Annotated in this window: 55 protein-coding genes (2 of these 55 only partly in view); 39 read left to right on the top strand and 16 right to left on the bottom strand. The window is 57.6% G+C overall.

What is annotated here, in order from left to right:
• The 3 genes from ACO0LO_RS14145 to ACO0LO_RS14135 all read left to right on the top strand — a co-directional run.
• Nucleotides 1-352, top strand: partial view of a CapA family protein gene (locus ACO0LO_RS14145; protein WP_422964872.1) — the end only. It extends 650 nt beyond the left edge of the window; the window shows 352 of its 1002 coding nt (coding positions 651-1002); its start codon lies off the left edge, out of view; it ends in the stop codon at nucleotides 350-352.
• 100 nt (nucleotides 353-452) lie between these two features.
• A complete protein-coding gene (locus ACO0LO_RS14140) occupies nucleotides 453-1118 on the top strand; it encodes a BF2992 family fimbrillin-A clan protein (protein WP_422964871.1) in 666 nt (221 codons plus the stop codon).
• A gap of 206 nt (nucleotides 1119-1324) precedes the next feature.
• A complete protein-coding gene (locus tag ACO0LO_RS14135; protein ID WP_422964870.1) occupies nucleotides 1325-3550 on the top strand; it encodes a S9 family peptidase in 2226 nt (741 codons plus the stop codon).
• Nucleotides 3551-3597: 47 nt separating this feature from the next.
• Here the strand turns inward: ACO0LO_RS14135 and ACO0LO_RS14130 are convergent, their stop codons facing one another.
• Entirely contained in the window at nucleotides 3598-3897 is a 300-nt protein-coding gene (locus tag ACO0LO_RS14130) for a 2Fe-2S iron-sulfur cluster-binding protein (protein ID WP_422964869.1), read from the bottom strand.
• 284 nt (nucleotides 3898-4181) lie between these two features.
• Between ACO0LO_RS14130 and ACO0LO_RS14125 the strand changes: the two genes are divergently transcribed.
• Both ACO0LO_RS14125 and ACO0LO_RS14120 read left to right on the top strand, forming a co-directional pair.
• On the top strand, nucleotides 4182-5234 hold the full coding sequence (locus ACO0LO_RS14125; protein WP_422964868.1) for a porin: 1053 nt from the start codon (nucleotides 4182-4184) through the stop codon (nucleotides 5232-5234).
• Nucleotides 5235-5468: 234 nt separating this feature from the next.
• The gene (locus ACO0LO_RS14120) at nucleotides 5469-5807 is read left to right on the top strand and encodes a hypothetical protein (protein ID WP_422964867.1); all 339 of its coding nucleotides are present in this window, start codon (nucleotides 5469-5471) and stop codon (nucleotides 5805-5807) included.
• A gap of 83 nt (nucleotides 5808-5890) precedes the next feature.
• On the opposite strand, the gene ACO0LO_RS14115 is transcribed toward ACO0LO_RS14120, so the two are convergent.
• A complete protein-coding gene (locus ACO0LO_RS14115) occupies nucleotides 5891-6187 on the bottom strand; it encodes an SCP2 sterol-binding domain-containing protein (RefSeq protein ID WP_422964866.1) in 297 nt (98 codons plus the stop codon).
• Nucleotides 6188-6372: 185 nt separating this feature from the next.
• Here ACO0LO_RS14115 and ACO0LO_RS14110 point away from each other — a divergent pair, with 185 nt between their 5' ends.
• Complete coding sequence (locus ACO0LO_RS14110) at nucleotides 6373-6804, top strand: VOC family protein (protein WP_422964865.1); 432 nt, start codon at nucleotides 6373-6375, stop codon at nucleotides 6802-6804.
• Here the strand turns inward: ACO0LO_RS14110 and ACO0LO_RS14105 are convergent.
• Nucleotides 6786-7967, bottom strand: coding sequence for an NAD(P)H-dependent flavin oxidoreductase (locus ACO0LO_RS14105; protein ID WP_422964864.1), 1182 nt, complete (start codon nucleotides 7965-7967; stop codon nucleotides 6786-6788). The genes ACO0LO_RS14110 and ACO0LO_RS14105 overlap by 19 nt on opposite strands.
• A gap of 299 nt (nucleotides 7968-8266) precedes the next feature.
• Here ACO0LO_RS14105 and ACO0LO_RS14100 point away from each other — a divergent pair, with 299 nt between their 5' ends.
• The 13 genes from ACO0LO_RS14100 to ACO0LO_RS14040 all read left to right on the top strand — a co-directional run bounded on the left by ACO0LO_RS14100 (nucleotide 8267) and on the right by ACO0LO_RS14040 (nucleotide 21684).
• Nucleotides 8267-9106, top strand: a complete 840-nt coding sequence (locus ACO0LO_RS14100; RefSeq protein ID WP_422964863.1) for a universal stress protein — start codon at nucleotides 8267-8269, stop codon at nucleotides 9104-9106.
• A 286-nt stretch (nucleotides 9107-9392) separates the two neighbouring features.
• Nucleotides 9393-10805 carry an oxygen-independent coproporphyrinogen III oxidase gene (gene hemN / locus ACO0LO_RS14095; RefSeq protein ID WP_422964862.1) on the top strand — a complete coding sequence of 471 codons (1413 nt, stop codon included), beginning with the start codon at nucleotides 9393-9395 and terminating at the stop codon, nucleotides 10803-10805.
• Between the two features lie 40 nt (nucleotides 10806-10845).
• Complete coding sequence (locus ACO0LO_RS14090) at nucleotides 10846-11664, top strand: sulfite exporter TauE/SafE family protein (RefSeq protein ID WP_422964861.1); 819 nt, start codon at nucleotides 10846-10848, stop codon at nucleotides 11662-11664.
• Nucleotides 11661-14162 carry a heavy metal translocating P-type ATPase gene (locus ACO0LO_RS14085; RefSeq protein WP_422964860.1) on the top strand — a complete coding sequence of 834 codons (2502 nt, stop codon included), beginning with the start codon at nucleotides 11661-11663 and terminating at the stop codon, nucleotides 14160-14162. Before ACO0LO_RS14090 ends, ACO0LO_RS14085 begins: the two co-directional genes overlap by 4 nt.
• Nucleotides 14163-14164: 2 nt before the next feature.
• Complete coding sequence (gene ccoS, locus ACO0LO_RS14080) at nucleotides 14165-14365, top strand: cbb3-type cytochrome oxidase assembly protein CcoS (protein ID WP_422964859.1); 201 nt, start codon at nucleotides 14165-14167, stop codon at nucleotides 14363-14365.
• Between the two features lie 3 nt (nucleotides 14366-14368).
• Nucleotides 14369-16105, top strand: a complete 1737-nt coding sequence (locus ACO0LO_RS14075; RefSeq protein WP_422964858.1) for a methyl-accepting chemotaxis protein — start codon at nucleotides 14369-14371, stop codon at nucleotides 16103-16105.
• Between the two features lie 116 nt (nucleotides 16106-16221).
• Nucleotides 16222-17649: a cytochrome-c oxidase, cbb3-type subunit I gene (gene ccoN, locus ACO0LO_RS14070; protein WP_422964857.1), complete on the top strand. Its 1428-nt coding sequence runs from the start codon at nucleotides 16222-16224 to the stop codon at nucleotides 17647-17649.
• Between the two features lie 30 nt (nucleotides 17650-17679).
• Nucleotides 17680-18294 (top strand): cytochrome-c oxidase, cbb3-type subunit II, encoded by a 615-nt coding sequence (gene ccoO / locus ACO0LO_RS14065; protein ID WP_422964856.1) that lies wholly within the window; start codon nucleotides 17680-17682, stop codon nucleotides 18292-18294.
• A gap of 2 nt (nucleotides 18295-18296) precedes the next feature.
• Nucleotides 18297-18494, top strand: a complete 198-nt coding sequence (locus ACO0LO_RS14060; RefSeq protein ID WP_422964855.1) for a cbb3-type cytochrome oxidase subunit 3 — start codon at nucleotides 18297-18299, stop codon at nucleotides 18492-18494.
• On the top strand, nucleotides 18487-19482 hold the full coding sequence (gene ccoP / locus ACO0LO_RS14055; protein WP_422964854.1) for a cytochrome-c oxidase, cbb3-type subunit III: 996 nt from the start codon (nucleotides 18487-18489) through the stop codon (nucleotides 19480-19482). Before ACO0LO_RS14060 ends, ccoP begins: the two co-directional genes overlap by 8 nt.
• A 33-nt stretch (nucleotides 19483-19515) precedes the next feature.
• Nucleotides 19516-20907, top strand: coding sequence for a cytochrome c oxidase accessory protein CcoG (ccoG, locus tag ACO0LO_RS14050; protein WP_422964853.1), 1392 nt, complete (start codon nucleotides 19516-19518; stop codon nucleotides 20905-20907).
• A gap of 8 nt (nucleotides 20908-20915) precedes the next feature.
• Nucleotides 20916-21431: a FixH family protein gene (locus ACO0LO_RS14045; protein WP_422964852.1), complete on the top strand. Its 516-nt coding sequence runs from the start codon at nucleotides 20916-20918 to the stop codon at nucleotides 21429-21431.
• Between the two features lie 34 nt (nucleotides 21432-21465).
• Nucleotides 21466-21684, top strand: coding sequence for a hypothetical protein (locus ACO0LO_RS14040; RefSeq protein ID WP_422964851.1), 219 nt, complete (start codon nucleotides 21466-21468; stop codon nucleotides 21682-21684).
• A 9-nt stretch (nucleotides 21685-21693) separates the two neighbouring features.
• On the opposite strand, the gene fnr is transcribed toward ACO0LO_RS14040, so the two are convergent.
• Nucleotides 21694-22464: a fumarate/nitrate reduction transcriptional regulator Fnr gene (gene fnr, locus ACO0LO_RS14035; RefSeq protein ID WP_422964850.1), complete on the bottom strand. Its 771-nt coding sequence runs from the start codon at nucleotides 22462-22464 to the stop codon at nucleotides 21694-21696.
• Nucleotides 22465-22714: 250 nt separating this feature from the next.
• Here fnr and ACO0LO_RS14030 point away from each other — a divergent pair, with 250 nt between their 5' ends.
• Genes ACO0LO_RS14030 through ACO0LO_RS14020 form a run of 3 tightly spaced genes read left to right on the top strand, consistent with a single transcriptional unit; the run spans nucleotide 22715 to nucleotide 23911 of the window.
• A complete protein-coding gene (locus ACO0LO_RS14030; protein ID WP_422964849.1) occupies nucleotides 22715-23278 on the top strand; it encodes a hypothetical protein in 564 nt (187 codons plus the stop codon).
• A 4-nt stretch (nucleotides 23279-23282) separates the two neighbouring features.
• Nucleotides 23283-23681, top strand: coding sequence for an SRPBCC family protein (locus ACO0LO_RS14025; protein WP_422964848.1), 399 nt, complete (start codon nucleotides 23283-23285; stop codon nucleotides 23679-23681).
• Nucleotides 23678-23911 (top strand): hypothetical protein, encoded by a 234-nt coding sequence (locus ACO0LO_RS14020; RefSeq protein ID WP_422964847.1) that lies wholly within the window; start codon nucleotides 23678-23680, stop codon nucleotides 23909-23911. The genes ACO0LO_RS14025 and ACO0LO_RS14020 overlap by 4 nt, the downstream gene beginning before the upstream one ends.
• Before the next feature lie 117 nt (nucleotides 23912-24028).
• Here ACO0LO_RS14020 and ACO0LO_RS14015 read toward each other — a convergent pair whose 3' ends face one another.
• From ACO0LO_RS14015 to ACO0LO_RS14005, 3 genes are read right to left on the bottom strand one after another with little or no spacing between them, the layout of a single operon-like run.
• The gene (locus ACO0LO_RS14015) at nucleotides 24029-24658 is read right to left on the bottom strand and encodes a class I SAM-dependent methyltransferase (protein WP_422964846.1); all 630 of its coding nucleotides are present in this window, start codon (nucleotides 24656-24658) and stop codon (nucleotides 24029-24031) included.
• 58 nt (nucleotides 24659-24716) lie between these two features.
• Nucleotides 24717-25541, bottom strand: a complete 825-nt coding sequence (locus ACO0LO_RS14010; protein ID WP_422964845.1) for an HAD family hydrolase — start codon at nucleotides 25539-25541, stop codon at nucleotides 24717-24719.
• Nucleotides 25538-26479: a CysB family HTH-type transcriptional regulator gene (locus tag ACO0LO_RS14005; RefSeq protein WP_422964844.1), complete on the bottom strand. Its 942-nt coding sequence runs from the start codon at nucleotides 26477-26479 to the stop codon at nucleotides 25538-25540. Before ACO0LO_RS14005 ends, ACO0LO_RS14010 begins: the two co-directional genes overlap by 4 nt.
• Before the next feature lie 412 nt (nucleotides 26480-26891).
• Between ACO0LO_RS14005 and ACO0LO_RS14000 the strand changes: the two genes are divergently transcribed.
• The 7 genes from ACO0LO_RS14000 to cobA are packed head-to-tail and all read left to right on the top strand — an operon-like array spanning nucleotide 26892 to nucleotide 33742.
• Complete coding sequence (locus ACO0LO_RS14000) at nucleotides 26892-27665, top strand: sulfite exporter TauE/SafE family protein (RefSeq protein WP_422964843.1); 774 nt, start codon at nucleotides 26892-26894, stop codon at nucleotides 27663-27665.
• A gap of 12 nt (nucleotides 27666-27677) precedes the next feature.
• Entirely contained in the window at nucleotides 27678-29372 is a 1695-nt protein-coding gene (locus ACO0LO_RS13995; RefSeq protein ID WP_422964842.1) for a nitrite/sulfite reductase, read from the top strand.
• Nucleotides 29373-29409: 37 nt separating this feature from the next.
• Nucleotides 29410-29931, top strand: coding sequence for a DUF934 domain-containing protein (locus tag ACO0LO_RS13990; RefSeq protein ID WP_422964841.1), 522 nt, complete (start codon nucleotides 29410-29412; stop codon nucleotides 29929-29931).
• On the top strand, nucleotides 29928-30674 hold the full coding sequence (locus ACO0LO_RS13985; protein ID WP_422964840.1) for a phosphoadenylyl-sulfate reductase: 747 nt from the start codon (nucleotides 29928-29930) through the stop codon (nucleotides 30672-30674). Before ACO0LO_RS13990 ends, ACO0LO_RS13985 begins: the two co-directional genes overlap by 4 nt.
• 18 nt (nucleotides 30675-30692) lie before the next feature.
• Complete coding sequence (gene cysD, locus ACO0LO_RS13980) at nucleotides 30693-31628, top strand: sulfate adenylyltransferase subunit CysD (protein ID WP_422964839.1); 936 nt, start codon at nucleotides 30693-30695, stop codon at nucleotides 31626-31628.
• Nucleotides 31628-32953: a sulfate adenylyltransferase subunit 1 gene (locus tag ACO0LO_RS13975; protein ID WP_422964838.1), complete on the top strand. Its 1326-nt coding sequence runs from the start codon at nucleotides 31628-31630 to the stop codon at nucleotides 32951-32953. Before cysD ends, ACO0LO_RS13975 begins: the two co-directional genes overlap by 1 nt.
• 15 nt (nucleotides 32954-32968) lie before the next feature.
• The gene (gene cobA / locus ACO0LO_RS13970) at nucleotides 32969-33742 is read left to right on the top strand and encodes a uroporphyrinogen-III C-methyltransferase (RefSeq protein WP_422964837.1); all 774 of its coding nucleotides are present in this window, start codon (nucleotides 32969-32971) and stop codon (nucleotides 33740-33742) included.
• A 23-nt stretch (nucleotides 33743-33765) separates the two neighbouring features.
• Here cobA and ACO0LO_RS13965 read toward each other — a convergent pair whose 3' ends face one another.
• From ACO0LO_RS13965 to lptF, 4 genes are all read right to left on the bottom strand, one after another.
• Nucleotides 33766-34518, bottom strand: coding sequence for a substrate-binding periplasmic protein (locus ACO0LO_RS13965; protein WP_422964836.1), 753 nt, complete (start codon nucleotides 34516-34518; stop codon nucleotides 33766-33768).
• A gap of 76 nt (nucleotides 34519-34594) precedes the next feature.
• Nucleotides 34595-34963 carry a sirohydrochlorin chelatase gene (locus ACO0LO_RS13960; protein WP_422964835.1) on the bottom strand — a complete coding sequence of 123 codons (369 nt, stop codon included), beginning with the start codon at nucleotides 34961-34963 and terminating at the stop codon, nucleotides 34595-34597.
• Nucleotides 34960-36090 (bottom strand): LPS export ABC transporter permease LptG, encoded by a 1131-nt coding sequence (lptG, locus tag ACO0LO_RS13955; protein WP_422964834.1) that lies wholly within the window; start codon nucleotides 36088-36090, stop codon nucleotides 34960-34962. The genes ACO0LO_RS13960 and lptG overlap by 4 nt, the downstream gene beginning before the upstream one ends.
• Nucleotides 36087-37256 carry an LPS export ABC transporter permease LptF gene (gene lptF, locus ACO0LO_RS13950; RefSeq protein ID WP_422964833.1) on the bottom strand — a complete coding sequence of 390 codons (1170 nt, stop codon included), beginning with the start codon at nucleotides 37254-37256 and terminating at the stop codon, nucleotides 36087-36089. Before lptF ends, lptG begins: the two co-directional genes overlap by 4 nt.
• A 49-nt stretch (nucleotides 37257-37305) precedes the next feature.
• Between lptF and ACO0LO_RS13945 the strand changes: the two genes are divergently transcribed.
• Both ACO0LO_RS13945 and ACO0LO_RS13940 read left to right on the top strand, forming a co-directional pair.
• A complete protein-coding gene (locus ACO0LO_RS13945; protein WP_422964832.1) occupies nucleotides 37306-38805 on the top strand; it encodes a leucyl aminopeptidase in 1500 nt (499 codons plus the stop codon).
• Between the two features lie 143 nt (nucleotides 38806-38948).
• Nucleotides 38949-40901, top strand: coding sequence for a tetratricopeptide repeat protein (locus ACO0LO_RS13940; protein ID WP_422964831.1), 1953 nt, complete (start codon nucleotides 38949-38951; stop codon nucleotides 40899-40901).
• Nucleotides 40902-40952: 51 nt separating this feature from the next.
• Here ACO0LO_RS13940 and ACO0LO_RS13935 read toward each other — a convergent pair whose 3' ends face one another.
• Nucleotides 40953-41507, bottom strand: a complete 555-nt coding sequence (locus tag ACO0LO_RS13935) for a GNAT family N-acetyltransferase (protein WP_422964830.1) — start codon at nucleotides 41505-41507, stop codon at nucleotides 40953-40955.
• Between the two features lie 294 nt (nucleotides 41508-41801).
• Here ACO0LO_RS13935 and xth point away from each other — a divergent pair, with 294 nt between their 5' ends.
• The 3 genes from xth to ACO0LO_RS13920 all read left to right on the top strand — a co-directional run bounded on the left by xth (nucleotide 41802) and on the right by ACO0LO_RS13920 (nucleotide 45045).
• A complete protein-coding gene (gene xth, locus ACO0LO_RS13930) occupies nucleotides 41802-42566 on the top strand; it encodes an exodeoxyribonuclease III (protein WP_422964829.1) in 765 nt (254 codons plus the stop codon).
• Nucleotides 42567-42820: 254 nt separating this feature from the next.
• Complete coding sequence (locus tag ACO0LO_RS13925) at nucleotides 42821-44143, top strand: M48 family metallopeptidase (protein WP_422964828.1); 1323 nt, start codon at nucleotides 42821-42823, stop codon at nucleotides 44141-44143.
• 404 nt (nucleotides 44144-44547) lie between these two features.
• Entirely contained in the window at nucleotides 44548-45045 is a 498-nt protein-coding gene (locus ACO0LO_RS13920) for a hypothetical protein (protein WP_422964827.1), read from the top strand.
• A gap of 78 nt (nucleotides 45046-45123) precedes the next feature.
• On the opposite strand, the gene ACO0LO_RS13915 is transcribed toward ACO0LO_RS13920, so the two are convergent.
• Nucleotides 45124-46221, bottom strand: coding sequence for a hypothetical protein (locus ACO0LO_RS13915; protein WP_422964826.1), 1098 nt, complete (start codon nucleotides 46219-46221; stop codon nucleotides 45124-45126).
• Between the two features lie 198 nt (nucleotides 46222-46419).
• On the opposite strand from ACO0LO_RS13915, the gene ACO0LO_RS13910 reads away from it, so the two are divergent.
• From ACO0LO_RS13910 to ACO0LO_RS13890, 5 genes are all read left to right on the top strand, one after another.
• A complete protein-coding gene (locus tag ACO0LO_RS13910; RefSeq protein ID WP_422964825.1) occupies nucleotides 46420-46965 on the top strand; it encodes a protein tyrosine phosphatase family protein in 546 nt (181 codons plus the stop codon).
• 135 nt (nucleotides 46966-47100) lie between these two features.
• Entirely contained in the window at nucleotides 47101-47511 is a 411-nt protein-coding gene (locus ACO0LO_RS13905) for a VOC family protein (protein WP_422964824.1), read from the top strand.
• A 64-nt stretch (nucleotides 47512-47575) separates the two neighbouring features.
• Nucleotides 47576-48766 carry a benzoate/H(+) symporter BenE family transporter gene (locus ACO0LO_RS13900; protein WP_422964823.1) on the top strand — a complete coding sequence of 397 codons (1191 nt, stop codon included), beginning with the start codon at nucleotides 47576-47578 and terminating at the stop codon, nucleotides 48764-48766.
• A gap of 121 nt (nucleotides 48767-48887) precedes the next feature.
• Complete coding sequence (locus tag ACO0LO_RS13895) at nucleotides 48888-49652, top strand: hypothetical protein (protein ID WP_422964822.1); 765 nt, start codon at nucleotides 48888-48890, stop codon at nucleotides 49650-49652.
• A 76-nt stretch (nucleotides 49653-49728) separates the two neighbouring features.
• Entirely contained in the window at nucleotides 49729-51567 is a 1839-nt protein-coding gene (locus ACO0LO_RS13890; RefSeq protein WP_422964821.1) for a DUF885 domain-containing protein, read from the top strand.
• Between the two features lie 305 nt (nucleotides 51568-51872).
• Here ACO0LO_RS13890 and ACO0LO_RS13885 read toward each other — a convergent pair whose 3' ends face one another.
• From ACO0LO_RS13885 to acnD, 3 genes are all read right to left on the bottom strand, one after another.
• On the bottom strand, nucleotides 51873-53762 hold the full coding sequence (locus tag ACO0LO_RS13885) for a propionate--CoA ligase (RefSeq protein ID WP_422964820.1): 1890 nt from the start codon (nucleotides 53760-53762) through the stop codon (nucleotides 51873-51875).
• Between the two features lie 226 nt (nucleotides 53763-53988).
• Complete coding sequence (prpF, locus tag ACO0LO_RS13880; RefSeq protein WP_422964819.1) at nucleotides 53989-55179, bottom strand: 2-methylaconitate cis-trans isomerase PrpF; 1191 nt, start codon at nucleotides 55177-55179, stop codon at nucleotides 53989-53991.
• 21 nt (nucleotides 55180-55200) lie between these two features.
• Nucleotides 55201-56390, bottom strand: partial view of a Fe/S-dependent 2-methylisocitrate dehydratase AcnD gene (acnD, locus tag ACO0LO_RS13875; protein WP_422964818.1) — the 3' portion only. The gene runs 1405 nt beyond the window's last position; only the last 1190 of its 2595 coding nucleotides appear in the window; the start codon falls outside the window, past its right edge — the gene reads right to left on this strand; its stop codon occupies nucleotides 55201-55203.

The following is a 56390-nucleotide window of genomic DNA, read 5'->3' as shown; positions in this document are numbered from 1 at the left end:
AAATGAAATGACGGCCAACAGCCGGCAACGCCGCCTTGCCAGATTGATGATAGATGCCGGTGCGGATGCCGTCATCGGCGCCCATCCGCACGTAATCCAGGACACGGATACCTACAAGGGCAAGCCCATCGTGTACAGCATAGGCAATTTCATGATAGACGAACTGGACAACGAAGCGCAGACGCAGGTGTCGGTACTGAAGCTGAGCATCAGCCGCAACGGAGTAACCGCCTGGCAAACCAGGCTGGGCAAGATAGATGCAAATGGGATTCCGCATCCATCGCCGCTTGCAGCCAGCCCCTGCTGGAAGCAAGGCCAGCAGACCGCCGGAGTATGCAGCGCATCGGAATGAAAGCTATAAGCAGACGCCAAGAAATGGATTGTTTTTTATTTTCAAATAGATAAGAATGGCAAATCGCGTTTTAAGCTGAATATTACTGTAAATATTACTTATGCTGATGCCCGCCGCCGACCACTGGTCCCACGACAACCGCAGGCAACGCCTGCTGGCAGCTGTGTGTGCGATAGCATTGACGATATTGATGGGCAAGCAGCTCAACGGCGGACGCTTCCATTGGCAGCAACACAGCGTGACCGATGCTGCCGGCAGCGTCAGCTACCTGGCTTTATTTAACGTCATGCCCAGTGTCGTTAAACCTCCTGAAGCGGCAATACGAACCAGTCCGCAAGTTTCTGCCCACGCGAGCGCCAGAATTGAAACCGGCGCGGTTCGTCCTGCCGTGTCCGGCGCCATCACATCACCGTCTCAAGACTCTGCTCTCTCGGCCGCAGCGCCGGACAATGTGCAGGAAACGGCTACACTCTCCGCCGGCAGCGCATTGAAACTGGATGTCAAATCCATAGGCAAGGCCTACAAGGACAGCCGCAGCGATTTGCAAAGAATGGCGGAGGCAGCAGGAAAAACGCTGGAAGCGCCGCCTCAGACGAGGGAGCAAAAATTCGACGCGGTGATAGCGGAAGCGGCAGTCCCCGGATGCCTGGCAATGGGAGAAGACCCGATGAAGCACAATCCGCCGATGGTGGCAGGCGTCAACCTGGGTGGCTTGCTGGCGCTGCCCTTTTATGCCGGCGCAATCATCAAGGGAAAGTGCAAATAGCAAGCATGCTGAATCAAGGAATATGGTGCTGGTATATTTTGCAACCGCCAGCTCCGGTGATCTGGGCCGCATTCTAAAGTTGATGCCGGCATCCTGAAATCGGACGTCTGCCATGTAGCGTGTAGGATGAATCCGATCTAAATCTGCTCGCGTGAAAAACCTTATTTTTTAAAACCACGGTAGCCTCAATACTCAGGATGAACGATATGCCCGCATCGCTTTCCCCTTCCGTTTCACACAGCAAGCCTGCCCGTACTTTCAGTCTGGGCAGCCTGCTGTTGGCGGCATCGCTGCTGGTATCCAACAGCTTTGCGGCCGACGCCGCCTCTTTTGATACGACCACTGACCCGACCATTATGACCGCTGCCCCGATCGCTGCCAAGAAACCTAAAGTCGACATCACGCTGGGAGACCGCCGCGTGGATGATTATTTCTGGCTGCGCGAAAAATCCAATCCCGACGTCATCAGTTACCTGGAAGCGGAAAACGCCTATGCCGAAAAAGCGCTGGCGCCGACCAGGCCTTTGCAGGACAAGCTGTACCAGGAAATGCTGGGCCGCATCCAGCAGACCGATTCGTCCGCGCCCTACCGCAACGGCAAATACTATTACTATTCCCGCACCGAGACCGGCAAGCAGTACAATGTTTTTTGCCGTAAGCAGATCCAGGCTGACGGTAGCTACGAGACATCGCCGGAACAGGTACTGCTGGATGTCAACAAGCTGGCGGAGGGAAAAAAATTCACCTCGGTGGCCGCCAACAACATCAGCCCGGATGGCAATTACCTTGCCTATTCACTGGACAGTACAGGCTTTCGCCAGTATGTGCTGCAGGTGAAAGACCTGCGCAGCGGAAAGCTGGTGGCGGAAAACCGTGAACGCGTAACCTCCGTAGCGTGGACCAAGGATAGTGAACACCTGTTCTATGTCACCGAGGACGCTACCACCAAACGCTCCAACCAGCTGCACCTGCTGACGCTGGGCCAAGACAAGGCGCAGGACAAGCTGGTGTATGAGGAAAAAGACGAATTGTTCAGGGTGGATGTGGGGTTGGACCGCAGCAGGGAATATATCTTCCTCAGCATCAACAGCTCTACTACTTCCGAATTTCGCTACCTGCATGCAGATCGTCCGGGCAGTACATGGCAAATTGTCTTGCCGCGCAAAAAAGACCAGGAATACAGCGTGGATTTCCAGGGCGGTTATTTCTACATCCGCATCAATGACAAGGGCCGCAACTTCAGGCTGGTACGTACGCCGATAGAAAAAATTGCCAGGAACGACAAGAGAAGCTGGCAGGAGATCGTTGCCCACCGTCCGGATGTGATGCTGGAAAACATAGACCTGTTCAAGAACTATCTGGTCGTGTATGAGCGTGACAAGGGCCTACAGCAAATGGCGATCACGGAACTGTCAGGCAAGCACCTTCAAAAGACGCACCGGATAGCCTTCCCCGAGGCAGTCTATTCGCTGTCGCCGGGCGCCAATTTGGAATGGGATACTAGCGCATTCAACTATAGCTACCAGTCCTTTACTACGCCGCTTTCGGTATATGAATATGATATGGCCAGCCAGGCCGGCAAGCTGATCAAACGGCGCGCGGTACTCGGCGGCTTCAATCCGGACGACTACACGTCGGAACGCCGCTTTGCCAAGGCAGCTGACGGCAAGATGATTCCAGTTTCCATCGTGTACAAAAAAGGCGTCAAGCTGGACGGCAGCGCCCCGCTCAGCCTGAACGCTTACGGCTCTTACGGTTTTCCCTACCCGATCAGCTTTTCCAGCAACCGCCTGTCGCTGCTGGACCGCGGCGTCATCTTTGCCGTCGCGCACATACGCGGCGGCGGCGACCTTGGCAAGGCCTGGTATGACGACGGCAAGATGCTGAAAAAGAAAAACACCTTTACCGACTTCATCGCCTCAGCCGAATTCCTGATCAATGAAAAATTCACTTCCAGCGACAGGCTGGCGATAGAGGGCGGCAGTGCCGGCGGCCTGCTGATGGGCGCAGTGACCAATATGCGCCCGGATCTGTTCAAGCTGGTCATTTCCCACGTACCTTTTGTGGATGTCGTCAACACGATGCTGGATTCCAGCCTGCCGCTGACGGTGGGAGAGTACGAAGAATGGGGTAATCCGAACGAGCAGCCGTACTACGACTATATGAAATCGTATTCGCCGTATGACAACCTGGCGGCCAAAGCCTACCCCACCATCCTCGTCAAAACCTCGCTGAACGACAGCCAGGTGATGTACTGGGAACCCGCCAAGTATGTGGCTAAACTACGCAGCCTGAAGACGGATAAAAATCCTTTGCTGCTGGTGACCAATATGGGGGCCGGCCACGGCGGCGCTTCAGGCCGTTACGATGCGTTGAAAGAGAATGCGCTGGACTATGCATTCCTGCTGACGACGCTAGGCATCAAGAATTAAGCGGAATGCCCTCTGCATTGCGGAGGGTGCTTTCCTTCATCTGCGCTTCAGATTTTTGCCGCTGCCGGTGCATGCAGCACCAGGTCTGACTCTGCAATTGCCACGCAGGGCAAGACATATCCCTCGCCTTTTTCCTCCCTGCTCAAGCCCGGCCATTCTATGCCGTACCTGACACTGCCGACCTGCATGACACAGATGCAGGTGCGGCACGTGCCGTTGCGGCAGGAGCTGGGCAGCACGATGCCGGCGGCCAGCGCAGCCTGCAGCAGGCTTTGTCCGGCATGTGCGGCAAAGCGCCATCCCTGGGGCTCGATCAGGATACGGAAAATCTCTGTAGTTTCATTCATTGGATGCAAACTGGGGTTTCGGATTTTCTCGGAGAGGCTTACGCACTTCATGATATTCGTTTAAGCGCAAGCCTGCCTTGCGCAGCACTTAACATCTGCGGCTCCACTTGGAGTTTGTTCGCCATTCTCGGCAATTTGTGGTTTTTTTATATCAGTTCTCCCTGGTTCCCGCCACGGAAAGTCACTATTTCCCACCCGAAAGCGATTTGAAAGCTTGGATCAATATGCTGGCAATGCATCAGTAATATCCGCTTTATCTCAATAATTTATAACGGGGACCATCCATGAACAAAAAACTCCTGGCGCTTGCCATCCTGGCGCCTGCGTATTCGCTCGCCCAGGCACAATCCAGCGTACAAGCCTACGGCCTGATCGACGCCAACGTCGAATACCTGACCAATGCCGATCCGGCCAAGCATTCGCTGTCGCGCCTCAATTCCGGCGGTGCCAACACTTCCCGCTTCGGCTTTCGCGGTTCGGAAGACCTTGGCGACGGGCTGAAGGCGGTATTCCAGCTGGAAGGCGGCGTCAAGCTCGACACCGGCGCATCCGACGGCGACATCTTCGGCCGCCAGGCCAACGTCGGGCTGGAAGGCAACTTCGGCCGCGTGGTAGCGGGCCGCTCATTCAGCACCGTGTACGATTTCCTGCTGCCGCTGGATCCGATGGGCTACGCGCCGCAATATTCATGGGCCACCTCTGCCGGCGCATCGGGCAACCGCAAAGACGGCCTGCTGACCGGCGTTTCCAATATGGTCAAATACACGGGCGAATTCAACGGTTTCCGCCTGGGCCTCAACTATGCGTTCGGTGAAGCCGCCGGCAATACCTCGGACAGCGCCAAATATGCGCTGGCGCTCGGCTACAACACCGGCGATCTGCGCCTGGTTGGCGTCTACAGCCAGGTCAACGGCACCGGTAATGCGTTGGGCGCGTATGACAAGACCACTGCCACACATCTGGCGATCGGCTATCAGGCCGGCGAAGCCAGGCTGAATGCCGGCTACCGCAGGTTCAAGAAAACCCTCGCCAGCGGCGCAGCGGACCAGCGCAGCGACACCTACTGGGGCGGCGTGAACTACAAAACCACCGAAACGTTTACGATTACCGGCGTTGTGTACTACCAGGACATCAAGAACACCACGGCAGCGCTTGATGCCGACCCTATCATGTACGTACTGGGCGGCAAGTATGCATTGTCGAAGCGCACTGACCTGTATCTGGTGGGCGCCTATGCCAAAGCCAAGGGCAACAACACCGTCAGCCTGTCGCGCGACGACGTCGGCTATGGCAACAGCCAGACCGGCATCACTGCCGGCATCCAGCACCGCTATTAATCTCCAGGCCGGCACTATCGGCCGTTGGCGGCATGCGTTTTACGGCGCATGCCGTTTTTTTTATGCCTGCGTTTCGCATCCATCGCTGGTTTTAATCAGAATTCATTCCCACGAAGAAACAAGTTCAGGTACCGACCGGTTCCTATAAAAACGCCTTGTCTTATGGCTTTATTTTTACTAGATTGAAAGCCCGGCTCCGTGACGCCGGACTGGTTCGTTATCAGGAGCACCAAGATGATCGCTGCCGAATTATTGAAACGTCAATCAAAGGATCAATACTATACGGAAAGGAGAGAGAAACGAGCCCCCTACTTCACACTGATCGAAGTAGATCCGCGGGATGTGGTGGACGGCATCGTGCGCGAAGAAGGCTATCTGTCGGAAGAAGTGACCCCAGCGGGCCAGATGCGTGAAACCTGCCCCCATTGCCCCGGCAATGCGCTACAGCTGATTTTGCGGTACCGGCATGTCAAGCGCTCACACCTGTTTTGCGAGCAGTGCACCCGTTGTTATGACGCCCTATATCCCGACGGCACTTCCGCGCTCGCGATAGGCGGCGTTTCATTGAGCTGATCGCTCAGCCGAATTTCATAAAAAAGCGCCTGAACAGTTATTCAGGCGCTTTTTTGCATCTAGACGCTTGCCGACAAGCCACTTTACACCACTTTTTGCAGACGCATCGCCACGCCCATATCACCGGATACCTTGAATTTTCCCATCATGAAGCCGTTGACGGGATTCAATTCGCCGGCCAGTAACGCACTCAGGCTTTCAACCGACAGCGCGATCGTACATACCGCATCCAGGTTTTCATTGCTGACAGTATTCGGCACAGACAAGGCATCCACGAACACGACGCCGTCGCTGCCGCAATCGAATTTAAGGGTCGCGTTCAATCCGCTGTTGTCGCCTACTTTGGCGCGTATCGCTTCGGTGCAAGCTGCTAAGTCCATCTGGAGTCTCCCTATATGGTCAAACATGGTAAAACGCAGAATGTAACATGCCAGCCAGTAGAGTGGAAAGACTAGAACTTGTCCGTCAATGGCACGCTTGACAGCGGCAATTGCGCTGCTACGATGAAGTCAAGCCTGCCCGAGGCAAGAGCCTATGAAAAAGCAGACTGATCAAGGAGCACACCATGTCGGACATCCCCAAACTGACCAAAGCCAGCATCATCCCCTGCCTGCGCTACCGGGATGCGTCAGCCGCCATCGAATGGCTGTGCACCCATTTCGGATTGACCAGGCACCTGGTGATACCGGGGGACGACGGCAGCATCCTGCATGCGCAGTTATCTTTTGGAAACGGCATGGTCATGCTGGGCTCGGTGTCCAGGGTGGACAATGAATACAGCACGCTGGTGAAACAGCCTGACGAAATCGGCGGAGCACAGACCCAGACCATCTATGCTGTGGTCAATGACGCCGACCTCATTTATGACCATGCGAAGAAAGCCGGCGCCAGGATCGCAATCGACATCAAGGATGAAGATTACGGCGGACGCGGCTTCAGCTGCTACGACGTGGAAGGCCATCTGTGGAGCTTCGGCACTTACGATCCCTGGGCCTGATGGCTGCCGCCGGATGGGGGCAAGCTGCCGTTCAGCATGAAATCCATCAGGTCCCTGACCGAGCGTAATTCGGCGCCGAAAGGCAGGGCTTCCGATCCCCTGAAAAACAGGCCGCGCCGGATATCGCCTTTCAATGCAAATGCCAGTTGTGTATCAATGCAGAACTGGCCGGACTTGCCGACGCCATCCCGCAAACCGCACTGCTGCAAGCAATCGAAGCCAACCGTACATTGCTTGGCAGCCGCCTTGCCTTGCAGTTTGCCTTCTTTCTGCAAATAATTGTCCAGCCAGGGCGTACGCACCGCACGCGCCGGCAGGCCTGCGACGCTCATGAAGGTCACAATATCTTCCGGCCTGGCTTCCGCCAGCGTCTTCTTGAACAGCGGATGGGCGTCTCCCTCCAGCGTTACCGCAAACGGCGTACCCAGCTGCACCGCATCGGCACCCAGACCCATCACTTCGCGCATCTTTTGGTGCGTGCCTATGCCGCCGGCAGCGATCAGAGGTATATGCTCGCTCTCCAGCTGCAAGTCCTTCATCAGGCTGCGCGCCTGTTCCAGCACCACGGCGAAACCGAACTGCGGATTGTTGACATCCTCCAGCCTTGGCGCGCCCAGGTGCCCTGCCGCGTACTGCGGGTTTTCTATGATAATCGCATCCGGCAGGCGATTCTTGCGCATCCACTTCTTCAGCACCAGCGCAATGCCGCGTGCATCCGAAAGAATCGGAATCAGCGCCACATGGCCGAATTCGGCGGCAAGCTCGGGCAAGTCCAGCGGCAAGCCGGCGCCGACGACAATGGCATCCGCACCGCTGATGCAGGCTTGACGTACATAGGCGGCATATTGGGACACCGCGCGCATGATATTCACCGCGATCATGCCTTTGCCGTCCGCGCTGCTTTTTGCCAGCACTATCTCCCTGTCCAGCGCCACCAAGTTGGCGCCATCAATGGCGGCCTTGTCGCGCGTCTTGCCGGTCTGCTGCATCAGGTCGGGATGGTGCCTGCGTAAATCTACGCTGGAAATGGTGCCCATCGCGCCCAATCCAGCCACACTGCCGGCGAGGCGATGCGCCGACACGCCGACACCCATGCCACCCTGCACTATAGGCAGCAGGCTGTTCGCTTTGATGAGCATACGGGGAAATGGGTTTTGCAGCATGCAGGTATCCGCCAGTCTGGAATCGAGGTCGCTGCACTTTAGCAAAAAGGGCAAGGCGTTAACTTGATCTTGATCAAGCAATCCTGCGTTAGCCAGCCTGGCAAAGCCGGCTGGCTAACGGCTTTGATATGCATCAAATTCCGGCCAACTAAATGCCGCAAGGCGCAAGTTCAACTGGACGGAGTGCCTTGCAGCGCATACGCTGGAGAGGTGGTTATCGCCAGCACACCAGTCAAAGCAGAATCAATGTGCAGTCAGTCAATATGCAGTCAACGCAGCACTCAATCAACGAGGACGAAATGAGCTACCAATCAATACTGGTCCATGTGGACCAATCCAGAAATGTGGAAGCCCGCATCCGCATCGCCGCCAACATCGCCAATGCAGAAGGCGCGCACCTGATAGGCGTGGCAATGACAGGAATCTCACGCTGGATGTATGCCAATAGCGCACCCATGTTCGCGGATCCCGGCATGGTGATCAACCTGGATTTTTTGAAAGAGAAAGCACAGGCCGCGCTCGACGCGTTTGAACGCATCGTCGTCAGCATGGGAGTCGAGTCCTACGAACTCCGGCTGGTGGACGACGAAGCCGCCGGCGGCATCAGCATGCAGGCACGTTATTCCGATCTGGTCGTTATCGGCCAGACCGACCTGGAAGATCCCTCCCCTAGCGTCACGCCGGATTTTCCCGAATATGTCGTGCTCAACTGCGGCAGACCGGTGCTGATCGTGCCTTATGCAGGCCGTTTCAGCAGCGTCGGTGAAAGAGCCCTGATCGCCTGGGATGCCGGAGTGCCGGCAGCCCGCGCTGTCAGCCTAGCATTGCCCTTACTGCGACGCGCAAAAATTGCACAGCTCGTGGTGTTCAATTCCGACCGTGATCCCGGTGCGCACGGGGAGCAGCCGGGCGCGGACATCGCACTGTACCTGGCAAGGCATAAAGTAAAAGTGAATGTATCGGAACAGAGTGTGAAAGCCGATGTCGGCAATGCACTGCTGTCGCTGGCAACGGATTTCGCGTCCGACCTGATTGTGATGGGCGGCTATGGGCACTCCCGCTTCAGGGAAATCCTGCTGGGCGGGGTCACGCGTACCATCCTCAGCACGATGACGGTGCCGGTATTGATGTCGCACTGACATCTATCGACTGTCTCTCAGCTCCATTGAGCAGGCTGCTTTGAATTTTCGAAGTGGTCTTTTTGCCATTTCCGCACCCCCTGCCGGGATAGTGGCTCCCTCTCTCCGTTCTAGGAAGCTGTTGCAAAATCAGGCTGGCCAGGCGACGACGCCAGCGTAATTTTTTAACAGCTTTTAAATTCCGCCCTTTTGATTTACATCAAGATGGGCTGACGCATTCGTCCCTACACTAAAGCCATCTTCAGAACGCATCCCATGCTCGTACTTCATCCGCAGGAAAAAAATTATGGCGTCCCTTCTCCCCGCAAGTGCAGTCCCGGCAATTGAATTCGATGCCGCGCTGATAAGCAAACTGAAGCAATCCGGGCCGCGCTACACGTCCTACCCCACGGCGGACCGGTTTACCAGCGAATTCAAGTCCTGGGATTATCTGCATGCTGTCTCCAGCGTGCGGGTACAGGGCATGCGTCCGCTGTCGCTGTACATCCATATTCCTTTTTGCGACACCATTTGCTACTACTGCGCCTGCAACAAGATCGTCACCCGAGACAGGAGCAAGGCAGCCACCTACCTGGCCTATCTGAAACGCGAAATTGAAATGCAGGGCAAGCTGTTCAGCGGCATCAACCAGGTGGAGCAGCTGCATTTCGGCGGCGGCACACCGACCTACCTGAGTGACGGGCAGATGGACGAACTGCTGGCGCACATACGCCGCTGGTTCACGCTGGCGCCGGACGCCATCGGTGAATATTCGATAGAAGTCGATCCCCGCACCGTGTCGCCGGAACTGGTGCATAGGCTGCGCGAACAGGGATTCAACCGCATCAGCCTGGGGGTACAGGATTTCGACCCGGCAGTGCAAAAGGCGGTTAACCGCATACAGCCTGAACAAGAAACACTGGCCATCGTGGCGGCCGCCCGCGCAGCAGGATTTCGCTCCATCAGCATAGACCTGATTTACGGGCTCCCCAAACAGACTCAGGCAAGCATGGAATCCACGCTTGGCAAAGTCATTGCGCTGTCGCCGGACCGCATCGCAATCTACAACTATGCCCACCTGCCGCATCTGTTCAAACCACAGAGGCGCATCCACGAAGACGAACTACCCAGCGCAGACGGCAAGCTAGATATGCTGCATCTGTGCATCACCCGCCTGACGGAGGCCGGCTATATATATATTGGGATGGACCATTTTGCCAAGCCTGGAGACGATCTTGCCATTGCACAGCAACAAGGCCGGCTGCACAGAAACTTCCAGGGCTATTCTACCCATGCCGATGCCGATATGGTTGCTTGCGGCGTTTCGGCAATCAGCGCCGTAGGCGCCACGTACAGCCAGAATGAAAAAACACTGGATGCTTACTACGAGCGCATCAAGCAGGGTGAGTTGCCGATGGTAAAAGGCATACGGCTGACGATGGACGACCTGATCCGGCGTACCGTCATCCAAAGCCTGATGTGTCATTTTGAGCTTTCCAGCAGCGCGATAGAGCTGTCCTATCCTATCAGCTTCCATGAATATTTTGCCGAAGAGCTGGCAGCCATGCGGCAGTTTGAACAGGACGGGCTGGTACGGTTCGACGGCGAATGGCTGTGCGTGACAGACAAGGGCCGCCTGCTGATCCGAAATCTCTGCATGGTATTCGACCACTATCTGAATCGCCAGCCAGAACCGGTACGGTTTTCCGCAACCATCTGATATCTCCTCCGCTAATCCAGCCACGACCACCGCACCCGATATGGCAAGCATCAATCTCATCCCCATCTTCCTGACCGGGCTGGTCGGCAGCCTGCATTGCCTGGGCATGTGCGGCGGCATCGTCAGCGCTTTTTCGATGGCGCCCGCAACAACGGGCAGGCGTGCATTTCCGCTGCCCGTTATAGCGGCTGCTCACGGCGTTGCGCCGCAGAGCGCCGTGCAGCCGGTTTTACTCTCTGCCGCCATCCGCGCCTTGAGCTACAACAGCGGCAGAATAAGCAGTTATATGCTGGCCGGCGCATTGGCAGGCGGCGTCGGCGGCGCGCTGGCGCTCACCAGGCTGATGCCGCTGCAGGCTGCCTTCTACTGGCTGGCCAATCTGATGCTGGTCATGCTGGGCTTATATATGATGGACGTGTGGCGTGGACTAAGCAGGCTGGAAAATGCCGGCCAGTTTTTATGGCGCCGCATCCATCCCTTTACACGCAAGCTGCTACCGCTGGACAGCTACCCAAAATTTTTTGCAATGGGCGCACTATGGGGCTGGCTGCCCTGCGGCATGGTGTATGCCACGCTGCTGACCGCCATGCTCTCCGGCTCCGCACGATCGGGTGCGATGGTCATGCTGGCTTTTGGCGGCGGAACGCTTCCGGCTTTGATGGCGCTGGGCGCCATCAGCGCGCAACTGAAATCCCGCCTGCAGCATCGCAGAACGCGCCTGATCGCCGGCGCAGTGGTGCTGGGTTTCGGAGTGCTGGGACTCGTGCGCGCAGGAACAGGTCACCAGGCCAGCTGGCTGGACGCCTTTTGTATCAGTGCTTCTGCATCCGGGTCCCATTCATTCGGGCAGGCGCCATGAAACCCGCACCGGATTTCGACGTCTGCTTTCATTGCGGCCTGCCCTTGCCCGCAGATGCACACTGGAGCGTCAGTATAGGTGCGCAATTGCGCCGTATGTGCTGTCCCGGCTGCCAGGCAGTGGCCGCAGCGATTATCGACAGCGGCTGTGCAGACTACTACGGCAGCCGCAGCCGCTATCCGGAGACCCAGAATGGCAGGGATATCCCCGCAGCAGCGCAATTAAAAACTGACCAGGCTGTGCCCGAAAACACGTCCGCCGCTGGAGACGCAGACATTGAAACCGCATTTTCCATTGAGGGCATCCGTTGTTCAGCCTGCGTGTGGCTGATCGAGCGCCGGCTGGGCAGTCTGCCCGGAGTACTGTCGGCCAGCCTGAATGTCGCCAACGAAAAACTTGACGTGCGCTGGGCGTCCGGCCAGAGCCAGCCAGGCGCGATCACAGCGGCACTGCACGACATCGGCTACACAGCCCACGCTTATCAGGTTCTGGAGCATGGCGACATGGTCCGCCGGCATAGTAAACAGTTATTCCGCCAGTTGTTTATCGCGGGGCTGGCGATGATGCAGGTGATGATGTACGCCTTCCCAGCTTATATATCTGCTGCAGATGCGATCGACATGGATCAGGCAGCGCTGATGCGCTGGGCCAGCCTGTTGCTGACGCTGCCTGCAGTATGTTATTGCGCACTGCCCTTCTTCAAAGGCGCCTGGTTCAGCTTACGGAACCGTCATCTCGGGATGGACGTGCCGGTCGCATTCGGCATACTTGCGGCGTTTGGCGCCAGCGTCGTTGCAACGGTACAAGGAAAAGGCGACGTCTACTTCGATTCAGTGACGATGTTTATCTTCCTGCTGCTGGGCAGCCGCTACCTGGAAATGGCAGCCAGGCGCAAGGCTTTCGACAGTCTGGAAAAAATGCAGCAAGCCTTGCCAGCGGCTGCCATCCGGCTGCCAGGCTATCCGCACAGTAAGGCGGAGGAAATTATTGCAGCCGGCAGCTTGCGACCGGGCGATGCCATCCTGATCCGGGCAGGCGACATCATCGCAGCAGACAGCGCTATCATCGACGGGCACACTGCCATCGACGCATCGCTTTTATCCGGCGAAAGCCGACTGGTGGAAAAAACTACCGGGGAAGAGTTGCCGGGAGGTGCCGTCAATGTGCAGCAGGCCGTGGTAGCAAAGGTCGTGCGCCTCGCGCATGACAGCCGGCTATCCGTACTTATTCGTCTCAGCGAACGCGCAGGTGCCGGCAAGCCGAAGGCAGTTTCACAGCTTGACCGTGTCGCTTCGGTATTTGTTGGAGTGCAACTGATGCTTGCACTCGCCGTCTTTTGCATCTGGCGTTATATTGCGCCGGGCGAGGCCTGGATTGCCGCAATCTCCGTGCTGGTGGTGTCCTGTCCTTGCGCCTTGTCTCTGGCGACGCCGGCCGCACTCGCCTCCGCCGGCGGCAGACTGCTGCAGCAGGGCGTGCTGCTCATGCAGCCGAATGTACTGGAAACACTGACTCGCGTCAGCCATGTCGTCTTCGATAAAACCGGCACGCTGACACTGGGCAGGGCGAGCCTGCAATACATTGAAGCCGAAGGTTCACTCAGTAGTAGGCAATGCCTGCAACTTGTCGCCAGGATGGAAGCCGCCAGCAGCCACCCTCTTGCTTGCGCTCTGAGGCGGGCAGCGGAAGCGCAAACTGCGGATGCCAGTGGCGGCAGCGAGGGCGGCGACGGTATTGCCGTTTCCGACATCCATTCGGTGCCCGGAATGGGGCTGCAAGTCAATGCCGGTGGCACCCTGTACCGCATCGGTAGCAGCCAATTTGTTGAAAACATGCTGGGCCGGGATATACAGCACGCTTCCGATTCTCCCTCTTCCTCGGTCTACCTTGCCAGTGAGTTCGAATATCTGGCCCGCTTTGAACTGCGTGATGCGGTACGTAGCGATGCTGCGGAAACGGTTCGCCGCTTACAGCGAGCCGGCAAGGAGGTCATCCTGCTAAGCGGCGACGATGAACATATTGTGCAAAAAATTGCCGCCGAACTCGGCATCTGGGAAGCCTATGGCAACCGTCTACCAGAGCAGAAACTGCAATTCGTGCAAAACCTGCAACGATACGGCGCCGTTGTCGCCATGGTAGGAGACGGCATCAATGACGCAGCGGTATTGCGCGCGGCAGACGTTTCTTTTGCGATGGGTAGCGGCAGTTCGCTGGCGCAGGTCAGTGCAGATGCCGTGCTGATGTCGGAGCATACCGGCAGCTTGTACGATACCTTGATGCTGGCAAAACAATCGCGTTCGGTGATACGGCAAAACCTGGTCTGGGCCTGCCTGTACAACCTGATTGCGATACCCGCTGCGGCCTGCGGCTATCTGAGCCCTTTGTTATCCGGCGCCGGCATGGCGTTGAGTTCCATGGTGGTTGTCCTCAATGCGCTGCGACTGAGGCGCGTTCCACGCAAAGCTCCGCACATTTCTGATTTTGCACAAGGGAGCTGAAGATGGAATCCCTTTACCTGCTCATCCCGCTCAGCGTGCTGATCGTATTCGCCGCGATCTGGGTCTTCCTTGCCATGTCGGACAGTGGCCAGTTCGACGACATGCTGGGGCCTGCGCTCAGGATATTGCAAGACAACGACATGCCGGAAGCACCAGCGCTGCCGGCCACATCAACGAATACCAAGCCTAATGAACAGGAGTAAATAATGCGCACCAACCTGCCCATCAACAATGTGGAACATGTACTGAAAGACGGTGAACCCATCGTATCGAAAACCGACCTGAAGGGGCGCATCACCTACGTCAACCCCAGCTTCATCAGCATCAGCGGTTTTACCGAGGAAGAACTGCTGGGCAAACCGCACAATCTGGTGCGCCATCCGGACATGCCGGCACAAGCGTTTGCGGATCTGTGGGAGACCATGAAACTGGGGCTGCCGTGGACCGGCATGGTCAAGAACCGCTGCAAGAATGGCGACTACTACTGGGTGCTGGCCAACGTTGCCCCTATCCGCGACAATGGCGTCGCTGTAGGCTATATGTCCGTGCGCACCAAGCCGAACCGTGAACAGATAGAGAGTGCGGAATCACTCTACGCGAGATTTCGCGCAGGCGATGCCAAAGGCGTGAAGATCAGGCAGGGAGCGCTGGTCCCGACAGGGTTGGCGGGCCTGCTTTCCCGCGTAAGGAACCTGTCCACCGGAAGCCGCATCAACTACGGCATGTCGCTGCTGACGGCGCTGTTCATCCTGGGATGCCTGAATTCGTCCGGTTTTTTCGGCCTGCTGGACAATCCCCGTTTGCAGCTGACAGGCAATATCACGGTTACCGTAGCCGGCATCGCCAGCATCTTGTGGCTATGGTACGTGCTGTACGACAGCATCGTGGCGCCGGTCAGGCGCGCCACCAGCGCACTGTATGCACTGGTGGGCGGCGACCTGACATCCAAGTTTGAGGCACAGGGTTTTGGCGACATGGGACAGATGCAGCGCGCGCTGCAACAGCTCAATGTGAATCTGAAGGCCAGCATAGGCGACGTGCGCAGCAATGTCGCTTCCATGGCGCTGTCCACCGGAGAGATCGCCGCAGGCAACCGGGACCTTGCCAACCGCACTGAAGCGCAGGCGCGCAACCTGGAAGAAACCGCTGCCACGATGCAGCAGTTCGCTGCCAGCGTCAAAGAAAACGCCGGTAACGCAATGCAGGCGGACCGGCTCGTGACGGAAACCTCAAAAATTGCGGCCAAGGGCGGTGAAGCAGTCGCCAGGGTAGGAAGCACGATGAATGACATCAGTACATCCGCCGGCAAGATAGGCGAGATTATCGGCCTGATCAACGACATCGCCTTCCAGACCAATATCCTTGCACTCAATGCGGCGGTGGAAGCAGCACGCGCAGGCGAACAGGGGCGTGGGTTCGCGGTAGTGGCGACGGAAGTTCGCATGCTGGCCCAAAAATCGGCAGCGGCCGCCAGGCAGATAAAAACATTGGTGGACGAATCCGTCGACAACGTAGGGGTGGGCAACCAACTGGTGGAAGAAGCCGGCAACACCATGCAGGAGATCGTTGCCTCAGTGCGGAGGGTCACGGATATCATGAGCCAGATCGCCGATGCAAGTTATCAGCAGAGCGTAGGCGTAGACCAGGTCAATCGCACCATCACCGACCTGGACGGGGTAACGCAGCAAAACGCGGCGCTGGTCGAACAGGCGGCAGCCGCATCCGGCAACCTGGACGAGCAGGCCGCCAAATTAAGCCAGGCAGTATCCGTCTTCAAATTCGACAGGCATCTTGCCTCGCCTAGGCCCAAGGTATTGCGCCCCACCCATGCAAGCGAACGAACAGGCAAGGAAAATGCACGCCCGAGAGCGACCGTGATCCAGTTGCCGGCGGCCGGAACAAAAAAGACCGGTTTGCTCAAGAGCCCACGCCTCTCCGGCTAGCAACAACAAGCAAAGAAATTTCCAGCGAACTGGTCCGTACTTGATGCACATCAAGGAATAAAAGCAGGTCCGCATTTATGCTTTCTCCATCGTCGAAGTAATTTGGGAGAGTATGTGTGGACACTGCACTAAACTATAACTACAAGGTGGTAAAGCAATTTTCCATTGCCACCATTGTCTGGGGCGTCGTCGGCATGCTGGTGGGCGTCCTTATCGCCGCCCAGCTGGCCTGGCCGGAACTTAATTTCAATATCCCCTGGCTGACCTACGGCCGCCTGCGGCCGTTGCATACCAACGCAGTCATCTTCGCGTTCGGCGGTTGCGCACTGATGGCCACCTCTTTCTATGTGGTGCAACGCACCTGCCAGGTCAGGCTGTTTTCGGATGGCCTGGCCGCATTCACTTTCTGGGGCTGGCAACTGGTGATCGTGCTGGCAGCCATCACGCTGCCGATGGGCATTACCCAGGGCAAGGAATATGCGGAACTTGAATGGCCTATCGACCTGCTGCTGGCGGTGGTCTGGGTTTCTTATGCGGTCGTATTTTTCGGCACGCTGCTAAAGCGCAAGGTACCGCATATCTACGTCGCCAACTGGTTCTTCGGCGCTTTCATCCTGACCGTAGCGCTGCTGCATATCGTCAACAGCGCGGCCATGCCGGTATCGCTGACCAAATCCTATTCCGCCTATTCGGGTGTGCAGGATGCAATGATCGAATGGTGGTACGGCCACAATGCGGTCGGCTTTTTCCTGACCGCCGGTTTCCTGGGGATGATGTACTACTTCATTCCGAAACAGGCGGAGCGGCCTGTATATTCGTACCGCCTGTCCATCGTCCACTTCTGGGCGCTGATCTTCACCTACATGTGGGCAGGCCCGCACCATCTGCATTACACCGCACTGCCGGACTGGACGCAATCGATAGGCATGGTGTTCTCCCTTATCCTGCTGGCGCCGTCCTGGGGCGGCATGATCAACGGCATCATGACCCTGTCCGGCGCATGGCACAAGCTGCGCACCGACCCCATCCTGAAATTCCTCGTCGTGTCGCTGTCTTTCTACGGCATGGCCACGTTTGAAGGCCCGATGATGTCGATCAAGACTGTCAACGCGCTGTCTCACTACACCGACTGGACCATAGGCCATGTGCATGCGGGCGCTCTGGGATGGGTGGGTTTCATCACCATGGGTTCCATGTACTACCTGATCCCACGCCTGTCTGGAAAGATAGAAATGTGGAGCAAACCGCTGATTGAATTGCATTTCTGGGTGGCCACGATCGGTATCGTGCTGTACATCGCAGCAATGTGGATTGCCGGCGTCATGCAGGGCCTGATGTGGCGCGCAGTCAACCCCGACGGCACGCTCACTTATACCTTCGTGGAAGCGGTCAAGGCAACCTATCCGTACTACGTGATCCGTTTCGGCGGCGGCCTTCTGTACCTTGGCGGCATGCTGATGATGGCCTTCAACACCTTCATGACGATGCGCGACAGCAAGGCAGCCAATGTTCGCATCCCCCTGTTTGCGGGAGCGAAAGCCTGATGAACGCCCACACAATATGAGGAGCAAGTAATGAAATTTTCACATGAATGGATAGAAAAGAACCCCTGGCTGCTGATCGGACTGGTCATTGTCGTTGTCAGCTTTGGCGGCCTGGTAGAAATCGTGCCGCTGTTTTTCCAGAAATCCACCACCGAAGCCGTCACCGGGCTAAAGCCCTACTCCCCGCTACGGCTGGCAGGCCGGGACATCTATGTGCGGGAAGGCTGCTACAACTGCCACTCGCAAATGATACGGCCCTTCCGTGCCGAGACCGAGCGTTACGGCCACTACTCCGTTGCCGGTGAGTTTGTGTATGACCGGCCCTTCCAGTGGGGCTCCAAGCGCACCGGCCCCGACCTGGCCAGGGTCGGCGGGCGCTATAGCGACGAATGGCATCGCACCCACCTGAACAATCCACGCGACGTGGTGCCGGAATCGAACATGCCCGGCTACCCGTGGCTGGCCACTACCAAGCTGGACCCGGCCGAGATCATTCCCAAGATGCGCGCGCTGAAGCGGCTGGGCCACCCTTACACCGAAGACGAGATTGCGCACGCGCCGGAAGCACTGGAAGGCAGGACCGAACAGGATGCGCTGATCGCCTATCTGCAGGAAATGGGCATTTTGATCAAGAGCAGGAGATAAGCATGAACCTCATCAACTTTATAACCGACATGCGCAGCATCATGACCGTACTCTGCCTGCTGGTGTTTCTCGGCATCGTTTACTGGTCCTATAGCGCGGGCCGTAAAGACGATTTCGCTGCCGCCGCCAGCCTGCCGTTTGCAGACGAATTTGCCGATGCCGGTTTGCCTGCTGCTGCAACGGAGGCTCCCCATGGCTGACTTCACCAATGATTTCTGGAATGCCTATATCACGCTGCTGACCGTACTAGGCATCATCGGCTGCGGCGTGCTGCTATGGACTCAGTCCACAGCCAAGGTCAAAGTGAGCAGCGACGGACACGATGGGCACGATGGACACGATGGGCACGATGGGCACGATGGGCACGATGCGCACGATGGGCACGCGTCTGACGAAACCACGGGCCATCTCTGGGACGAAGACCTGGGCGAGCTGAACAACCCGCTGCCGCGCTGGTGGATGTGGCTGTTCATTCTGACCATTGTGTTCGGCGCCATCTACCTCTATCTGTATCCCGGCCTCGGCACCTATGCGGGGAAGCTGGGCTGGCAGTCCAGCGGACAATACCAGAAAGAACTGAAAGTCGCCGATGCTGAATACGGCCCCCTGTTCGACAAATACCTGCACCAGGATATCAAGGCCATCGCGGCAGATCCGCAAGCACACGCGATAGGCGAACGGCTGTTCCTGACTTATTGCGCGCAATGCCACGGTTCAGACGCGCGCGGCAACAAGGGCTTTCCCAACCTGACAGATAAGGACTGGCTGTATGGCGGCGCACCCGACATCATCAAGACCACCATCATGTATGGACGCAACGGCCAGATGCCGTCCATGGCGCAAGCGCTGGGAACCGACGAGGACGTGCAGAACGTTGCGCATTATGTGTTGAGCCTGTCGAATTCTTCACATGATCCGATCAAGGCCGTCTTCGGCAAGGCCAAGTTTGGCGCCTGCGCCGGTTGCCATGGCGCCAGCGGCGTGGGTAACCAGGCAATAGGCGCGCCCACGCTGAACGACAAGATCTGGCTGTACGGCGGCGGCGTGGAAACTGTAATGGAGACGATACGCAAGGGGCGCAACAATACCATGCCGCCGTTCAAGGATTTCCTTGGCGAAGCGAAAGTACAAGTACTTGCCGCCTATGTCTGGAGCCTGTCGAACGATACTGCCGTGGCACAAAAATGATGCTTCTTTCTTATACTAAACGGGTAGGCTGCCATGCCTGACGCTGAACCGCACTACGCTACCATCAAGATGTATGCTTCGCGCGAGGAAATTTATCCGCGCGAAGCCAAAGGGCTATACGCGAACTGGCGCTGGATCTGTGTCTGGCTGACGCAGCTGGTATTTTACGGCCTGCCGTGGCTGTCCTGGAACGGACGCCAGGCAGTATTGTTTGATCTTGCTGCGCGGAAGTTCTACCTCTTCGGCATCGTGCTGTGGCCGCAGGATTTCATTTACCTGACAGCGCTGCTGATCATCTGCGCCTACGCGCTGTTCCTGTTCACTACCGTGGCCGGACGCCTGTGGTGCGGCTTTGCCTGCCCGCAGACGGTGTACAGCGAAATTTTCATGTGGGTGGAGCGCAAGATAGAAGGCAACCGCAGCGCGCGCATACGGCTGGACAGGCAGCCGCCCTCCTTCGCCAAACTCGGCAAGAAAACCGCCAAGCATGCAGCATGGCTGGGCATTGCCTTATGGACCGGTGTCAGCTTTGTCGGTTATTTCACTCCCATCCATAGCCTGCTGCAGGAAATCACGCTGTTTGCGTTAGGGCCTTGGGAACTGTTCTGGGTATTGTTCTACGCACTGGCCACCTATGGCAATGCGGGCTGGATGCGCGAACAGGTCTGTAAATACATGTGCCCGTATGCTCGCTTCCAGAGTGTGATGTTTGACCAGGACACCTTGATGGTGACCTATGACAGCCGGCGCGGCGAACCACGCAACGCGAAAAATGCCAGGAGTCCGGCTGCCGGCAGCTGTATCGACTGCTCGATGTGCGTGCAGGTCTGCCCCACCGGCATCGATATCCGCAACGGACTGCAATATGAATGCATAGGCTGCGCAGCCTGCATAGATGCCTGCGATGAGGTAATGGATAAGATAGCGGCACCGCGCGGGCTGATCCGCTTTTCCACGGCCAATGCGCTGAAACGGAATTTCTCGCCGCAGCAGATCCTGCAGTCGATCTTCCGGACCAGGGTGCTGATATACAGCAGCCTGCTGGTGTTGATTACCGCTGTCTTCTTCGGCAGCCTGCTGACCCGCACGCCGCTGAAACTGGATGTCATCCGTGATCGCGGCTCCATGGGCCGTGAGCTGGAGGAAGGCGTTATCGAAAACGTTTACCGGCTGCAGATCATGAATACCGATGAACTCGCCCATACCTACCGGCTCAAGGTATCCGGTCTTGCATCCGCCAGCCTGGAAACGCCGGAACGGATAGAACTGGGTGGAGCGACGAGCAAGGCCGTGCCGGTGCGTGTACATGCCGGCCATGGCGACGGCAAGCCGGGCAGTAACCAGATCTGGTTTGAATTGCAGGCGGAGGACCGGCCGGACTTGCAGGTCAAAGAAAAAGCCGTATTTTTTATTCCACGCTCATAGGAGGCAATATGCCTGCACTACCCTTGGAGAACCACCATCCTGTCCCCTGGTTCAAGCAATTGTGGCTGTGGCTGCTGCTGACGCCACCGCTGATCTCCGTCGTCGCAGGGTCCTATATGGCCTCGCTTGCCTACCACGCACAGGACCCAATGGTGGTTGACGACTACTACAAGGAAGGCCAGGCCATCAACCGGGACCTGCGGCGCGACAAGGCCGCCGCCGCATTGAGACTGGGCGCATCCTTGCAGTATGACGCCGCTGCCGGCATGGTCGCAGGCAGGCTGGCCGGCAACGACGCCGTGCCCGCAGGCACGCTGATCGTGAAGCTGGTGCATCCCACGCAGCCTGAAAAGGACAGGACAATACGCGCTCAAGTGGACAGCGCCGGAAACTTTGCAGTGCCGCTACCGCTGCTGGACAGGGCCCAGTGGCAGGTCTCGCTGGAAGACCAGGCCGGCCTGTGGCGCATCAGCGGCACCTGGAACTGGCCGCAACAGCAGGGAATAAAGCTCAGCCCCTTGTAAAACAAAAATCAGGCAAGCAAAGAAGGAGACAAGCATGCGCATTGCGATATCGATACTATGGCCTTCGTTCCTGACGGCGATTGCTGCTGAAGGCCTGTTCTTTTCGCTGTTTGATCCGCGCGAGCTGGCGCTGGCAGGCAGCCATATCGACATGTCTGTGACTGCTGTCTATACGCTGGGATTTTTCTGCTTCTGGCTGTTCTGTTCGCTGGCCAGCTCACTGACCTGCTACCTGCTGCAAGTGGAAGAGTAAAGTACAGCGCTAGCTGCAGGTTTCCGTACCGGCAGCCAGCGCTTTCAACCTGGGCAGTTGCAGCAGTTCGATGTCGCGATGGTCCACCTTCATCAGGTCCAGCTTTTTGAACTTGGACAGCAGGCGGCTGACGCTTTCTATGGTTAGCCCCAGGTAGTTGCCGATCTCTTCACGCGACATGCGCAACTGGAAACGGGTGGACGAATAGCCGCGGGTCGCATAACGCGATGACAGGTTGACCAGGAAGGCGGCAAACCGCTGGTCGGCACGCATGCTGCCCAGCAGCAGCATCACATTCTGTTCGCGGGTGATCTCACGGCTCATGATGCGATGAAAATGGCTCAGCAGCGTGGGTATCTCGGAGAACAGGCTTTCCAGCCCGGTGAATGGAATTTCGCATACCTCGCTGTCTTCCAGCGCCACGGCATCGCAATGGTGGCGCTCGGTGCTGATCGCATCCATGCCCAGCAGCTCTCCCGCCATCTGGAAGCCGGTAATGTGCTGCTGGCCGCCGGAATTAATCCGGTAGGTCTTGAAATGGCCGAAGCGGATTGCGTACAGGTTGGTGAATGGGTCATCCATACGGTACAGCGCCTGATCGCGCGCCACACGGCGACGACGGCCGATAATCTTGTCCAGCTTGTCCATATCCGCCTCCGCCAGCCCCATCGGCAGGCACAGCTGATGCAGGCTGCATGACGAACAATGCGCGCGTATCTCATGGAGACTGACAGGTAAGCTAGGGTGCAAAGCAATACTTTGCGGTATCGTGTTTTCCATTTGGAATGGCTGGTGTACAACGCTGATCAATCCTTGCAGTTTACCTTATTTTGCACTGTGGAAAACAGTAATTGCACGAAGATGTGCCCACGCCGGCTTATTTCAGCGATCCCTCAACGCCGGCTGCAGAGGATCGCCGCGAGCATTTATAATATCGGCAACGTATGCGATGTTGAATGAGACTCCCTCGGCCCGTCCCAGCGCAGGTATCAATGCATCGTGACCAGAACAAAGCAATCCAGGAGATCGAATGCACCCTTTTAAACGCCTGATCCTTGCAGCATTGGGCACCGGCATGCTGATCGCAAGCCTCGCCGCCCACGCCCAGGCTCCCGCAACGCCGGCTGCCCCTGCAACCCCGGCAGCTCCAGCCAAACCTTGCGAGAGTGAAGAATACCGCCAGTTTGATTTCTGGCTGGGCCAGTGGGATGTCTACCTGCCCAACGGCAAGACTGCCGGCGCCAGCGTCGTGCAATCCTTCGCCGACGGCTGCGCGCTGCTGGAAAACTGGTCCGGCACCGGTGGCTTCACCGGCAAGAGCATCAACATCTACGACATCACCGACAAGAAATGGCACCAGAGCTGGGTGGACAACAGCGGCAGCCGGCTGGCGCTGGAAGGCGGCTTCGCCGACGGCAAGATGGTGTTATGGACCGATGCTGCCAACCCGGACAAAGCCGGCGCCATACTCCGGCAGCAAATCACCTGGAGCAGGAATGCGGACGGCTCGGTGCGGCAGCTGTGGCAAACCTCCGAAGACGCAGGAAAAACCTGGAACACGGCGTTTGACGGCAAATACGTCAGAAGGAAATAAGCCCATGGCCGAACAACTGCGCCATCTCAGCATCCACATCCTGCGCTCCGCACAGGCAGTCTACGACTATGCAAGCCAGCCGCTTCATTTCGCGCACTGGGCGTCCGGTCTTGGCAGGGGGCTGGCGCAGCAAGGCGGCGCCTGGGTTGCCGATACCGATGCAGGCCAGGTTGTCATTCGCTTCAGCGACAGAAACGATTTCGGCATACTGGACCACTGGGTCAGCCTGCCCAATGGACAGGTCATCTACGTCCCGCTGCGTGTCATCGCCGTTGGCGAACACAGCGAACTGGTTTTCACACTGATGCGCCAGCCCGGCATGGATGGCGCCAAATTCGCCGCCGACGCCGCGTGGGTCAAACGCGACCTGGCCCGGCTGAAAACCCTGCTGGAGGCAGCATGAGCCTCAGCCGCCGCACCAGCAGCCGCCTCATCTCTTTGTCGCTGGCCGTCACCGTCATGTCCATCCTGTTGTTGCTGGTGTCCTACAGTTCGGAATTTGCGTTGCACTGGCTGTTGGGGCTCGATGGCGACGAGCAGGTGAAGTTTCGGGATATATGTTCGCTGGTGGCGATTGGGGCGCTGGTGCTGGCGGCGATGGTGAATCAGGGCATGCGGCAGGGGCGCAAATAGCCAGTATGCCGCTTCAGCAGCATCTGGATTGCTGGCCGGGGTGGCCTAGTCAGCAATCCCAAAAAGCCACACTCAATTTGAACTTAAAGCACGGTCAAGTAGTTAGTGCAGTTGCTACTACCGCAGCACGCAAGTCAACATCCAGTAATACTCCGTCCTTTGTATCCGGATATCCTTGGCCGCCGGGCCAAACCGTTTCCGTAAAGTGCTATCGGTAGGAAAATTCTTCACGATCTCTACGCGTGTGCCGTCTTCCTGCAGGCGCAACTGGTAGGTATTGCCTTCCAGGTCCGTGCGGGCGATAGGTGTGCTGCTGCCTTCCACGTAGTTGTTATCTATCAGCACCAGCTGTTTGTCCTTGCCGCCGCTCTTGCTCAGCTGGGCCAGGAAGCCCGTCTGCTCTTCGCGCTTGATATGCGACCACAGGTGGCCGGCGAAATAGGCACTGTAGTCGCCCTGCGGTGCATTAAAAGCATCGGCGATGGCAAACTGTACTTTGCCGGGCGGGTAGTCCTTGCTCTGCGCGATATCCAGCATAGGCTGGTTGATGTCGGTCGCCGTCACCAAAGCCGCATCGGCCGCATAACGCTCGGTCCAGTAACCGGTGCCGCAGGCGAGTTCCAGCACTTTATGGCCTTGCAAGGCGGTGCAGATGAGTTGCTGAAGAATGACCAGATCGGCCTGGCGCTCGGGCTTCTGGTAGTTCGTTTCGTAGGTCTTGGCGCGCTGGGCGTAGTATTCACGCATGGGGATATCCTCTTTGCTCTGTTGCTTGTTATTGCTTGCTATTGCTTGTAACTGCTGCTCACTGCTTGTTCTTTATCTGCACTACCTGCCTGGCATCCAGGATGGCATCCGCCAGTTCAACGAAGCCGGCGCCGTATTCCCGCTGTGTTACATAAGCCGGATGCGCGTCAAAACGATCCAGGAACCTGCGCACGTTGGCAACGCCCACCGTCAGCGGGTAATGCCCGAACATCGACGCATCGTTGGCCGAATCGCCGATGAACACATATTGGCGGCGCGCGGTCTCATCGTCTACGCCAAACACCTGCTGCAATACCCGGTGGCTCATGCTTTGCTTCGAGAACGGCATGACCGATGCGTGGGCATGGATGCTGCTGGTGGTCGCGTACAGGCCCTCCGCCTGTATCAACGCCGCTACCGCCTGCAGGCGCGGCAGCGGAATAGGCGCAATGTTCTCGCCTATGTCGAAAGCCAGGTCGCCCACCCTTTGCGGCGCGTCTTCCGCGATATGGATATCAGGGAAGTGCTGCTGCATGGTAAGTGCAAATGCCTGCAGCCGCTGCCGGTGTTGTTGCCGCGTCTGCGCATCGGCGTAAAACAGCGACTGCTGCCTGCCGCTGCTGTCCAGCCAGAAGGCGCTGGCGCCGTTTTCCGCGATCACCGCATCAAAGCTGCACAAACGCAGCAAGGGCAGCGTCCAGTAGGTCGGCCTGCCCGTCACCGCGATGACTTTCAGGCCCGCGGCGCGCACCCTGGATACTGCATCCAACGCCGCGACTGTCAATTTGCCGTGCGTCGTGAAAGTGTCGTCGATATCGGTCAGTATGCCGCCAAGCCGGCTGCGCTCGGCCAGCGGCCAGTCTGCCAATGCCTGCATGTTCATAAATCGTAGGTATCCTTGCCACCTTGCATCACCTGGTCGATCAGCTTGCGGTTCAGCGTGGGCGTCAGCAGTTCAATGAAGGTATAGATATAGCTGCGCAGGTAGGCGCCGTTCTTGACGGCGACGCGCGACACATTCATGCCGAACAGGTGGCCTACCGGGATAGAGCGCAAGCCCTTGTCGCGCTCCGCATCGAAAGCCATGCCGGCAATGATGCCGACGCCCATGCCCAGCTCCACATAGGTCTTGATGACGTCGGCGTCTATTGCCTCCAGCAGGATATCGGGCTTCAGGTTGCGGATTTCAAACGCGTGGTCTATCTTGCTGCGGCCGGCAAAAGCACCGTCATAGGTAATCAGGGGATAGTGTGCCAGCTCTTCCAGCGTAATGCTCTTCAGCTTCAGCAGCGGATGTTCCGGCGTTACCACCACGACGTGCTCCCACTGGTAGCAGGGCATGGAGACAAGGCCGTCTATGCCGGCAATGGCTTCCGTGGCGATGGCAAGATCGGCCTGGTCGCGCATGACCATCTCAGCGATCTGCTTGGGATTACCCTGCAGCAGCGACAGCCTGACTTTGGGGTAGCGCTGCATGAAGGCCTGCACTACCTTGGGCAAGGCGTAACGTGCCTGCGTATGCGTGGTGGCAATGGTAAAGCTGCCGCTGTCCTGCGCCGCATATTCCTTGCCTATGCGTTTCAGGCCGTCGATTTCCTGCATGATCAGTTCCACCGACTTCAGCACCGCCCGGCCCGGCTCAGTCAGGCCGCGAATACGCTTGCCGTGGCGAGTAAAGATATCAACGCCAAGCTCTTCTTCCAGCTCGATGATCGCCTTGGATACGCCGGGCTGCGAAGTGAACAGCGCCTTGGCTGCTTCGGTCAGGTTAAAATTTTGCCGCACGGCTTCGCGGACAAAACGGAGTTGGTGTAAGTTCATTATTGGCCTTGATATCCCGACGCATGCCATAAAGCAATAAAATGACGATCGGAAGACTGCAGAATAGTGTTTTGGGCTCATCTGGCAGCGCTGTGCTGCGGGAAGCCTCTTATGCTTGAGAGTTTGGTTTTTTAGCTTGTTATATACTGTTATAAGTATATAGCTTCTTGGACTAATGCAGAGGCTTTACGCCTCTTTTAAGTTCAAAAAAGTAGCGTATGGACATAGGTTATTAATATTTTTGCATGCTTTTGATCATGCTTCGGGCGGGTGCTTTTGCCAAAACCGCAAAATGAGGAGAATAAGCAGAACGCCTATACTTATATCAAAATCGTATATAAGCAAATAAATACTAAGTAGTTTGGAATAAAGCGGGGATTCATTACCATGCATCTACTTTGCGCGAGATAACATGACATTAACCTATATAGTTTCCGGTTTTGCAGTAGGAGCTTTAGTGGGCCTGACCGGTGTCGGCGGCGGCTCATTGATGACGCCTTTGCTGACCCTGCTATTCGGCGTCACTCCGACGGTGGCGGTGGGCACCGACCTGGCATTTGCCTCCATTACCAAGGCGGCCGGCACGTTCACGCACAGGCTGCGCGGTACTGTGGACTGGCAGGTAGTGCGCCTGCTGTGCTACGGCGCCTTGCCCGCCGCAATCATCGCTACGCTGGGCCTCAAGCATTTCGGCGCGCTGAACAAGGAAATCGGCCAGGTGATCCGCTACTCCATCGCCGGCTCCGTCTTCCTGACAGTCATCGCGCTGCTGTTCAAGGGCAAGATGCTGGCCTGGCTGAACGCACACCCTGAAAAACAATTGCAAGGCACGCAGCTCGCCGCTGCAACCATACTCGCGGGCCTGTTGCTGGGCACGCTGGTCACTATTTCATCCATCGGCGCCGGCGCTATCGGCGCGACGCTACTGGTGATGCTGTATCCGCGCATGCCCTCCGCGCAGATCGCCGGCACCGACATTGCCTATGCCGTACCCCTGACCGCCATTGCCGCCTTCGGCCACTGGTGGCTGGGTTCCATCCACTGGGATCTGCTGGGCAGCCTGCTGATAGGCTCGCTGCCGGGCATTACTATCGGCTCCATGGCCGCCCGTGCGGTGCCGGAAAAATTCTTGCGTGGACTGTTAGCCACTACGCTTACCATCGTTGCAGCCAAACTGGTTCTTTAAGGAAGTCACAAGATGTATCGTTACGATCAGCATGATCACCAAATCATCCAGGAACGCATAGCCCAATACCGCGACCAGGTGCGCCGCCGCCTCTCCGGCGAGCTGGCTGAAGACGAATTCCGCGTGCTGCGGCTGCAGAACGGCCTGTACATGCAGCGCCACGCCTATATGCTCCGCATCGCTATCCCTTACGGCATGCTGTCTTCTGCGCAAGTGCGCAAGTTCGCCCATATCGCACGCAAGTATGACCGCGGCTATGGCCATTTCACGACCCGTCAGAACATCCAGTTCAACTGGATCAACCTGGAAGAAACACCGGACATCCTGGAAGAACTGGCGACCGTGGAAATGCATGCAATCCAGACTTCCGGCAACTGCATGCGCAACATCACGTCGGACGAATTCGCCGGCGTTGCAGCCGATGAAATCATCGATCCTCGCCCTTATGCCGAGATCCTTCGCCAGTGGACAACCTTCCATCCGGAATTCGCCTACCTGCCGCGCAAGTTCAAGATTGCCATCAACGGCTCCAAAGAGGACCGTGCCGCCATCGCCGTGCATGATGTCGGCCTGACGGTCGTGCACAATGAGCAAGGTGAAGTCGGTTTCCGCGTGATGGTCGGCGGCGGCATGGGCCGCACCCCTATCCTGGGTAGCGTGATCCGCGAGTTCCTGCCGTGGAAAGACGTGATGACTTACCTGGAAGCGGTGCTGCGCATCTACAACCAGCATGGCCGCCGCGACAATATCTACAAGGCACGCATCAAGATCCTGGTGAAAGCAATAGGCGCGGAAGAATTCGCGCGCCAGGTGGAAGAAGAATGGCTGGATATCAAGGACGGTCCTGCCACCTTGACCAGTGAAGAGCTGCGTCGCGTCGCTTCTTTCTTCAGCACGCCCGATTATGAAACCCAGCCCGCGTCCGATGCCGGGTTTGAACTGCACAAGACCGAGAACAAAGCGTTTGCCAACTGGGTCAGGCGCAATGTGAAACCGCATAAGGTGCCGGGTTATGCCGCAGTCGTGCTGTCGCTGAAAAAAGCCGGTGTACCGCCTGGTGATGCCAATGCAGAGCAGATGGATTTCATCGCCGATCTGGCCGACCGCTACAGCTTCGGCGAAGTGCGTGTTACGCATGAGCAGAACCTGGTGCTGTCGGACGTCAAACAGTCCGAGCTGGTCACCCTTTGGCAGGAAGCCAAAGCGCATGGACTGGCAACGCCGAACATTGGCCTGCTGACCGACATGATCTGCTGTCCCGGCGGCGATTTCTGCTCGCTGGCCAACGCAAAATCCATCCCTATCGCGCTGGATATCGCGGACCGTTTCAGTAATCTCGATTACCTGTATGACATTGGCGACATAGAACTCAACATGTCGGGCTGCATCAATGCCTGCGGCCATCACCATGTCGGCAATATCGGCATCCTCGGTGTGGACAAGGATGGCAGCGAGTGGTACCAGGTGTCGATAGGCGGCGCGCAGGGCAATGAATCTTCCATCGGCAAGATCATCGGGCCTTCGTTTTCCGCCGGGCAGATGCCGGAAGTGGTGGAACGCATCGTGCAGGTTTACCTGCGCGACCGTATCGAGGACGAACGTTTCATTGACACTGCCCGCCGCGTCGGCGTTGCACCGTTCAAGGAATATGTGTATGCCACGCCGATCCGCGGTACTACGCCGCATGGCGAAGATGCCTGCGCCTGAGCCACGCTGAGCGACAATAGAGAGATACGGACAAGATATGCGTGAAATTATCAAAGACAGGGCCATCGTCCAGGATGACTGGACATTGCTGAAACTGGCGGAAGACGAAACGCCGGATGCGGTGGAAGTGCCCGCCGGCAAAGTGATCGTGCCGCTGAAAGTATGGAAGCTGCAACGCGACAGCCTGATCAAGCGCAGCGACATTGCCGTCTGGTTTGCTAGCGATGAGCAGCCTAAGGAACTGAAGGAAGACATCCAGCACTTTTCGCTGATCGCTGTCGATTTCCCCAAGTTTGCCGATGGCCGCGGTTATTCGACTGCTTATAACCTGCGCTCCCGTTTCAGTTACAAAGGCGAATTACGCGCAATAGGCGACGTTCTGCGCGACCAGTTGTTCTACATGCAGCGGGTCGGCTTCAATGCCTTTGCCACGCGTGAAGACAAGAACATCCACGACGCACTCAAAGGCCTGACCGATTTCAGCGAAAAATACCAGACTTCGTGGGATGAGAAATCGCCCTTGTTCCGCCGGGAACACCGCGACGGAGCACAGGCATGAGCCTGACAGCAGCCAGCACGCCCGGCGTGGATAGCCATTTCGATGCCAACCTGGCGGCAACGAAAGAAACGCTGCGGCGCATTGCCCGCGAGTTCACGCCTGCCGTGTTTGCTTCCAGCCTGGCGGCCGAAGATATGGTGCTGACCGACCTGATCCTGCGCAGCAAGCTGCCCATAGGCATCTTCTCGCTGGAAACCGGCCGCCTGCATGCGGAAACCCTGGGCATGCTGGACCGCATCCAGGAAACCTATGGCACTGAAGTTGCACTGTTCAAGCCTGAACCGGCTGCGGTAGAAGAATATGTGCAGAAGAATGGCCTGAACGCGTTCTACGACAGCGTGGAAATGCGCAAGGAATGCTGCCGCATCCGCAAAGTAGAACCATTAAACCGGGCGTTGAAAGACAAAAAAGCCTGGGTCACCGGGCAGCGCCGCGCGCAATCCGCAACCCGTGCAGAACTGCATGTGCAGGAAGACGATGCCGCGCACGGCATGCAAAAATTCAACCCGCTGGCAGACTGGTCGGAAGAAGACGTATGGCACTATATACGCAGCAATAACGTGCCTTACAACCCGCTGCATGACAAAGGCTACCCATCGATAGGCTGCGAGCCGTGCACCAGAGCTATACAGCCCGGCGAAGACGTGCGCGCCGGCCGCTGGTGGTGGGAAAATCCGGAATCCAAAGAGTGCGGCCTGCATGTGGTGGATGGTAAACTGATCCGTATCAAACAAGTATCCTGAAGCAACGGGAAGATAAACATGAATAAAGCAGTGGAACACCATTTTATCGATGCCGCGAGCAATCGCCATCTGGACTGGCTGGAATCGGAAGCCATACACATCATGCGCGAAGTGGCGGCGGAATGCAGCAACCCTGCGCTGCTGTTTTCGGGCGGCAAGGATTCGGTCGTACTGCTGCGCATCGCGGAAAAGGCTTTTCGCCCCGGTAAATTCCCTTTCCCGCTCGTGCATATCGACACCGGCCATAATTTCCAGGAAGTGATCGATTTCCGCGACGCCCGCGCCGCGGAACTGGGTGAGAGGCTGATCGTGCGTTCGGTCGAAGATTCGATGAAACGCGGTACGGTGCGCCTGCGCAATCCACTGACCGATTCGCGCAATGCGGCGCAAGCCGTCACATTGCTGGAAACCATTGCGGAATTCAAGTTCGACGCCTGCATAGGCGGCGCCCGCCGCGATGAAGAAAAAGCCCGCGCGAAAGAACGTATTTTCTCTTTCCGCGACGAGTTCGGCCAATGGAACCCGAAAGCCCAGCGCCCTGAGTTGTGGGATCTGTACAATACCCGCGTCCATCCAGGCGAAAACATGCGCGTTTTCCCTATTTCCAACTGGACCGAGCTGGACGTATGGCAGTACATCGCACGCGAGAAGCTGGAACTGCCGCCTATCTATTTCGCCCATGAGCGCCAGGTTATTCCACGCAACGGCCTGCTGGTGCCGCTGACCGACCTGACCCCGGCCAGGGCCGGCGAGACAGTCGAAACCCAAATAGTGCGCTTCCGTACCGTCGGCGATATTTCCTGCACCTGCCCGGTCTCTTCGAATGCAGCGACCGTGGAAGCCATCATCGCGGAAACCGCGGTCACGCAGATTACCGAACGCGGCGCCACCCGGATGGACGACCAGACCTCGGAAGCCTCCATGGAAAAACGTAAAAAAGAAGGATATTTCTGATGACTACCCTGGCGCCCAACATCCTGGCGGAACTGACCAAGGAACGCGGCCTGCTGCGCTTTATCACCGCCGGCTCCGTCGATGACGGCAAGAGCACGCTGATTGGCCGGCTGCTGTTTGACAGCAAGGGCATCTTTGCCGATCAGCTGGACGCGATTTCGCGCGCCAAGCACAAGCGCACCGTGGGCGACACGATAGACCTGTCGCTGCTGACGGACGGCCTGGAAGCGGAACGCGAGCAAGGCATCACCATCGACGTGGCCTACCGCTATTTCGCAACGCCGAAACGCAAGTTCATCATCGCCGATACGCCGGGCCACGAGCAATACACGCGCAATATGGTCACTGGCGCCTCCACTGCCGACGCGGTCATCATTCTGATTGATGTCTCCAAGGTCAAGCTGGGAGACGACGGCAGCGTGGAATTGCTGGTGCAGACCAAGCGCCACTCGACCATCGCCCACCTGCTGCAGATTGAGCATGTGATCGTCGCCGTCAACAAGATGGATCTGGTGAACTACGACCAGACCGTGTACGACCGTATCGTTGCCGCCTATATGGAGTTTGCGACGCAGCTGGGCCTGAAGGATATCCACCCTATTCCGCTGTCGGCGCTGGCCGGCGACAACGTGGTGACTTCCGGCGACAAGATGCCGTGGCACAAGGGCCCTACGCTGATTTCGCTGCTGGAATCGCTGCGCGTCTATGATGATTGCCATGACGAGCCCTTCCGCTTTCCAGTACAGCTGGTGGCGCGTCACAACGGCCACGAGGCAAACGATTTTCGCGGCTATATGGGCCGCATCGAGGCCGGCAAGGTGACAAAAGGTGACAAGCTGGTGGTGCAGCCCAGCGGCCAGCAGGCGACCGTCAAGGACATCCTGACCCTGGAAGGCTCACTGGAATCCGCCGTGGTCGGACAATCGGTAACGCTGCTGCTGGACGAGTACCTGGATATCTCGCGCGGCGACATGCTGGCATCGGCAGACCGCGCTGCAACGCAACTGAAGACCATCAGCGCCGAGCTGTGCTGGCTGTCTGAAGATGCACTGGACCTGCGCCGCAAATACTGGCTGAAGCACACGACCAAGCAGGTAGCCGCCAGGGTCACCGCCATCGATACATTGCTGGACATTAACACCCAGCAAACTCACGCGGCGGAAAGCCTGAAGCTGAACGACATTGCGCGCGTCAGCATCAACGTGCAACAGGCGCTGGCGGTCGACTCGTATGATGCGATCCGCTCCACCGGCTCCTTTATCCTGATCGACGAAGTGACGCACCAGACCGTCGCCGCCGGCATGATACGCCTCAACGACCAGTAAAAAAGAAAGAGCAGCATGCAGCCATCCGCCAGCAATCGTTTTGGAAAGGTCTATCTGATAGGCGCCGGCCCCGGCGCTGCCGACCTGATCACGCTGCGTGGCGCCCGCCTGCTGGCGCAGGCAGACGTGGTACTGCATGATGCGCTGGTCACGGACGAGATGCTGGAACTATGCCCGCAGGCGGTGAAGATTGCCGTGGGCAAGCGCTGCGGTCGGCTGTCGACGGCGCAGCAGTTCATCAACAAGCAGCTGGTGGACAATGCGCGGAAGTACGCGCTTGTGGTGCGCCTCAAAGGGGGCGACCCCATGCTGTTCGGTCGCGCCGATGAAGAACTCAGCGCACTGGAAGCGGCCGGCATCGCCGTGGAAGTGGTGCCCGGCATTACAACCGCGCTGGCCGCTGCAGCCGCCACCAAACAACCCCTAACCAAGCGCGGCGTTGCCCGCAGCGTGGCCTTGTTCACGTCCAGCACCGCACCCGGCGAAAGCGATGAAACCCGCATCCCCGACAGCGATACACTGGTGCAGTACATGGGCGGCAAGGAAGCCGTCTTGACGGCGCAAAGGCTGCTGGCAGCAGGCCGCCCCGCGGACTGGCCGGTGGTTGTGGTGGAAAACTGCAGCCGCGACGACCAGCGCATCTTGCGCCTGAAACTGTCGGATCTGGAGCGCGGCCTTTCGGATTGCGAAGGCCCCGTGCTGGTGATGATGGGTGAATCGCTACGTACCAGGCCCGGCTTTATCGAGCAGCAGCCCGGCTTGCCGGTACCTGCCTGCCTGTCAGCCTAAACTCCCTGGCCGGGACCGATTGGTCAGGGTGTCATGATGCCGTGGCTGTGTGCCATCCGCCCAAATTCCCCGCTTGCCCGCAGACGCTCGAAACCCTGGTCAAACTGCCTGCGCAGCAGGTCGCATGTGCTTTTCTTGCAGAATGCCAGGTAACCGTCCTGCACATCCAGCGTCTGGTGCAGCACGGTAAATTCGCTGCCCAGGTCGCCGGCTTTTAACAGCGCTTCCGTGTTGCGCAGGTTGGCAGCAAGATAGTCGATGCGCCCTGCACTGAGCATGGTCAGCGCATTCGGCAGCGAGTTGGCCACTTCGGGCTGCAGCAGGCCCCGGATGTTTTCAAACTTCGGCCCATAGGCCCAGCCATTGATCACGCCTATCTTGCGTCCGCGCAGCCCCTGGTAGTTGCCGTCCCAGCCATTCTTTTGACCATTGCGAACGTAGAACACCATATAGTCGCGATAGAAGGCCCTGGCTGCAAACGAGAACCGTGCCTCGCGCTCACGCGTCTTGTAGGGGCCTATAAGGATGTCGGCCTGGTCCTCTTCCACCATCAGCTGCGCACGCGCCCACGGATACAGCCCAAACCTTACGGTGTCGCCATTCTGCCTGGCAATTGCTTTCACAATCTCCACGCCGAGGCCGCTATATTCGCCGGCCACGCTACGTTCATAGACCGATGCGAATTCCGTGCCGACCGCCAGAAGCTCGCGCGCATGGGCAGGCAGCGCCGAACTTAGCGCAACAAGGCAAAGCAGGATTTTGAATCGATGCGACATATAGGTATAGCGCGAAAGAATCACCCTTCGCTGCCGGGCAAAAGCCTGACAGAGCACCAAAGAGGACCAAAGAGCCTCACACTGAAGCAATGCAGTAGTCGCTGATGGCGGCCAGTACCGAAGCCTGCTCGCCGACGGCCTCGGCAACGCTCAGCACCAGGGTCGGATGTGTATCCCGCAACTGCTGCACCATGGCGGGCAGGTCGCGCAGCAAATGGCCTCCCTGCCCCAGAAAAACCGGCACCAGCGTAATCTGGGTATGCGCCTGCGCCAGCAAATCCTGAATAAGTTCAGGCAGCGACGGCGTCATCAGTTCAAGGAAGGCCAGCCTTACCGCAACTTCCGGCAGGCGGGCCTGCGTCAGTTCCTGCAGCCGCTGAAATGGGCCGGCCCAACGCGGATCACGTGCGCCATGGGCAAACAGCACCATCGCCGTGGAACTCATTTTCTTTCCATCATCCACAGCGATGTGACGGCTATCGTCAGGAACAGGCAACTGGGAACCAGTGCCGTCACCAGCGCCGGCCATGTGTTCAGCAAGCCCAGATGAGAGAACAGGCTGTTGATCAGGTAGAAGCTCATGCCCAGCATGATGCCGCTGAAGATTTTGAGGCTGATGCCGCCGGTCCTGAAATGCAAATAGGCAAACGGCAGCGCCAGCGCCATCATCACCAGCACGGCAAACGGATAAGTCATCTTTTTCCAGAAGGCGATCTCATAGCGCTCCGTGCCCTGCTTGTTGTCGGCCAGATGCTTGGTGTAGGCTGCCAGATCGTATGCGGACATGCGGTCCGGGTCTACAAACAGCACCGACAGGATATTGGGCGTGATTTCGGACACGAAGTCCTTGCTCGCGGAATTCTTGCTGGCGATAGAGGCAAAGTCTTGCTCTGCCAGGCTCTTGGGGAAACTGGTTTCGCTGACATCAAAGAAGCGCCATGTACTGTTGCCGATAAAGTCAGCCCGCTTTGCAAGGATCTCCTTGGCCAGATGGAATTCGGTATCGAACTCGTACACCTTGAGGCCGACCAGCTGCCTGCTCGGCAGGATTTCCTTGACGTTCAGGAAGCGCGAGCCTATCACCTTGCCTGTAAGTCCGTTTTCACGGATCAGGTCCTTGGTCCACAGGCCGGTGCGGAATTCCTGCGTGATCGGCGTTCCCAGCGCGCTCAGCTTCACCCGCTCTGCCAGCTTGGTGGTATACGGCGACACCAGCTCGCCGAACAGGAAGGTCAACACGACAAAAATCAGGCCTATCTTCGCCAGCATCTTACCGGCCATCACGGTGGACATGCTGGCCGCACGCATGATCGTGAATTCGGAATTGGAGGCAAACTGCGCCAGCACGAAGATGGTGCCGATCAATACAGCGATAGGCATGAACTCGTAGATATAGCCGGGCATGCCCAGCAGCACATACAGCAGCGCATGCTGGATCTTGTACCCGCCTTTGTTGATCGCCTGCAGTTCACCCATCATGTCGAAAAAGGCAAACAGCGCCAGCAGCGCCAGCAGTACAAAGAATACCGAGCGCAGGATTTCAGAGAGAAAATAGCGTTGCAATACCTTCATGAGCCGCTCACCCGCGCCTGCGCCGCATCGGCCATCTTTTTATCTTTTTTGCTATGGAAGCAGCCTTTGAAGCCGCTCCACAATACCAGCGGATGCATGCGGCTGTTGACGTTGATGCGCCACGCAAACGCCAAACCGACCAGGATGACCGCAGCCAGCTGCAGCGGCCACCACGCCATTGTGAAGCGCATGCGGCCCTGCACGACGGATGCCTGCATGATGTTGATCATGTTCAGGTACACCACCACCAGCAGCAAGGCAATGATCAGGTTCGCGGAGCGGCCGACGCGCGGATTGACAAAACCCAGCGGCACCGCCAGAAACATCAGCACAATGCCCATCAGCGGCAGCGACACGCGCCACAGCAGCTCACCCTGGTTATACGAAGAACTCTGATTTTCCAGCAATTCCATCATCGTCATGGATTTTGCCGATTTGTCTTCCGACAAAGACTTGGTCTGCGGCTCCGTCAGGATGCCATAGCGATCAAACTGCATCATCTGGAAATCGCGTTCGGTCGGCAGGCCGTCATAACGGCGACCCTTACTCATGACGACGAACTTGTCGCCGTTCTTGTCGATCTCTATCGAGCCTTCCTTGGCGACGATGACGCTGGAGCGGCCATTGTTGATAGTGTTGACGAAAATATTCTGCACCTTGCCCAAGTCGCCGGCGACGCTCTCGACAAAGAAAATGCGTTCCGACGATGCGGATTCCTGGAATTTGCCGGGGGACACCTTGGCTATATCATCGCGTTTTTCGTAGCGCTGTTTCAGCTCGGCGCTCTGGCGATTAGCCCAGGGTGTACCGAAAAAAGTCAGCAAGGCTGTCAGCACGATCACCGGCAAGCCGAAAAACGCTACGGGCCTGATCCAGCTCAGCAGGCTCACGCCGGAGGCGAACCAGACCACCATTTCAGAATCCTGGTAGCTGCGCGTCACTGCCCACAGCACGGAGATAAAGCCCGTCAATATCAGCAACACAGGCAAATATCCGAGCGACGTAAAGCCGATCAGCGCGATGACGTCGGCAGACGCAACTTTCCCCCCCGCGGCCTGTCCAAGGATCTTGATGAGCATGACCGTGATGACGATGGTGAACAAAGTTGTGAAGACAGCACCCGCAGTACTGAGCAATTCACGTCGAAGCGCGCGCTGAAAAATCATTCGGGGATTATAATGTCCGTTTTACGAGACTTACAAAGAGGAGTAATAAGTGGACTTTAGCATAAAAACAATCGACGCAAAAAGTACATTCAATGCCATTAAAACTGGCTGCGTAGTCGTTGGTGTATACGAAAATAAGAAATTATCCGCTGCTGCTGCCGGCCTGGATAAACAGGGCCAGATCGCCGCCGCGCTGAAAGCAGGCGATATTACAGGAAAACCGGGTTCCACGCTGCTCTTGCGTAACGTAGGCGACATCGCCGCGGAACGCGTATTGTTGGTAGGCCTTGGAGAGGAATCCGTTGCGGTTGCCGACAAAACCTTCACGCTGGCAAGCCAGGTGATTGCTCGCACACTGGCCGGCCTGGGCGCAAATGATGTTGTTATGGCATTACCTGCGGTAAAAGACAGGGATAGCGGCTGGGCATTGCGCACTGCCGTACTGGCTTTCCGTGAATCAATATTCCGTGCCGACGGACTCAAAAGCAAAAAAGAAGCCTCCGTCAGCAATGTCAAGAAAGTCGCATTTGCAGTCGCAGCAGCCGAAGGCGCCGCTGCAAAAAATGCCCTGGCCCAGAGTATCGCTTTGGCCAACGGCATGGACCTGACCAAGGAACTGGGCAACCTGCCACCGAACATCTGCACGCCTACCTACCTGGCAACGACCGCCAAAAAACTGGCAGCAGATTACAAGATGGGCGTTGAAATCCTGGACCGCAAGCAATTGCAGGCGCTGAAGATGGGCAGTTTCCTGTCCGTCACCAATGGCAGCGTGGAACCGCCGAAATTCATCGTGCTGAAGCACCTGGGCGGCAAAACCAAGGATGCGCCTACCGTGCTGGTCGGTAAAGGCATCACGTTTGACACCGGCGGCATCTCGCTGAAACCGGGCGCCAACATGGATGAAATGAAATACGACATGGGCGGCGCCGCTTCGGTGCTGGGCACCATGCGCGCGATCGGCGAAATGAAGCTGAAGCTGAACGTCATTGCCGTCATCCCTACCTGCGAAAATATGCCTTCCGGCAGCGCGACACGGCCTGGCGACATCGTCACGTCAATGTCCGGCCAGACGATAGAAATCCTGAACACCGATGCAGAAGGCCGCCTGATCCTGTGCGACGCGCTGACCTATGTAGAGCGTTTCAAGCCGGCAGCCGTGGTCGACGTTGCAACGCTGACGGGCGCCTGCGTCACTGCGCTGGGCCACCACAACAGCGGCCTGTTCACACGCCATGACGACGCGCATGATGCTCTGGCCAATGAATTGCTGGCAGCCGGCAAGCAAACTGGCGACACCGCATGGCGCATGCCTATCGAGGAATCCTATAACGAACAGCTGAAATCCAATTTCGCCGATATGGCCAATATCGGCGGCCCGGCAGGCGGCAGCATTACCGCAGCCTGCTTCCTGGAGCGCTACACGAAGAAATACACGTGGGCCCACTTGGATATCGCTGGCACAGCATGGAAATCCGGCCCGGCCAAAGGCTCCACCGGCCGTCCGGTGCCTTTGCTGACCACGTTCCTGATCAACCGCGCGGGATAAGCAATTCCCATCGTAAATGCCGGGCTTGCTCACAGGCCCGGCATTTACTGCAATCGATCAAATGAGCCGCAGGCTGCATGAATTTGCACACTGCGGCTTTTTATTGGGCACTGGCTTAATCGCATCGTTTACCATCTGTTTTCATGAGCAAACACCCATCCCTGCCCCCCAATTCAGCTGTGCAGCAGCTGGCATTGCTGATCGACAGCCAGGAGTTTGAGCAAGGCCTGCAGCTGGCACGCACGGCAATTGAGCAAGGACTGCGCGACGCCAACCTGTATTACCTGGCAGGCGTGTGCGCGGTGCATAGCCGGCTGCCGCGGCAGGCCGAAGAATTCTGGCGGCTGGCGCTGGGGAACCATCCTTCCCATGCGGAAGCGCAGGCCAATCTCGCCACCTTGCTGCATGAACTGAAGCGGCCTGCCGAGGCAGAGGTTTGCTACCGCTCCGCCTTGCGCCTGGACCCCGGCAATGCCTACTTGCATGCGCGTTTCGCAGGGCTGCTGGCCTCACGCAGGCATGCCGGCGAGTCAGAGCACCACTACCGGCAGGCGCTGGACCTGGATCCGTCGGACGCGCGCAGCCATGCCAACCTGGGCGTCCTGCTCGCCTCCGTGCATAAAAACGAAGAAGCGGAACAGCACTACCGGCAAGCGCTGGCGCTGGAACCCGGCAATGCTTCCACCCACATCAACCTGGGCTTGCTGCTGGCCGGAAAAAATGCGCTACCGGCTGCCCAGCAATGCTATTCCCGCGCACTGGAACTGGAGCCCGGCAATGCCGCGGCATTCAGCAACCTGGGCCTGCTGCTGGAGCAGGATGGCAACGACACGCTGGCGGCTCAATGCCATCGCAAGGCTGCAGGGCTGACCCCGGATTCCCGGAAAATATTATGCAACCTTGGAAATTTTCTGGCAAAACTGCATCAGCATGAAGAAGCGGAGCAGTTGTACCGGCGGGCAACAGCCTTGCCGGCGGATGTGGAAAATGCCGTTGAAGCCGCCGCAGCCTGTACCAGCCTGGGCGTGTTGCTGACGGATACCGGCCGCGTAGAAGAAGCGGAAAGCTATTTCAGGGAGGCGATGCAGCTTGATCCCGCCTATCCGCTGGCTGCATCCAACCTGGCCTTGCTACTGCTGCAGCAAGGGCGCTATACGGAAGCCTGGCCTTACTACGAAGCCAGGCATGACCCGCTGATGGCCAAGCCCATGGCGCGCCCTCCCGCGTCTTGCGGTTCGCTGTGGCAAGGCGAGGACCTTACCGGAAAAACGATGCTGGTCTGGCCGGAACAGGGGCTAGGCGACTTGATCCACTTCAGCCGCTACATCCCTATGCTTAAACAACGCGGCGCGACCCACGTGACCGTGGCATGCCGCGCCAGCCTGCAGCCGCTGCTGTCCACGCTGGACGGTGTAGACCGCTGCCTGATACTGGAAGAAGGTACGCCTTCAGTCGCCTTCAATTATTGCGTGCTGGCGATGAGCCTGCCGGGCTTGCTGCAGATGCACTCAGCCGCATTGCCGGCCGCCCTGCCCTACCTGCACTCACTGCCGGAGCGCCGCAGCTATTGGACGCAGCGGCTGGCCGCGAATGCAGGCACCCCAAAATGGCGCATCGGCCTGGCATGGGATGGCAATGCCCGGCACTCCAACGATGCCGAGCGCTCCTTGGGCAGCGCGGACAAGTTTGCCCCCTTGTGGGGCATAGACGGCGTACAGTGGATCAGCCTGCAACAATCTGCGGCGGCTGTGCCCACGCCCGCCGGGCTGGATACCCAGGCATGGCTGGCGCTGGGGCACGAACTGCGCGATTTTGCCGATACCGCGGCGATAGTGGAAATGTTGGATCTGGTGATCAGCGTGGATACGTCGGTGGCCCATCTGACGGGGGCGCTGGGCAAAGCCTGCTGGATCTTGCTGCCCGCGTATAAAACAGATTGGCGCTGGCTGGAAAGCAGCAGCAGCAGCAGCAGCAGCGACAGCACGCCGTGGTACCCGGACGTGATGCGGTTATTCCGCCAGCCGCGCCGTGGCGACTGGGACAGTCCGCTCAATGCTGTTGCAAGTGAACTGAAGAAAAGACTGCAAGCAGGCTGAAGGCGCCGTGCTGCATCTGGCGCCGGCCCGGCCTGCTTGTACCGGATTATCTTAAACGGCGTTTTGTGCAGTGCAACCGCAAAATAATTTTTTCAGCTGTTCTTCAGGCATGGCAGGGCCGCTCAACTGCTTGATCAGCTTATAGCCGGCCGTGCCGAAGGCAGAAGTCGCATCGCCGCAGCCGATGAAGCCATTGCGCAGGTAAAAATCCCGGGCGCTGGCAGTGCTCAGCACCTTGACCCAGGGTAGTTTCCATTCGCTAGCCTTTTGCTCCAGGCCTTTCAGTAATTCTTTGCCGGCGCCTTTGTACAAGGTTTCCGGGATCACATAGCACAAGGCAATCTTTCCGCCCCGGGTCAGCAGGGCAACGCCCACCACCTCATCGCCATAAGTCGCCAGCAATGCATAATTGGCCGCGGAAGAAAACCAGGTCGCGACCATATCCGAGTTCTTGTTTCCCAGCCATGCGGCCAGGATCGCCTCATCGTTCCTGTGATCCTCCTGGCAACACTCGGAAATCGAACGGCGCAGGGCTTCACAAGCCGCGGCTGCATCGGCCGGCGTAGCCGACCTGACTTCAATATCCATCTGTACACGTGCGTGCATTCCTTGTAACCCCCTCACCCGGCAAGCCCTGTTCAATATTGTTAAAAGTCGACCGAATCTGAGTCTTTACAATCAGCCCGATTTCAGTTCGCTTTTTATTATTGTTCTAAAGCATGAAACATGCCGGTACTCAATAAAATAGTCAATAGGGGGAATGGAAAGTCCGTCGCAAAATATACTCATCCATTGTCAAACTGTGTGAATTCGTATAAATAATTCATCGCGCTGGAGGATACGGTAAAATCCTGCCGATGTGCGCCACCGGCGCTTTTTATCATTTTTAAGCAGATGCCCATGAAATTAGCGACGTGGAATGTAAACTCCCTGAAGGTACGCCTGCCACAGGTACTGCAATGGCTGGCGGATAACCCGGTTGATGTGCTCTGTATCCAGGAGACCAAGCTCACCGACGACAAATTCCCCGCCGCTGAAATCCAGGCTGCCGGCTACCAGGTCGTCTATACCGGGCAAAAAACCTATAACGGCGTAGCCATCCTGTCGCGCTATCCGATAGACGCCGTCGTCAAAAACAATCCCTTGTTTGAAGACGAACACCAGCGCATCATTTCAGCCACAATACAGGGCATGCGCATCATCTGCGCCTACATACCGAATGGGCAGTCGCTGGAGTCGGACAAATACCAGTACAAGCTCAAATGGCTGGCGGCGCTGCATGACTGGATACAGCAGGAAATGGCCGTGCATCCGCAGCTGGCACTGCTGGGTGACTACAACATCGCGCCGGAAGACCGCGACGTGCACGACCCCGCGGCGTGGGAGGGCATGAACCTCGTCTCCCCCGCCGAACGCGCCGCGCTGCAAAAACTGATCGACCTGGGCCTGACAGATTCCTTCCGCATGTTTGAGCAGGCGGAAAAATCCTTCAGCTGGTGGGATTACCGCCAGCTCGGCTTCCGCCTGAACAAGGGCGTCAGGATAGACCATATCCTGCTGTCGCCGCCGCTGGCGGCGAACTGCACCGCCTGCGTCATTGACAGGGTGCCGCGCAAATGGGAACAGCCGTCCGACCATGCTCCCGTCATTGCCACACTAAGCTGACGCATTCATGCCACGCGGTGCCCCTCTGGCACCGCCATAGACCTGTGCCGCCCCGGCACCGCACATACACTCATGCTCCACGATTTCGGCAGCAATGCCCGAAATTTGTCATTCATCCCCGGATTTTCGCGTTTCGTCTCAATCTCCCTCCAGATATTTATTGTCGAATTAAAATCGGCTGCTAGACTCCTTTGAGTATTATTGCAACATGGGCGTCTGGAAAAAATAAACTATATAAATAAAGGGGAATTGCCTTGTTTAAAAAACTGTTCTGGCTATTGCCGGCGGCATGCGTGATCCTGGCTGCCATCATCGGAATGTCCGCACCCGTTTCACAAAGTTCCGCGTCGCGCGCGACCGCGGAGATAGCGCCGGTTCCCGATTCGTGGAGAGCAGCTTTGCCGCGCGACCCGGTAGCCGCAACCGATGCCTATATGGCGCGCATCTCGCCCGCTGCCAAGGCGCGCTCGGACGCCTACTTTGAAGGAGGTTACTGGATGCAGGTATTGTCGCTCGCCGCCGGACTGGCTGCCTGCTGGGTGCTGCTGGCTTCCGGCGTGCTGGTGCGTTTGCGCGAGCGCAGGGATCAGCGCGGCAAATGGCGCTGGCTGACATCGTTGATGATCTTCGCGAGCTTTATACTGTTAAGCGCAGTGCTTACCTCACCGCTGGACATCTATCAGGGGTTTTACCGCGAACATCTGTACGGCCTGGCCAATCAACACTTGCTCCCATGGCTCAGCGACGTTGCCATTGGGCTGGCGGTGAACCTGGCCGGCGGTTCCCTGATGCTGCTGGCGATCTATACCGTCATACGCAAGCTGCCCAAAACCTGGTGGATATGGGGGGCCGGCCTCGGTGTCGGTTTCCTGTGTGTGCTGCTGCTGATAGGACCGGTGTACATCGACCCGCTGTTCAATACCTACAAGCCGCTGGCCGATGAGAGCATCAAGGCGCCAATACTATCGATGGCCCGCGCCAATGGCGTGCCAGCCGATAATGTCTACGAATTCGATGCGTCAAAACAGAGCAACCGCGTCAGCGCCAATGTCAGCGGCATCTTTGGCAGCGCTTCGGTGCGCCTGAACGACAACCTGCTGAAACGCGCTTCGCCGGCTGAAATTAAAGGCGTGATGGGGCATGAACTGGGTCACTATGTGCTGGGTCACATTTACCATTTCATCCTCAGCTTCGGGCTTATCCTGGTACTGGGGTTCGTGTTCCTGCAAAAGAGCATGCAGTGGAGCATACGAAAATGGGGCAGCCGTTTCGGCGTCCGCGACCAGGCTGACCCTGCGGGGCTGCCCCTGTTTATCGCACTGTTCACTGTGTACATGTTCGCGATGACGCCTGTACTCAATACCATCATCCGGACCAGCGAAGCCGAGGCCGACATCTTTGGCATCAACACCTCACAGGAGCCGGACGGCTTTGCGGAAGCCGAACTGAAGTTGACGGAATACCGCAAGTCCGACCCCGGCCCAGTGGAAGAATTTTTGTTCTTCGATCATCCCAGCCCGAGAAAACGCATCTACGCGGCGCTGCGCTGGAAAGCCGAGCACTGGAAATCGCCGTAAGCAACAAGCCGTCTGCATAAAATATCCGCCGCATTCGCGGCGGACTCCATTCCTCCGCCGCGTTCCATTCCTTGCGCTTTCGCGCCCCTCCACTCCCCTATCAATCGCCGGAAAATCCGGCATATTTTTTTGTGCGCCAGCGCACCGATCATTTCCCTGTGGGTACATATACTGGTCTCGCAATTAGAAAAAGATTCGTTTGTACGAAGATCTTGTTCGCAATCAGCGTTGAAACTTGTGGATGTAAGCAATTGAAACAAATGCCTTTACAAGAAATTCATCGTCAACCGCACTTGTAAGACCCTCGTTATACAAGCACAGGCAATACACAAAACGCGTAAAACGCAAAGCCTCCTGTTCTTGTTATTGAGTGTTTTTTCCAACAATTTTAAAAGGATATAAAAATGAATAAATTATTGACTGCTCTGATCGCAAGCCTGTTTGCCACTGCGGCGTTTGCCCAGACTCCTGCTCCTGCAACAGCCGCGCCTGCCGCAACTCCTGCTGTCGTGAAAGCAGAAGCTAAAGCCGATAAATCGACAAACAAGGCTGTTGCTTCGGAAGCCAAGACCGATATGAAAGCCGACGACAAAGTTGAAAAAACGGAAGTGAAGGCAGCAAAATCGAAAGACAAGGCACATCGCAAGGCAGCACAAGCCAAAGCGGAAGCCGGCGCCAAAGTAGTTGGTGCAGACAGCGACGATAAAGCAAAAACAGAAGCCAAGGCCGACAAGACAGCCGCCAAGGCCGATGAAAAAGCAGAAAAAGCCGACATCAAGGCCAACACCAAAGTAGCGAAAGCAAAAGTGGAAGCCAATGCCGACAAAGCAAAAGCCAAAGCAGAAACCGATGCTACTGCCGCCAAAGGCAATGCAGACGTGAAGGCAGCTGCTGCGAAATAATCGGCAACTGTAGTTGCCGGCACAAAGTAGAAGGGACGGCCGAGGCCGTCCCTTCTTTTTTCGCATGCAGGCCTTGTTCTATACAGTCAGATCAATCTGCTGCAATGCTCCAGCCTGGCCATCTTCCGAAATCCAGACACCGGACGAGCGCAGCTGGCCCTGCGTGTTGTTTTGCGCGTCCTTGAACTGAAATGATGTGCCTGCGCTTCCCAGGTACAGCGCGCCGACACCGGCATCCTTCAGCGAAGTGAGTTTATCGGCGCCGCTGCTGTCTTTGGTCCAGACCTGCAGATTCTGGAAGGCCGGATCGTTCTCATCGATCCAGCCGTTGCCATCACTGTCCAGCGCCTGCAATTCCTTGAAACCATTGCCTGTCGCCGGCCCGAACAGTTCACTGCCGTCATTGATCTTGCCATCGCCGTTCTTGTCCAGCGCCAGGAAGCCGCCGCCCTGCACAAAAGAGATGTTATCCGCCTTGCCGTCGGCATTCAGGTCGAACGAAAATTTTTGCGATGACAGGCTCACCGAACTGCCGGCGAAGTTAATGACCAACGGATCCACCGCCTTGGCATCGCCGGCCCGTACGCTGACCTTGTCTGTGGAAGAATAGCTGTGCTGCAAGTCGACAGACAAGTCAAATTTGAGTTCCTTGCCATCTTCGGTCTGTATGACACCGCTGGCCTGGAAGGAGGATTGCTCGGTCTCGGTCGTTGTCGTGGTCTTGTCGTATTCAAGACCCCATCCGGCGCTGGGCTTTTCCTGCACCGGGGCGCCGTCCTGCTGGCTGTTCGTGATCGCCTCGTTCAATGCACTCGCATCAAATACGTTGATTTTCTTACCCAGAAAATATTCCAGGATTTGCTGGATCAGCGTTACCACCGGATCTTTGCTTCCGCCCTCATCGACCGCTTGCGCCCCGGAGGTGGCAGCAGCCGCTGCTGCGGCTTTTGCGCCATCCTTTTTATCGTTGCCGATAGCAGCGCGGGCCCCGTCCGATATCTGCACCTTGCTGGACGAATTATTTTGCGCCGTATTGTTCCTGTCTGTAGCGGCCTTGCCCTGCGCTGTATCGGCACGTTTGCCATCGACCCAGGCATGCAAATTCTCATTGATGCTATGTGTCTGCGTGGCGCCATGGCTGGCACCCAGAGCGATGTCTGAAGAAGCGATTTTCATAATGTACCTTTGCCCCGATTTCCCTCGGCCAGCCGAAACCTCGCTTCAGCCTCGTGAAACTTATTTCAACAGCCCGCATCAAATGGACGAGTTATATCGCCACCAGATAGTTAACGGCCCTCCTTGAAAATACTTAAGAAAATTTTTCTTCGATGCTGCTGGGCATCATTTACACTATGCATCCCACATGGAGACAACATGATCAGATTCTCATTTTTGCAGGTAAACCTGATGATCTGCCTGCTGTTCGGCAATGCTGCTGCGCATGCAGAAAACACCAGCGTGAAGCCACCGGATAATTTTATCGCCTGGCGCGCGGGTCTCAGTTCCGCCGCCCAGCCGTCAAGCAAATATCTGGAACAGGCTGGACAAATGAAATACCAGCTTGTGATCAACCTTGCGCCGCCGGAGAGCTGGGGATCGATAGAAAACGAAGGAGCGCTTATCGGCAAACAGGGCCTGGCCTATGTCAATATTCCTGTCAGCTTCGAGGAGCCCAGGGCGGAAGACTTTGAGCTGTTCAGCGGCATGCTGCAGGCGGCCGCCGGAAAAAATGTGCTCGTTCATTGCCAGGCCAACTTCCGGGGTTCGTCCTTCGTGTTCCTGTATCGCGTGATAGTCGAAAAAATACCCGTGCAGGAGGCCGCTGCAAAACTGACCGCGGTATGGGTGCCGGATGCAGCCTGGAAAAAATTTATCCAGGAAACCCTGGCAAGCCATGGCTACAAGGAAGACTTCCTGTAAGGACGCAACAGAATGCGAAAAGCGGTGCTGGAAATGTTATCATTCCCGGGGACGCGGCCAGGTTTGATCGGGCCTGACCGGACTGTATAAAATCAAAATAGATCACCAGACCAGCTACTGCCTCCGGGAGACGCCATGCAACTTAATCCTTACCTCAATTTCAACGGCCGTTGCGAAGAAGCATTCACCTTTTATGAGCAGCGCCTCGGTGCAAAAATCGAGGCCGTATTCAAGTTTCGGGGCGCACCGATGGAAGCCCAATGCCCGCCGGACTGGCTGGACAAGGTCATGCATGCCAGCATCAGCATCGATGGGAAAATAGTGATGGGGTCGGACGGCATAAAAGGAGCGCCGGAAGAACCGCGAGGCTTCTCGCTGTCTCTCGGCGCCAAGGATGCCGCGGAAGCGGAGCGCCTCTTTAGCGCCCTGTCGGTGAACGCCATCGTTAAAATGCCGCTGCAGCAAACTTTCTGGGCTGAGCGCTTCGGCATGCTGACAGACCAGTTTGGCATTCCATGGATGGTGAGTTGCCAACCGTCGCAATAATTCCCCAATAATCCCTTTCTTTCCTCAGATGGCAGCAAGGTGTCACTGGCTGCCAGCCACGCTTATGGCCTTTTTAAAAGATTTTTCCATTTCCGCCGTGATTGCCGGTTTTGTCACGGTGCTGGTCGGCTTTACAAGCTCGGCAGTCATCGTTTTCCAGGCCGCCAGCGCGCTGGGAGCGACCACGGCGCAAGCCGGCTCATGGATGTGGGCGCTGGGCCTGGGTATGGGACTGACCTGCATAGGCTTGTCGCTGCGCTATCGCATTCCCGTCGCCACTGCCTGGTCCACGTCAGGCGCGGCGCTGCTGATTACGAGTACCGCGGGTGTCAGCATGCCGGAGGCGATAGGCGCCTTCCTGATCTCCGCTGCGCTGATCGCTGTCAGCGGCTTCACCGGCTGGTTTGAAAAGGTCATGAACCGCATCCCGATGGCGATTGCGTCCGGCATGCTGGCCGGCATCCTGCTGCGCTTCGGCCTCGATGCTTTTACTGCACTGAAGACGCAGTTCAGTATGGTGCTGGCAATGCTGCTGGCTTATCTGCTGATGCGCCGGCTGTTGCCGCGCTATGCGGTGATAGGCGCACTGCTGGCGGGCATTGCCATTGCTGCCGGCATGGGCCTGCTGCAATTGAATACCGTGACGCTGGAATTGGCAAAACCCGTCTTCACGATGCCGGCGTTTTCACTGCACGCCTTCGTCGGCGTTGCACTGCCGCTCTTCATTGTGACGATGGCGTCGCAGAATCTGCCAGGCGTTGCCACAATACGCGCATCCGGCTATGAGGCGCCGGTCTCCCCGCTGGTGGGCTGGACAGGCCTGGCCACGCTGTTGCTGGCGCCGTTCGGCGCCTTTGCGATCAACCTCGCGGCGATCACCGCCGCCATCTGCCTGGGCCGGGAAGCGCATGAAGATCCGTCCAAACGCTATGTAGCCGCCTTGTCTGCCGGTTTTTTCTATCTGCTGGTGGGCCTGTTCGGCGCCACCGTCGCCGCCGTATTTGCCGCCTTCCCGCGCGAACTGGTGCTGGCCATCGCCGGCCTGGCACTGCTGGGCACGATAGGCAACGGCCTGGTGCTGGCGCTGAGCACTGAACGCGACCGCGAACCTGCGCTGATTACCTTCCTGGTCACCGCGTCCGGCGTATCGCTGCTGGGCATAGGGTCGGCATTCTGGGGACTGATCGCAGGCGGACTGGCCTTGCTGATATTGCGCGGCAAGGTCGGCAGCACCGCTCCTGGCGGACAGAAATAAGGGCCGCCAAGATATTGAACCTATCCCGCAATCGAGGACGAGAGCATGCGTCACGCCTCGTCCTGTTACCGCGTCTTTTTCTTGACCCTGGGCACCGCCGCCTCGCCATCATTTCTTTTCCATGCCCACTATACTTGTCCTGAAACTTTTGCTGGTGCCCAGCCTGATTGGAGCCGTTACGCTGGCTGGCCGCAGATGGGGAGCGACGATCGCCGGCTGGCTATCCGCCTTCCCCATTGTTGCAGGTCCCATCCTGTTCTTTATTGCCATGGAGCGCGGAGTCGATTTTGCCCGTTCCGCCAGCGAAGGCACACTGGCGGCCGTCATCGCCATTCTTGTATTCGGCCTCGCCTACTCCTGGGCAGCCACCCGCCTGCGCTGGCATCTTTGCTTGCTGTGCGGCTTTTTCGCCTATGCGGTGGCAGTCTCTGCGCTGACCGGCTGGATACCGCCGCTGGCGCTGCTCTTTGCGCTGGTCGTTACGGCACTCTACTTTTCGCCGGCCTTGTTTCCGGTGACACCTGATACGGGAAAGCCGCCGCGTGCGGGCAACTTTGATCTTCCCATGCGCATGGGTACGGGCGCACTGCTGGTACTCAGCGTTACCTACTTTGCCGCAGCGCTGGGGCCGCGCCTGAGCGGCCTGTTTGCAATGTTCCCGGTCATGGGCACGGTACTGGTCGTGTTTTCCCATCGCAGCGCCGGCCATGGATTCGCCATTCATCTTTTACGAGGCATGGTCTATGGATGGTATTCCTTTGCCACATTCTGCGTCGTGCTCAACCTGAGCCTGGTCCCCCTGGGTATCGCGGGCAGCTTCCCGCTGGCACTCGCTGCAGCTGTCATCGTACAGATCGTGTCGCGCCGCTTGCTGCAAAAAAAGTGATCTATTGAACTTTAGCGCCCGCGTTCGATCCAACCGGCTTGCAAAATCCCGCGCCTCCTTATCAAGGAAACAATTCATGAAGCAAGCTTTGACATCCCGCGCACTGGCGCTACCCCTGAGCCTACTGGGTGCCGCCCTATTGCTGGCGCTGTCGCCCTTAAGCCACGCCGGAGCTACTCCACAGCTTGCCCCATCCATGGTGGCGACAAACGCCCAGGCCGGCAAGCAATTGAACGCGCTGGCCGACTACTACTATGAGCAGCAGGCCCGGCTGGAACCGTTTTCGGCAACCTTCAACGGAGACAACCGCTTTGACGACCGTCTGTCGATGACCATTGCGCCGAAAGTCCGTGCAAAGGAAATCGCGCTGTACCATGACATCGCCCGTAAATTGAAAGCCATACCGCGCCAGGCGCTAAACCATACGGATGCTGTCAGCTACGACATCCTCACTTATGAAATCAATACCGCGCTGAAGCTGGAGCATTTCAGCGACTATCTGCTTCCGCTGAACCAGATGGATAGCGTGCCCGTTACGCTGGCCAACCTGGCCGGCGGACAAAGCTCGCAACCGTTGCAGACCGTTGCGCAATACGATATTTTTCTGCGGCGGCTGACGCAGCTGCCGGCCTGGATAGATCAGGCCATGCTGAACATGCATGAAGGCATGCGGCGCGGCATCGTCTTGCCGCGCGCACTGGTTACTTCAGCTATTCCGCAATTCCAGAAGCTGGTCACCGCCACTGCGGAAGAACATCCGTATTACCAGCCCATCAAGGATATGCCGGCCAATTTCCCTGAAGCAGATAAAACCAGGCTGACGGCAGCCTATCGCGATGCCATCCACGACAAGCTCATCCCTTCGCTGCGCAAGCTGGACCAGTTCCTGGAAACCGATTATCTGGCCGCCAGCAGGCAGACCTCCGGCCTCGGCGCCCTGCCCAATGGCGCAGCGTGGTACAAAGCCTACGTGCAAAGCCAGACCACGACAACGCTGGAGCCCGAAGAAATCCACGCAATAGGCCTGCGGGAAGTCGCGCGCATACAGGCTGAATTTGCCAAGCTCGGCCCACAGTTGGGTTATGCCGGCGAACCTGCAGGCCTGCCCGGCTGGATGGCGGAACAGGCCAGATACAAACCCTTCACCAGCGAAGCAGAAATCCTGGATGCCTATAAAGCGCTGAACGCCAGGATCAAGACCAAGCTGCCGAGCCTGTTCAACGTCATTCCCAAAACCCCGCTGGACATACGCCCTGAACCGGAAATCAGCCGCGATACGGCCTCCGACCACTATGCGCCACCTGCGGCAGATGGCTCGCGCCCCGGTATTTTCTGGGCCGTCATCACCGATCCGAAACAATATGCAAACACGGAAATGACCACGCTGTTCCTGCACGAAGGACAGCCGGGCCACCATTTCCACCTGGCGCTGATGCAGGAAATGGATATCCCGAAATTCCGTAAATTCGGCGGTAACAACGCCTTTACTGAAGGCTGGGCGCTATATGCAGAAACCCTGGGCCGCGAGATGGGCCTGTACGAAGACCCGAATGCCTATGAAGGCCATCTGACGGATGAACTGCTGCGCGCATCGCGCCTGGTAGTGGACACCGGCCTGCACGCCAAAGGCTGGACCCGCGAACAGACCATACAATACCTGCGCGCGACCCTGGGCTACAGCGAAGCCGACGCCCGCAACGCCACCGAGCGCTACATGGCCTGGCCGGGCCAGGCATTGGGGTATAAGATAGGCTCGCTGAAAATCATGGAACTACGCCAGCGCGCAACGGCAGCATTAGGACCCAAGTTTAAGCTCAGCGCATTCAATGATGCTATTCTCAGCGACGGAACCCTACCCCTGGCTTTGCTTGAAGTGAAGATGGATAAGTGGATAGAAGAACAGAAAAAGCTGTAGGCTAGGCTGTATCTGGCCACTACAGAAGCTTGGCTGCTCAAGCTAAATCGGCTGGAAATTGCTTTGCTTTGCCGTTGCTTTTGACCTTACCCGCCGGGGCCCTGTGTCCCTAAAGGGAAGGCATCTTGCCTTCAAGATAAACCCCTTACGCAGGCGTGCAGCATGCTGCACGAATTCCCTACTACATCGCGGCTTTCATGCATCACAAAAAATGGAGCCGAATTGGGCCTCGCCCGAGGTGTAGCAGGAGTTTCTCGGGGCACTGCCCCGTACCTGCGAAACGGTATCTGCTTACAAGCGGAGAATCACAAAGCCAATACCTCCCGAATCTGCACCAAGGAAGCAGGATCCTCAATCGTCGTCAAATCCCCCGGATCCTTGCCTTCGCAGATCGCCTGTATAGCCCGCCGCAACAGTTTCCCCGACCGCGTCTTGGGCAGCATGGGCACAAAATACACCCGCGAAGGCCGTGCGATGGCGCCCAGTTGCCTGTCCACGACAGCCATCACATCTCCCTCCAGCGCCCTACGCGCCTCGGGAGATGCAGCCAGGTCAGGATTACGCAGGATTGCGAATGCCACCGCGGCCTGGCCCCTCACCTTGTCTTCCACACCAACAACGGCCACCTCGGATATTTGCGGATGGCTGGAAATGCTTTCCTCGATCTCGCGGGTGCCGAGGCGGTGGCCGGCTACATTGATGACGTCATCGGTGCGGCCGAGGATGAAGTAATAGCCATCCGCATCGCGGATGCCCCAGTCGAAGCTTGAATACACCTGCTGCCCGGCAAAATTGGACCAGTAGGTCTGTACGAAACGCTGGTCGTCGCCATACACCGTTTGCATGCAGCCCGGCGGCAGCGGGCCTTTGATGACGACAACGCCTTTCTGGTTGGGCGGGCATTCTTCACCGGTGGCGTCGTCCAGTATCTGCACCTTGTAGCCGTACATCGCAATGCCGGGGCTGCCAAGCCGCGTGGGCGTGTCCTCCACACCGTGAGCGACTGTCAGGATAGGCCAGCCGGTTTCGGTCTGCCAGTAATTGTCGATGACGGGAACGCCCAGTTCGCCTGCGATCCAGCTCGATGTGGTCTCATCCAGCGGCTCCCCGGCCAGGTAGAAGGCCTTCAGCGAAGACAGGTCGTATTTGTGCATCAGTTCCGGCGGATATTTTTTCAGCACGCGCACCGCGGTCGGTGCGGAGAACATTCTTGTAACCTTGTATTTTTCCACGATGCTCCACCAGATGCCCGCATCGGGCCTTATCGGCGTGCCTTCATACATGATAGTGGCCATGCCGGCAATCAGCGGGCCATACACGATATAGGAATGGCCGACCACCCAGCCTATGTCGGAGGTAGCGAAATAGGTTTCGCCCGGAATGCCGCAAAAGATATGCTTCATCGAAGAAGCCAGCGCCACCGCACAGCCGCCTACATCACGCTGCACACCCTTGGGCTTGCCCGTAGTACCGGACGTGTACAGTATGTACGACATGTCATTCGATTCCAGCCACGTCACCGGCACCTGGGCATCAAAATGGCGCTCGCGCAAGGCGGCATAATCTGCATCGCGGCCTGCGTTCAGCTTCATCGCTTCCAGCCCACGGTTGACCAGCAGCACATGCTGCGGCTTGTGTGCCGCCAGGTTGGTGGCCTCGTCCAGCAAAGGCTTGTAAGGCACCACCTTGCCGCCGCGCATGCCAGCATCGGCAGATACGATCAGCACCGGCTTGGCATCGTCAATGCGGCTGGACAGGCTCTTCGACGCAAATCCGCCGAACACCACCGAATGCACCGCGCCTATCCTTGCACAGGCCAGCATCGCAAACGCGGCTTCCGCGATCATCGGCATGTAGATCAGCACGCGGTCGCCCTTGCTGACGCCCAGCTCCAGCATCATCGCCGCTGCTCGGTTAATCTCTGCATGCAACTCGGCAAAGGTGTAGGTACGTTCGGTATTGGTTTCGGTAGAAACGGCGATCAGCGCGGGCTTTTCAGCCTGGCTGTCCAGCCAGCGGTCTACCGCGTTATGGCAAAGATTGGTCAGGCCGCCGGAGAACCATCTGGTGAACGGCGGATTGGATTCATCCAGGACCTGCGAAAATGGCTGGTGCCAATGAATCAGTTTTGCCTCATTGGCCCAGAAGGCTTCCGGGTCGTTCACCGACTGCTGATAAAACTCAGAATAGCGCATGCCAGTCTCCGTTTTTCTTTATTTATCCAGTGTAGGGCTGATGGCTTACCACTCTCTTACGCTGAAAATTTTTTCTCCGCTTTGATACCTATTTTTTCCACGGCATCAGCATTACACCGTATAGTGCAGCGCCAATAAAAAAAGCGCAGCGGCTTGCACCGTTGCGCTTTCCATGCAGGCAAAAGATCAGGGCTGCCATCTGTTTTACAGCGGCCGTTTCCCTGCGTTAAAAAGCATCGCCGGGTACCCTTATCCAGCCTTCCATCAGCACGCGCGCACTGCGGCTCATGATGGCCTTGGTGACACTCCATTCGCCGTTGCTCTCGCTGGCTTCGGCGCCGACCCGCAAGGTGCCGGATGGATGGCCGAAGCGCACGGCGCTGCGTGCGCCGCCGCCGGCAGCCAGATTGACCAGAGTGCCGGGAATCGCCGCAGCGGTGCCGATTGCAACAGCCGCCGTACCCATCATCGCGTGATGCAGCTTGCCCATGGACATGGCGCGCACCAGTAAATCAACGTCGGCAGCCGAGACCTGCTTGCCGCTGGAAGAAATATAATCGGCCGGCCTCGCGACAAACGCAAGCTTCGGCGTATGCTGGCGTTTGGCCGCTTCGTCCACATGCTTGATCAGGCCCATGCGTACAGCGCCGTGAGCGCGTATGGTCTCAAACATGGCCAGCGCCTTGGGATCGCTGTTGATTGCATCCTGCAACTCCGTACCCTTGTAGCCAATGGCTTCCGCATTGACGAAAATGGTCGGAATGCCAGCATTGATCATTGTGGCCTTCAGCGTGCCGACTCCGGGCACGTCCAGATCGTCAACCAATTGGCGGGTCGGGAACATGGCGCCGCCTACGCCTTCCTCTTCGGCGGCAGGGTCCATGAATTCAAGCTGCACTTCAGCCGCAGGGAAAGTCACGCCGTCCAGCTCAAAGTCGCCGGTTTCCTGCACTTCGCCGTTGGTCATGGGCACATGCGCGATGATGGTTTTGGCGATATTGGCCTGCCAGATCCGTATGACGGCGATACCATCTTTCGGCACCTTGCCTGCATCGACCAGACCGCCGCTGATGGCAAATGGGCCCACCGCGGCAGACAGGTTGCCGCAGTTACCGCTCCAGTCCACAAAGGCCTGGTCAATCGACACCTGGCCGAACAGGTAGTCGACATCGTGCCCAGGCTGGCTGCTTTTGGAAACGATGACAGTCTTGCTGGTGCTGGACGTTGCGCCGCCCATACCGTCTATCTGCTTGCCGTAAGGATCAGGACTGCCGATCACGCGCAGCAGCAGCGCATCGCGTGCAGCGCCGGGCGCTTGCGCAACGGCAGGCAAATCCTGCAGGCGAAAGAACACGCCCTTGCTGGTGCCGCCGCGAATGTAGGTGGCTGGTATTTTGATTTGACGCACATTACTCATGGCAATATATTCCTATCCACTCTAAGCAGCCTTTGTCGATGCGAGGAAATCCTGCGCGAAACGCTGCAACACGCCGCCGGCTTCATAAATTGCGACTTCTTCTGCAGTATCAAGCCTGCAGGTTACCGGTACTTCAACGCGTTCGCCGTGTTTACGTGTGATGACCAATGTCAGCGTGGAGCGCGGTGTGCACTCGCCAAGCACATCGAAAGTTTCGCTACCATCGATGGCGAGGGTCTTGCGGTCAGTGCCTGCCTTGAATTCCAGCGGCAGCACGCCCATGCCGACCAGGTTGGTGCGGTGGATACGTTCGAAGCCTTCGGCAGCAATAGCCTCTACACCTGCCAGACGTACCCCCTTGGCAGCCCAGTCGCGCGAAGATCCCTGCCCGTAGTCGGCGCCGGCAATGATGATCAGCGGCTGCTTGCGCTCCATATAGGTTTCGATCGCTTCCCACATGCGCATGACCTTGCCTTCCGGCTCCACACGCGTCAGGGAACCCGCTTTTACCTTGCCGTCCACGATGACCATTTCATTCTTCAGCGTCGGATTGGCGAAGGTTGCCCGCTGTGCCGTCAGATGGTCGCCGCGGTGCGTTGCATAGGAGTTGAAGTCCTCTTCCGGCAAACCCATTTTAGCCAGGTATTCGCCAGCAGCGCTGTCGAGCATGATCGCGTTCGATGGCGACAAATGGTCGGTGGTGATATTGTCGGGCAAAACCGCCAGCGGCCGCATGCCCTTCAGGCTGCGCTCGCCTGCGAGTGCGCCTTCCCAATACGGAGGGCGGCGAATATAGGTGCTCTGTGGGCGCCAGTCGTACAGCGGGCTAACCTTGGGCCCGGTTTCCACGCTAAAGGTAAACATCGGGTTGTACACATTGCGGAACTGCTCGGGCTTCACGCTGCTTGCAACGATGGCGTCAATTTCCTCATCGCTAGGCCAGATGTCGGCCAGCCGCACGGGATTGCCGTTGGCGTCGGTCCCGAGGATGTCCTTTTCAATATCGAAACGGATGGTGCCGGCAATCGCATACGCGACGACCAGCGGAGGCGATGCCAGGAACGCCTGTTTTGCATACGGATGGATGCGGCCATCGAAATTGCGGTTGCCGGACAGCACCGCGGTCGCATACAGGTCGCGGTCCACGACTTCCTTCTGGATGACCGGATCCAGCGCACCGCTCATGCCGTTGCAGGTAGTGCAGGCAAAGG

Origin of the sequence: Undibacterium sp. TJN25 (genome assembly GCF_049339885.1) — a bacterium.
Classification (GTDB): domain Bacteria; phylum Pseudomonadota; class Gammaproteobacteria; order Burkholderiales; family Burkholderiaceae_D; genus Undibacterium.
Note: the sequence above shows the minus strand (reverse complement) of the source record. Positions and strands in the feature narration are given on the sequence as shown.

Excerpts from the sequence above, each read along its gene's own strand:
- ACO0LO_RS14140 (WP_422964871.1), top strand. The coding sequence starts at position 453 with ATGCTGATGCCCGCCGCCGACCACTGGTCCCACGACAACCGCAGGCAA.
- ACO0LO_RS14135 (WP_422964870.1), top strand. The coding sequence starts at position 1,325 with ATGCCCGCATCGCTTTCCCCTTCCGTTTCACACAGCAAGCCTGCCCGT.
- ACO0LO_RS14130 (WP_422964869.1), bottom strand. The coding sequence starts at position 3,897 with ATGAATGAAACTACAGAGATTTTCCGTATCCTGATCGAGCCCCAGGGA.
- ACO0LO_RS14125 (WP_422964868.1), top strand. The coding sequence starts at position 4,182 with ATGAACAAAAAACTCCTGGCGCTTGCCATCCTGGCGCCTGCGTATTCG.
- ACO0LO_RS14120 (WP_422964867.1), top strand. The coding sequence starts at position 5,469 with ATGATCGCTGCCGAATTATTGAAACGTCAATCAAAGGATCAATACTAT.
- ACO0LO_RS14115 (WP_422964866.1), bottom strand. The coding sequence starts at position 6,187 with ATGGACTTAGCAGCTTGCACCGAAGCGATACGCGCCAAAGTAGGCGAC.
- ACO0LO_RS14110 (WP_422964865.1), top strand. The coding sequence starts at position 6,373 with ATGTCGGACATCCCCAAACTGACCAAAGCCAGCATCATCCCCTGCCTG.
- ACO0LO_RS14105 (WP_422964864.1), bottom strand. The coding sequence starts at position 7,967 with ATGCTGCAAAACCCATTTCCCCGTATGCTCATCAAAGCGAACAGCCTG.
- ACO0LO_RS14100 (WP_422964863.1), top strand. The coding sequence starts at position 8,267 with ATGAGCTACCAATCAATACTGGTCCATGTGGACCAATCCAGAAATGTG.
- hemN (WP_422964862.1), top strand. The coding sequence starts at position 9,393 with ATGGCGTCCCTTCTCCCCGCAAGTGCAGTCCCGGCAATTGAATTCGAT.
- ACO0LO_RS14090 (WP_422964861.1), top strand. The coding sequence starts at position 10,846 with ATGGCAAGCATCAATCTCATCCCCATCTTCCTGACCGGGCTGGTCGGC.
- ACO0LO_RS14085 (WP_422964860.1), top strand. The coding sequence starts at position 11,661 with ATGAAACCCGCACCGGATTTCGACGTCTGCTTTCATTGCGGCCTGCCC.
- ccoS (WP_422964859.1), top strand. The coding sequence starts at position 14,165 with ATGGAATCCCTTTACCTGCTCATCCCGCTCAGCGTGCTGATCGTATTC.
- ACO0LO_RS14075 (WP_422964858.1), top strand. The coding sequence starts at position 14,369 with ATGCGCACCAACCTGCCCATCAACAATGTGGAACATGTACTGAAAGAC.
- ccoO (WP_422964856.1), top strand. The coding sequence starts at position 17,680 with ATGAAATTTTCACATGAATGGATAGAAAAGAACCCCTGGCTGCTGATC.
- ACO0LO_RS14060 (WP_422964855.1), top strand. The coding sequence starts at position 18,297 with ATGAACCTCATCAACTTTATAACCGACATGCGCAGCATCATGACCGTA.
- ccoP (WP_422964854.1), top strand. The coding sequence starts at position 18,487 with ATGGCTGACTTCACCAATGATTTCTGGAATGCCTATATCACGCTGCTG.
- ccoG (WP_422964853.1), top strand. The coding sequence starts at position 19,516 with ATGCCTGACGCTGAACCGCACTACGCTACCATCAAGATGTATGCTTCG.
- ACO0LO_RS14045 (WP_422964852.1), top strand. The coding sequence starts at position 20,916 with ATGCCTGCACTACCCTTGGAGAACCACCATCCTGTCCCCTGGTTCAAG.
- ACO0LO_RS14040 (WP_422964851.1), top strand. The coding sequence starts at position 21,466 with ATGCGCATTGCGATATCGATACTATGGCCTTCGTTCCTGACGGCGATT.
- fnr (WP_422964850.1), bottom strand. The coding sequence starts at position 22,464 with ATGGAAAACACGATACCGCAAAGTATTGCTTTGCACCCTAGCTTACCT.
- ACO0LO_RS14030 (WP_422964849.1), top strand. The coding sequence starts at position 22,715 with ATGCACCCTTTTAAACGCCTGATCCTTGCAGCATTGGGCACCGGCATG.
- ACO0LO_RS14025 (WP_422964848.1), top strand. The coding sequence starts at position 23,283 with ATGGCCGAACAACTGCGCCATCTCAGCATCCACATCCTGCGCTCCGCA.
- ACO0LO_RS14020 (WP_422964847.1), top strand. The coding sequence starts at position 23,678 with ATGAGCCTCAGCCGCCGCACCAGCAGCCGCCTCATCTCTTTGTCGCTG.
- ACO0LO_RS14015 (WP_422964846.1), bottom strand. The coding sequence starts at position 24,658 with ATGCGTGAATACTACGCCCAGCGCGCCAAGACCTACGAAACGAACTAC.
- ACO0LO_RS14010 (WP_422964845.1), bottom strand. The coding sequence starts at position 25,541 with ATGAACATGCAGGCATTGGCAGACTGGCCGCTGGCCGAGCGCAGCCGG.
- ACO0LO_RS14005 (WP_422964844.1), bottom strand. The coding sequence starts at position 26,479 with ATGAACTTACACCAACTCCGTTTTGTCCGCGAAGCCGTGCGGCAAAAT.
- ACO0LO_RS14000 (WP_422964843.1), top strand. The coding sequence starts at position 26,892 with ATGACATTAACCTATATAGTTTCCGGTTTTGCAGTAGGAGCTTTAGTG.
- ACO0LO_RS13995 (WP_422964842.1), top strand. The coding sequence starts at position 27,678 with ATGTATCGTTACGATCAGCATGATCACCAAATCATCCAGGAACGCATA.
- ACO0LO_RS13990 (WP_422964841.1), top strand. The coding sequence starts at position 29,410 with ATGCGTGAAATTATCAAAGACAGGGCCATCGTCCAGGATGACTGGACA.
- ACO0LO_RS13985 (WP_422964840.1), top strand. The coding sequence starts at position 29,928 with ATGAGCCTGACAGCAGCCAGCACGCCCGGCGTGGATAGCCATTTCGAT.
- cysD (WP_422964839.1), top strand. The coding sequence starts at position 30,693 with ATGAATAAAGCAGTGGAACACCATTTTATCGATGCCGCGAGCAATCGC.
- ACO0LO_RS13975 (WP_422964838.1), top strand. The coding sequence starts at position 31,628 with ATGACTACCCTGGCGCCCAACATCCTGGCGGAACTGACCAAGGAACGC.
- cobA (WP_422964837.1), top strand. The coding sequence starts at position 32,969 with ATGCAGCCATCCGCCAGCAATCGTTTTGGAAAGGTCTATCTGATAGGC.
- ACO0LO_RS13965 (WP_422964836.1), bottom strand. The coding sequence starts at position 34,518 with ATGTCGCATCGATTCAAAATCCTGCTTTGCCTTGTTGCGCTAAGTTCG.
- ACO0LO_RS13960 (WP_422964835.1), bottom strand. The coding sequence starts at position 34,963 with ATGAGTTCCACGGCGATGGTGCTGTTTGCCCATGGCGCACGTGATCCG.
- lptG (WP_422964834.1), bottom strand. The coding sequence starts at position 36,090 with ATGAAGGTATTGCAACGCTATTTTCTCTCTGAAATCCTGCGCTCGGTA.
- lptF (WP_422964833.1), bottom strand. The coding sequence starts at position 37,256 with ATGATTTTTCAGCGCGCGCTTCGACGTGAATTGCTCAGTACTGCGGGT.
- ACO0LO_RS13940 (WP_422964831.1), top strand. The coding sequence starts at position 38,949 with ATGAGCAAACACCCATCCCTGCCCCCCAATTCAGCTGTGCAGCAGCTG.
- ACO0LO_RS13935 (WP_422964830.1), bottom strand. The coding sequence starts at position 41,507 with ATGCACGCACGTGTACAGATGGATATTGAAGTCAGGTCGGCTACGCCG.
- xth (WP_422964829.1), top strand. The coding sequence starts at position 41,802 with ATGAAATTAGCGACGTGGAATGTAAACTCCCTGAAGGTACGCCTGCCA.
- ACO0LO_RS13920 (WP_422964827.1), top strand. The coding sequence starts at position 44,548 with ATGAATAAATTATTGACTGCTCTGATCGCAAGCCTGTTTGCCACTGCG.
- ACO0LO_RS13915 (WP_422964826.1), bottom strand. The coding sequence starts at position 46,221 with ATGAAAATCGCTTCTTCAGACATCGCTCTGGGTGCCAGCCATGGCGCC.
- ACO0LO_RS13910 (WP_422964825.1), top strand. The coding sequence starts at position 46,420 with ATGATCAGATTCTCATTTTTGCAGGTAAACCTGATGATCTGCCTGCTG.
- ACO0LO_RS13905 (WP_422964824.1), top strand. The coding sequence starts at position 47,101 with ATGCAACTTAATCCTTACCTCAATTTCAACGGCCGTTGCGAAGAAGCA.
- ACO0LO_RS13900 (WP_422964823.1), top strand. The coding sequence starts at position 47,576 with ATGGCCTTTTTAAAAGATTTTTCCATTTCCGCCGTGATTGCCGGTTTT.
- ACO0LO_RS13895 (WP_422964822.1), top strand. The coding sequence starts at position 48,888 with ATGCCCACTATACTTGTCCTGAAACTTTTGCTGGTGCCCAGCCTGATT.
- ACO0LO_RS13890 (WP_422964821.1), top strand. The coding sequence starts at position 49,729 with ATGAAGCAAGCTTTGACATCCCGCGCACTGGCGCTACCCCTGAGCCTA.
- ACO0LO_RS13885 (WP_422964820.1), bottom strand. The coding sequence starts at position 53,762 with ATGCGCTATTCTGAGTTTTATCAGCAGTCGGTGAACGACCCGGAAGCC.
- prpF (WP_422964819.1), bottom strand. The coding sequence starts at position 55,179 with ATGAGTAATGTGCGTCAAATCAAAATACCAGCCACCTACATTCGCGGC.